At 71.1% G+C, this 57,671-nt stretch carries 42 protein-coding genes (1 of these 42 running past the window's edge); 17 read left to right on the top strand and 25 right to left on the bottom strand.

Going from position 1 to position 57,671, the window contains the following annotated elements; genetic code table 11:
• On the bottom strand, positions 1–723 hold the 5' portion of the coding sequence (locus ACLQ2V_RS24775) for an ROK family transcriptional regulator (protein WP_425720973.1). The gene continues 483 nt to the left of window position 1, outside the view; the window shows 723 of its 1,206 coding nt (coding positions 1–723); it begins with the start codon at positions 721–723; its stop codon lies beyond the left edge, outside the window.
• A gap of 233 nt (positions 724–956) precedes the next feature.
• On the opposite strand from ACLQ2V_RS24775, the gene ACLQ2V_RS24770 reads away from it, so the two are divergent.
• From ACLQ2V_RS24770 to ACLQ2V_RS24750, 5 genes are all read left to right on the top strand, one after another.
• Positions 957–2,624 carry an extracellular solute-binding protein gene (locus tag ACLQ2V_RS24770; protein ID WP_425720972.1) on the top strand — a complete coding sequence of 556 codons (1,668 nt, stop codon included), beginning with the start codon at positions 957–959 and terminating at the stop codon, positions 2,622–2,624.
• Positions 2,621–3,646, top strand: a complete 1,026-nt coding sequence (locus ACLQ2V_RS24765) for an ABC transporter permease (protein WP_425720971.1) — start codon at positions 2,621–2,623, stop codon at positions 3,644–3,646. The genes ACLQ2V_RS24770 and ACLQ2V_RS24765 overlap by 4 nt, the downstream gene beginning before the upstream one ends.
• Positions 3,643–4,608 carry a carbohydrate ABC transporter permease gene (locus ACLQ2V_RS24760; RefSeq protein ID WP_425720970.1) on the top strand — a complete coding sequence of 322 codons (966 nt, stop codon included), beginning with the start codon at positions 3,643–3,645 and terminating at the stop codon, positions 4,606–4,608. Before ACLQ2V_RS24765 ends, ACLQ2V_RS24760 begins: the two co-directional genes overlap by 4 nt.
• A gap of 6 nt (positions 4,609–4,614) precedes the next feature.
• Complete coding sequence (locus tag ACLQ2V_RS24755) at positions 4,615–6,702, top strand: beta-galactosidase (RefSeq protein WP_425720969.1); 2,088 nt, start codon at positions 4,615–4,617, stop codon at positions 6,700–6,702.
• A 140-nt stretch (positions 6,703–6,842) separates the two neighbouring features.
• Positions 6,843–7,451, top strand: coding sequence for an NADPH-dependent FMN reductase (locus tag ACLQ2V_RS24750; RefSeq protein WP_425720968.1), 609 nt, complete (start codon positions 6,843–6,845; stop codon positions 7,449–7,451).
• A 117-nt stretch (positions 7,452–7,568) separates the two neighbouring features.
• Here ACLQ2V_RS24750 and ACLQ2V_RS24745 read toward each other — a convergent pair whose 3' ends face one another.
• The 3 genes from ACLQ2V_RS24745 to ACLQ2V_RS24735 form a co-directional block, all read right to left on the bottom strand.
• Positions 7,569–8,540, bottom strand: coding sequence for an Lrp/AsnC family transcriptional regulator (locus tag ACLQ2V_RS24745; protein WP_425720967.1), 972 nt, complete (start codon positions 8,538–8,540; stop codon positions 7,569–7,571).
• Between the two features lie 46 nt (positions 8,541–8,586).
• On the bottom strand, positions 8,587–10,227 hold the full coding sequence (locus ACLQ2V_RS24740) for an MFS transporter (RefSeq protein WP_425720966.1): 1,641 nt from the start codon (positions 10,225–10,227) through the stop codon (positions 8,587–8,589).
• A 283-nt stretch (positions 10,228–10,510) separates the two neighbouring features.
• On the bottom strand, positions 10,511–11,533 hold the full coding sequence (locus ACLQ2V_RS24735) for a zinc-dependent alcohol dehydrogenase family protein (RefSeq protein WP_425720965.1): 1,023 nt from the start codon (positions 11,531–11,533) through the stop codon (positions 10,511–10,513).
• 191 nt (positions 11,534–11,724) lie between these two features.
• Here ACLQ2V_RS24735 and ACLQ2V_RS24730 point away from each other — a divergent pair, with 191 nt between their 5' ends.
• Positions 11,725–12,573 (top strand): alpha/beta fold hydrolase, encoded by an 849-nt coding sequence (locus ACLQ2V_RS24730; protein WP_425720964.1) that lies wholly within the window; start codon positions 11,725–11,727, stop codon positions 12,571–12,573.
• 93 nt (positions 12,574–12,666) lie between these two features.
• Here ACLQ2V_RS24730 and ACLQ2V_RS24725 read toward each other — a convergent pair whose 3' ends face one another.
• From ACLQ2V_RS24725 to ACLQ2V_RS24700, 6 genes are read right to left on the bottom strand one after another with little or no spacing between them, the layout of a single operon-like run.
• Positions 12,667–13,674, bottom strand: coding sequence for an STM4011 family radical SAM protein (locus ACLQ2V_RS24725; RefSeq protein WP_425720963.1), 1,008 nt, complete (start codon positions 13,672–13,674; stop codon positions 12,667–12,669).
• Positions 13,671–14,996, bottom strand: coding sequence for an STM4012 family radical SAM protein (locus tag ACLQ2V_RS24720; protein WP_425720962.1), 1,326 nt, complete (start codon positions 14,994–14,996; stop codon positions 13,671–13,673). Before ACLQ2V_RS24720 ends, ACLQ2V_RS24725 begins: the two co-directional genes overlap by 4 nt.
• Positions 14,993–15,796, bottom strand: a complete 804-nt coding sequence (locus ACLQ2V_RS24715) for an STM4013/SEN3800 family hydrolase (protein ID WP_425720961.1) — start codon at positions 15,794–15,796, stop codon at positions 14,993–14,995. The genes ACLQ2V_RS24720 and ACLQ2V_RS24715 overlap by 4 nt, the downstream gene beginning before the upstream one ends.
• Positions 15,784–16,875: an STM4014 family protein gene (locus ACLQ2V_RS24710; protein ID WP_425720960.1), complete on the bottom strand. Its 1,092-nt coding sequence runs from the start codon at positions 16,873–16,875 to the stop codon at positions 15,784–15,786. Before ACLQ2V_RS24710 ends, ACLQ2V_RS24715 begins: the two co-directional genes overlap by 13 nt.
• 1 nt (position 16,876) lies before the next feature.
• Complete coding sequence (locus tag ACLQ2V_RS24705; RefSeq protein WP_425720959.1) at positions 16,877–17,830, bottom strand: STM4015 family protein; 954 nt, start codon at positions 17,828–17,830, stop codon at positions 16,877–16,879.
• Positions 17,831–17,837: 7 nt separating this feature from the next.
• Positions 17,838–18,767, bottom strand: coding sequence for an STM4015 family protein (locus ACLQ2V_RS24700; protein ID WP_425720958.1), 930 nt, complete (start codon positions 18,765–18,767; stop codon positions 17,838–17,840).
• Between the two features lie 194 nt (positions 18,768–18,961).
• Here ACLQ2V_RS24700 and ACLQ2V_RS24695 point away from each other — a divergent pair, with 194 nt between their 5' ends.
• Positions 18,962–19,468, top strand: coding sequence for a hypothetical protein (locus ACLQ2V_RS24695; protein WP_425720957.1), 507 nt, complete (start codon positions 18,962–18,964; stop codon positions 19,466–19,468).
• 178 nt (positions 19,469–19,646) lie between these two features.
• Here the strand turns inward: ACLQ2V_RS24695 and ACLQ2V_RS24690 are convergent, their stop codons facing one another.
• From ACLQ2V_RS24690 to ACLQ2V_RS24680, 3 genes are all read right to left on the bottom strand, one after another.
• On the bottom strand, positions 19,647–20,993 hold the full coding sequence (locus tag ACLQ2V_RS24690; RefSeq protein ID WP_425720956.1) for a hypothetical protein: 1,347 nt from the start codon (positions 20,991–20,993) through the stop codon (positions 19,647–19,649).
• 93 nt (positions 20,994–21,086) lie between these two features.
• Entirely contained in the window at positions 21,087–21,488 is a 402-nt protein-coding gene (locus ACLQ2V_RS24685; protein ID WP_425720955.1) for a hypothetical protein, read from the bottom strand.
• 25 nt (positions 21,489–21,513) lie between these two features.
• Positions 21,514–22,341: a ribonuclease HI gene (locus tag ACLQ2V_RS24680; protein WP_425720954.1), complete on the bottom strand. Its 828-nt coding sequence runs from the start codon at positions 22,339–22,341 to the stop codon at positions 21,514–21,516.
• A 139-nt stretch (positions 22,342–22,480) separates the two neighbouring features.
• On the opposite strand from ACLQ2V_RS24680, the gene ACLQ2V_RS24675 reads away from it, so the two are divergent.
• The 4 genes from ACLQ2V_RS24675 to ACLQ2V_RS24660 all read left to right on the top strand — a co-directional run bounded on the left by ACLQ2V_RS24675 (position 22,481) and on the right by ACLQ2V_RS24660 (position 33,303).
• Positions 22,481–24,415, top strand: coding sequence for an N-6 DNA methylase (locus tag ACLQ2V_RS24675; RefSeq protein WP_425720953.1), 1,935 nt, complete (start codon positions 22,481–22,483; stop codon positions 24,413–24,415).
• 110 nt (positions 24,416–24,525) lie between these two features.
• Entirely contained in the window at positions 24,526–25,587 is a 1,062-nt protein-coding gene (locus ACLQ2V_RS24670) for a serine/threonine-protein kinase (protein ID WP_425720952.1), read from the top strand.
• A 13-nt stretch (positions 25,588–25,600) separates the two neighbouring features.
• Positions 25,601–28,405 carry a helicase-related protein gene (locus ACLQ2V_RS24665; RefSeq protein WP_425720951.1) on the top strand — a complete coding sequence of 935 codons (2,805 nt, stop codon included), beginning with the start codon at positions 25,601–25,603 and terminating at the stop codon, positions 28,403–28,405.
• Entirely contained in the window at positions 28,402–33,303 is a 4,902-nt protein-coding gene (locus ACLQ2V_RS24660) for a class I SAM-dependent DNA methyltransferase (RefSeq protein ID WP_425720950.1), read from the top strand. The genes ACLQ2V_RS24665 and ACLQ2V_RS24660 overlap by 4 nt, the downstream gene beginning before the upstream one ends.
• 35 nt (positions 33,304–33,338) lie before the next feature.
• Here ACLQ2V_RS24660 and ACLQ2V_RS24655 read toward each other — a convergent pair whose 3' ends face one another.
• The 6 genes from ACLQ2V_RS24655 to ACLQ2V_RS24630 form a co-directional block, all read right to left on the bottom strand.
• Positions 33,339–34,340, bottom strand: a complete 1,002-nt coding sequence (locus ACLQ2V_RS24655) for a hypothetical protein (protein WP_425720949.1) — start codon at positions 34,338–34,340, stop codon at positions 33,339–33,341.
• Between the two features lie 2 nt (positions 34,341–34,342).
• Entirely contained in the window at positions 34,343–34,684 is a 342-nt protein-coding gene (locus ACLQ2V_RS24650) for a hypothetical protein (RefSeq protein ID WP_425720948.1), read from the bottom strand.
• Between the two features lie 347 nt (positions 34,685–35,031).
• Positions 35,032–35,226 carry a DUF397 domain-containing protein gene (locus ACLQ2V_RS24645; protein ID WP_425720947.1) on the bottom strand — a complete coding sequence of 65 codons (195 nt, stop codon included), beginning with the start codon at positions 35,224–35,226 and terminating at the stop codon, positions 35,032–35,034.
• Positions 35,219–36,100 (bottom strand): helix-turn-helix domain-containing protein, encoded by an 882-nt coding sequence (locus tag ACLQ2V_RS24640; protein WP_425720946.1) that lies wholly within the window; start codon positions 36,098–36,100, stop codon positions 35,219–35,221. Before ACLQ2V_RS24640 ends, ACLQ2V_RS24645 begins: the two co-directional genes overlap by 8 nt.
• Positions 36,101–36,594: 494 nt before the next feature.
• On the bottom strand, positions 36,595–37,170 hold the full coding sequence (locus tag ACLQ2V_RS24635) for a hypothetical protein (RefSeq protein ID WP_425720945.1): 576 nt from the start codon (positions 37,168–37,170) through the stop codon (positions 36,595–36,597).
• Between the two features lie 52 nt (positions 37,171–37,222).
• Complete coding sequence (locus ACLQ2V_RS24630; RefSeq protein ID WP_425720944.1) at positions 37,223–38,956, bottom strand: NucA/NucB deoxyribonuclease domain-containing protein; 1,734 nt, start codon at positions 38,954–38,956, stop codon at positions 37,223–37,225.
• 360 nt (positions 38,957–39,316) lie between these two features.
• On the opposite strand from ACLQ2V_RS24630, the gene ACLQ2V_RS24625 reads away from it, so the two are divergent.
• From ACLQ2V_RS24625 to ACLQ2V_RS24615, 3 genes are read left to right on the top strand one after another with little or no spacing between them, the layout of a single operon-like run.
• Entirely contained in the window at positions 39,317–45,742 is a 6,426-nt protein-coding gene (locus ACLQ2V_RS24625) for a DEAD/DEAH box helicase (protein WP_425720943.1), read from the top strand.
• The gene (locus tag ACLQ2V_RS24620) at positions 45,739–47,955 is read left to right on the top strand and encodes a UvrD-helicase domain-containing protein (protein WP_425720942.1); all 2,217 of its coding nucleotides are present in this window, start codon (positions 45,739–45,741) and stop codon (positions 47,953–47,955) included. Before ACLQ2V_RS24625 ends, ACLQ2V_RS24620 begins: the two co-directional genes overlap by 4 nt.
• 52 nt (positions 47,956–48,007) lie before the next feature.
• The gene (locus ACLQ2V_RS24615; protein ID WP_425720941.1) at positions 48,008–48,904 is read left to right on the top strand and encodes a serine/threonine-protein kinase; all 897 of its coding nucleotides are present in this window, start codon (positions 48,008–48,010) and stop codon (positions 48,902–48,904) included.
• Between the two features lie 191 nt (positions 48,905–49,095).
• Here the strand turns inward: ACLQ2V_RS24615 and ACLQ2V_RS24610 are convergent, their stop codons facing one another.
• The 3 genes from ACLQ2V_RS24610 to ACLQ2V_RS24600 all read right to left on the bottom strand — a co-directional run bounded on the left by ACLQ2V_RS24610 (position 49,096) and on the right by ACLQ2V_RS24600 (position 51,264).
• Positions 49,096–49,509 carry an RICIN domain-containing protein gene (locus ACLQ2V_RS24610; protein WP_425720940.1) on the bottom strand — a complete coding sequence of 138 codons (414 nt, stop codon included), beginning with the start codon at positions 49,507–49,509 and terminating at the stop codon, positions 49,096–49,098.
• 467 nt (positions 49,510–49,976) lie between these two features.
• Positions 49,977–50,450: a Scr1 family TA system antitoxin-like transcriptional regulator gene (locus tag ACLQ2V_RS24605; RefSeq protein WP_425721035.1), complete on the bottom strand. Its 474-nt coding sequence runs from the start codon at positions 50,448–50,450 to the stop codon at positions 49,977–49,979.
• Positions 50,451–50,913: 463 nt separating this feature from the next.
• Entirely contained in the window at positions 50,914–51,264 is a 351-nt protein-coding gene (locus ACLQ2V_RS24600) for a hypothetical protein (protein WP_425720939.1), read from the bottom strand.
• 365 nt (positions 51,265–51,629) lie between these two features.
• On the opposite strand from ACLQ2V_RS24600, the gene ACLQ2V_RS24595 reads away from it, so the two are divergent.
• The 3 genes from ACLQ2V_RS24595 (at position 51,630) to ACLQ2V_RS24585 (ending at position 53,585) form a co-directional block, all read left to right on the top strand.
• On the top strand, positions 51,630–52,217 hold the full coding sequence (locus ACLQ2V_RS24595) for a hypothetical protein (protein WP_425720938.1): 588 nt from the start codon (positions 51,630–51,632) through the stop codon (positions 52,215–52,217).
• A gap of 91 nt (positions 52,218–52,308) precedes the next feature.
• Positions 52,309–52,860: a YciI family protein gene (locus ACLQ2V_RS24590; RefSeq protein ID WP_425720937.1), complete on the top strand. Its 552-nt coding sequence runs from the start codon at positions 52,309–52,311 to the stop codon at positions 52,858–52,860.
• Between the two features lie 395 nt (positions 52,861–53,255).
• Positions 53,256–53,585 carry a hypothetical protein gene (locus tag ACLQ2V_RS24585; protein ID WP_425720936.1) on the top strand — a complete coding sequence of 110 codons (330 nt, stop codon included), beginning with the start codon at positions 53,256–53,258 and terminating at the stop codon, positions 53,583–53,585.
• 1,030 nt (positions 53,586–54,615) lie between these two features.
• Here the strand turns inward: ACLQ2V_RS24585 and ACLQ2V_RS24580 are convergent.
• From ACLQ2V_RS24580 to ACLQ2V_RS24570, 3 genes are read right to left on the bottom strand one after another with little or no spacing between them, the layout of a single operon-like run.
• A complete protein-coding gene (locus ACLQ2V_RS24580) occupies positions 54,616–56,760 on the bottom strand; it encodes an ATP-binding protein (protein ID WP_425720935.1) in 2,145 nt (714 codons plus the stop codon).
• A 34-nt stretch (positions 56,761–56,794) separates the two neighbouring features.
• On the bottom strand, positions 56,795–57,352 hold the full coding sequence (locus ACLQ2V_RS24575) for a DUF6879 family protein (RefSeq protein ID WP_425720934.1): 558 nt from the start codon (positions 57,350–57,352) through the stop codon (positions 56,795–56,797).
• A 7-nt stretch (positions 57,353–57,359) separates the two neighbouring features.
• The gene (locus ACLQ2V_RS24570; protein WP_425720933.1) at positions 57,360–57,581 is read right to left on the bottom strand and encodes a hypothetical protein; all 222 of its coding nucleotides are present in this window, start codon (positions 57,579–57,581) and stop codon (positions 57,360–57,362) included.
• Positions 57,582–57,671 lie beyond the last annotated feature (90 nt).

Here is a 57,671-nt window from a genome sequence, read left to right as displayed (position 1 = left end):
CCGCCCGCCGCGCAGCAGCCGGCCGGCGGCGAGCACCCCCGCGCCGATGCCGGTGCCGCCGGTGAGGTGGACCAGGTCGGTCGCCCCGGCGTGCCCGCCGTGGCGCTGCTCGGCCAGCACGGCGAGGTTGGCGGCGTTGTCGACGGTGACGGCGAAGTCGGGCTCGCGCAGCGCGCCCCGCAGCAGGTCGGCGAGGGCGACGTCGCGCCAGCCGAGGGCGGGGGAGAGCGACACGCAGCCGGCCGGGTCGACCAGGCCGGGCACGCCGACGCCGACGCCGAGCACGGCCCGCCCCTGGCCGGTGACCCGGCCGACGGCCCGGCGGGCCAGCGCGGCCAGCGCGCCGACCGTCTCGCCCGGCGACGCCGAGGGCGCGGCGAAGGCCCGCCGCCAGGTGAGCAGCCGGTCGCCGCCGAGGTCGACCGCGACCGCCACCAGCTCGTCGGCGCCGACGGCCAGCCCCAGGCCGGCGTACGGCTCGCCGTCGAGGACGAGCATGGTCGCCGGCCGGCCCACCCGGTGCTCGGTCAGCCCGGTCTCGCGCACCAGCCGCCGGTCGATCAGCTCGGTGACGAGGCTGGAGACGGTGGCCTTGTTGAGCCCGGTGTGCGCCGCGATGTCGGCCCGGGAGCAGGGCGCGTGCACCCGGACGTGCCGCAGCACCACGGCCCGGTTGGCGACCCGCACGTCGCCGAGGTCGCTCGGTCGCGGGTCGTTCCGCATGCTGATCAAGATTGCCCGCTCCCTGCGCTGCCGGTGCGATCCCGGTCGGTCCGCGCGTTCATCATCGCGCACCGCGTGCGCCCCGCCCGGGGCCCCACGACTCGTCGCGCGGGGCATCGACTCCCTTGTGGGTCCGATCACCGTGGATTAGTTTGTTCGGCTAGAACCCCAACTAATCCTAGTCGGGCGTTCGTGCTCCGCAAGCCCCGCCCACCAGACGAAGGGAGTGCGCCGTGAAGCCGTCCCCACCGGGCGCATCCACCGACCGCCGCACCGTGCTGCGCCTGATCGGTCTCGGCGCCGCCGCGACGATGGGCGGGGCCACCCTCGCCGCCTGCAGCAAGGAGGCCGGCAGCAAGGGCAGCGCCACCAAGGCCGACGCCATCCGGTCCGTGCTGCCCACGCACCGCCGGGTCGAGCTGCTCAAGCCGGACATCCCCGCCCAGGGGCCGCTGCCCGACGGCTACCTCAGCTACCCCCGCCAGCTCGTCGACGCGGTCACCGAGCAGCCCGGCAAGGGTGGCGGGGCGATCCGCAGCATGAGCCCCTGGTGGGGCCCCACCCCGCCGACCCTGGGCAACAACGCCTACCTGGCGGCGGTCAACGCCAAGCTCGGCGTCGAGGTGAACCCGAGCCTGCAGGACGGCAGCACGTACGCCGACAAGCTCAACGCGATGCTCGGCGCCCGGGACGTGCCCGACCTGCTCAGCGTGCCCAACTGGGAGGTCGACAAGGTCGCCCGCTTCTCCGACGCGGTCAAGGCGCTCTTCGCCGACCTCACCGACCACCTCAAGGGCGACGCCGCCGCGAAGTACCCGTACCTGGCCGCCCTGCCCACCGCGTCCTGGGAGTACTCCGTCTGGGGCGGGCGGCTCGCCGCCGTGCCGTTCCCCACCGACAACCCGTTCGCCTGGGCGCTGTTCCACCGCAAGGACCTCCTCGCCGAGGCGGGCCTGGCCGCCCCCACCAGCCCCGAGGAGCTCTACGAGCAGGGCCGCAAGCTCACCGACCCGGGCAAGGGTGTCTGGGCGTTCGGCAGCGTCTTCGACATGGTCCAGCAGGCGTTCGGCTGCCAGCAGACCTGGCGCAAGAAGCCCGACGGCGGCCTGGAGCACAAGCTGGAGAACCCCGCCTTCCGCGCCGCGCTGGAGTTCACCGCCCGGCTGTTCGCCGAGGGCCTGGTCCACCCCGACACGGTCTCCAGCAAGGGCGCCGACGAGAAGCAGCTCTTCCGGGCCGGCAAGATCCATTTCTTCCAGGACGGGCTCGGCGCGTGGCAGGGGATGCAGGGCGAGCAGAGCAAGGTGCTGCCGAGCTTCGACATGCAGCCGGTGCCGGCGTTCGGCACGGGCGGCAACCCGCCGGTCCTCTGGGGCAGCCAGAAGCCGGTCTTCTTCACCTTCCTCAAGAAGGGCCTCGGCGCGGCCCGGGTCGACGAGCTGCTGCGGGTGCTCAACTGGTGCGCCGCGCCGTTCGGCAGCCGCGAGTTCGAGCTGCGCGAGTACGGCGTGGAGGGCAAGCACTTCACCCGGGCGGCCGACGGCAGCCCGATCCCCACCGACCTGGGCCGCAAGGAACTCGGCGCGCAGTACACGCACATCGGCGGCCGGGTCCCCGTGAAGGTCCGCAGCGGCGACACCCCGAACTACGTCCGCGACTACCTGGCCTACCTGCAGAAGAGCCTCGGCCAGTTGGAGCCGGACCTCTTCGCCGGGATCAAGCTGGAGCTGCCCGCCAACTGGTCCAAGACCCTCCAGCCGACGGACGACAAGATCCGCGACATCCTGCGCGGCCGCCGCCCGGTCGGCGACCTGGACCAGGTGCGCAAGGAGTTCCTCTCCACCGGCGGGGAGGAGGGGCGCGCGTTCTTCCAGAAGGCGCTCGCCGACAACGGCCGATGAGCGGCCCGCACCGTGCCGGCGTGGTCGACGCGCCACCGCCGGCCGGCCCGCCGGGGCCGCGCGCGCCCCGGCGGGCCGGCCGGGCCCGGCCCCGGGCCGGCCTGCGGGCCCGGCTGCGCCGGGACTGGCCGCTGCTGGCGATGACCGCCCCGGCCGCCGCGCTGCTGCTGGTCTTCCACTACCTGCCCACGCTGGGCAACGTCATCGCCTTCCAGGACTACAACCCGTTCGTCGGCGACGACCCGATCGAGGCGTTCCTGGGCAGCGAGTGGATCGGCTTCGGCAACTTCGAGGCGCTCTTCGCCGACCCGCTGTTCTGGGACGCCGTGCGCAACACCCTCACCATCACGGCCTTCCAGATCGTCTTCTTCTTCCCGCTGCCGATCCTGCTGGCCATCCTGCTCAACAGCCTGGTCTCGGGGCGGCTGCGCGGCTTCGTGCAGAGCGTCGTCTACCTGCCGCACTTCTTCAGCTGGGTGCTGGTGGTGACGTTCTTCGTGCAGATGCTCGGCGGGGCCGGCCTGCTGGCCCAGGAGATGCGCGAGGCCGGCCTGCAACCGTGGCACCCGATGACCAACCCGGACACCTTCATCTTCCTGGTCACCGCCGAGTCGGTGTGGAAGGACGTCGGCTGGGGCGCGATCGTCTTCCTGGCCGCGCTCGCCGCGATCGACCCCAACCTGTACGAGGCGGCGGCGGCCGACGGGGCGGGCCGGTGGCGGCGGCTGTGGCACATCACCCTGCCCGGCCTGCGCCCCGTGATCGTGCTGCTGCTCATCATGCGGCTCGGCGACGCGCTCTCCGTCGGCTTCGAGCAGTTCATCCTGCAACGGGAGGCGGTCGGCCGGGACGCCGCCGAGGTGCTCGACACGTTCGTCTACTACCAGGCCATCGCCACCCAGCAGTGGGGGCTGGGGGCGGCCGCCGGGCTCTTCAAGGCCGTGGTGGGGCTGGTCCTCATCGTGGCCGCCAACAAGATCGCCCACCGACTCGGTGAGCAGGGGGTGTACTCCGCGTCATGACCACACAGCTCAGTGCCGCCGTACCGCAGCCGGTGGCCGGCCGGCCGCCCAACCGGCGCCGCCGCACGGGGCGGGCCCCGTGGGAGGAGCCACCCACGCCGGCCGGCCTGCTCGGCAAGGGCGTCGTGCTGACCCTGCTCGTCGCGGCCGTGCTGGTGCCCCTGTGGGCGGTGCTGGTCACCAGCCTCGCCTCGCGGGAGACCATCGACGCGGCCGGCGGCATGGTGCTGGTGCCCCGCGAGCTCGACCCGTCGGCGTACGTCACCATCTTCACCGGCGGGCAGATCACCCGGGCGGTCTGGATCAGCACCCTGGTCACCGTGCTCGGCACCACGGTCAGCCTGGTGCTCACCGTGCTCGCCGCGTACGGGCTGTCCCGGCCGGGCTCGGTGGCCCACCGGGGGCTGCTCTTCTTCTTCCTGCTGACCTTCCTGATCTTTCCCGGCCTGGTGCCCAGCTACCTGGTGGTCACCGGCCTGGGGCTCAAGGACAGCATCTGGTCGCTGATCCTGCCCAGCGCGATCAGCGTGTTCAACCTGGTGGTCGTGCGGGCGTTCTTCATGGGGGTGCCCGGCGAGCTGCTCGACAGCGCCCGCATCGACGGGGCGAGCGAGTGGCGCATCCTCACCCGGATCATGCTGCCGCTGTCGAAGGCGGTGATCGCCGTGGTCGGCCTCTTCTACGCGGTCGGCTACTGGAACGCGTACTTCAACTCGGTGCTCTACATCGACGACAACGACAAGTTCCCGATCCAGCGGGTGTTGCAGAGCTACATCCTGGCCGGTCAGTCGCCGAGCGTGTCGGGGGCGTCGATCAGCCTGCCCGGCGTCACCGCGTACCCGCCGACGCTGGCGGTGAAGATGGCCGTGGTGGTGGTGACGGTCGTCCCGGCGGTGCTCGTCTACCCGTTCGTGCAGCGGCACTTCACCAAGGGCGTGATCACCGGCGCGGTGAAGGGCTGAGGCGGGATGTGGGACGAGGGGCGGTTGCGCTTCGGCGGGGACTGGAACCCCGAGCAGTGGCCGGCCGAGGTCTGGGCCGCCGACGTCGAGCTGATGCGCCGGGCCGGGGTCGACCTGGTCACGGTCGGCGTCTTCGCCTGGTCCCGGCTCGAGCCCGCCCCCGGTCGGTACGACGTCGGCTGGCTCGACCGGGCGCTGGACCTGCTGCACGACAACGGCATCGCCGCCGCGCTGGCCACCCCCACCGCGTCGCCGCCGCCCTGGTTCTCGCTGGCCCACCCCGGCGCGCTGCCGGTCACCGCCGAGGGGGTACGGCTGCACCACGGCAGCCGGGACACCTACTGCGCCGCCGCGCCCGCGTACCGGGCCGCCGCCCGCCGCATCGCCGCCTTCCTCGCCGACCGGTACGCCCACCACCCGGCGCTGGCGCTGTGGCACGTGCACAACGAGTACGGCACGATCTGCCACTGCGAGCACGCCGCGCGGGAGTTCCGGGCCTGGCTGGCCGCCCGGCACGGCACCCTCGACGCCCTCAACGCCGCCTGGGCCACCAGCTTCTGGAGTCAGCACTACTCCGACTGGGCGCAGCTCAGCACCCCCCGGGCGACGCAGTACCTGGCCAATCCGGGGCAGTTGCTCGACTTCCGCCGGTTCTGGTCGGACACCCTGCTGGCCGCGTACGCCGAGCAGCGCGACCTGCTGCGGGCGGCGAACCCGGCGGTGCCGGTGACCACCAACTACGTCCTCGGCGACTGGGTGCCGGTGGACCACGGCCGCTGGGCCGCCGAGGTGGACCTGGTGGCGATCGACCACTACCCGTCGGCCGTCGACGGCGGCGCGGAGGAGCAGACCGCGCTCGCGGCGGACCTGGCCCGGGGCTGGGCCCGCCACGGCACCCGCCTGCGCGCGAGCGCGCCCGACGGGGGGCCGGCGCAGGACGCGGCCGGCGGGCGGGGGAGCGCGGCCGGTGAGCGACCCCGGGTGCCCGGCGACGCCAACGGGGGCGCGGGGTGGCTGCTGATGGAGACCGCCCCGAACCTGATCTACACCGCCGGGCGGATGCACACCAAGGAGCCCGGCCGGATGGCCCGGCACAGCCTGGCCCACGTCGCCCGGGGCGCGCGGGGCGCGCTGTACTTCCAGTGGCGGGCCCCGGCCGGCGGGGCGGAACGCTTCCACTCCGCCCTGGTGCCGCACGCCGGCCCCGACAGCCGGGTGTTCCGGGAGACGGTCGCGCTCGGCGCGGCCCTGGGCCGCATCGCCGAGGTCGACGGCGCGGCCGTCGAGGCGTCGGTGGCGATCGGCTGGGACGCCGAGTGCGGCTGGGCGCTGCAACACCCCGGCCTGCCCGCCGAGGGGCTGCGCCACCACCGGGAGGTCGCGGCGGCGCACCGGGCGCTCTGGCGGGCCGGCTTCGGCTGCGACGTGGTCCTGCCCGGCGACCCCCTGACCGGGTACGAACTGCTCGTCCTCCCCGCGCTCTACCTGACCTCCGACGCCACCGCCGAGTGGGTCCGCTCCTACGTCCACGGCGGCGGGCACCTCGTGGTGACCTGGTTCAGCGGGATCGCCGACCCCCACGCCCGGGTCCGCACCGGCGGCTGTCCGGGGGCGCTGCGCGACCTGCTCGGGGTGCGGGTGGAGGAGTTCCATCCCCTCGCCGAGGGCGACGAGGTGCCGCTGACCGGCGGCGGGACGGGGCGGATCTGGTCGGAGACCGTCCGGCTGGCCGGCGCGGAGACCATCCGCTCGTACGCCGGCGGGGTGCTCGCCGGTGCGCCGGCGGTGACCCGCCACCGGCACGGGGCCGGCACCGCCTGGTACGTCTCCACCCGCCCCGACGACGCCACGTACCGGCGGCTGCTCACCGAGGCGGCCCTCGCCGCCGGCGCGGCCCCGACCTGCCCGGCGGCCCCGGCCGGCGTGGAGGCGGTGCGCCGCCGTGATGCGCGGGGGAGCTGGCTGTTCCTGCTCAACCACACCGACCGGGCGCACCGGGTGCCGGCCGCCGGGGTGGAGCTGCTCACCGGCGCGACGGTCGACACCGCCGTGGAGGTCCCCGCCGGGGGCGTCGCCGTGCTCCGAGAGGGCTGACCCCGACCCGTCGCCGTGGTTGACCTCAACGAAGGTTGAGGTTCTACGTTGATGACGGTCGCCAACGGGGCGACCGGCGCCGGCCGACACCTCACGGGGTCCGCCGGTGCGCGCGTGCAGAGCGAATGATGGAGGACATCGTGTCGGAGTCGCCGTACCAGCTTGCGATCATCCTCGGCAGCGTCCGCCCGGGACGGTTCGGTCCCGTGGTGGCGAAGTGGCTGGTCGGGCAGGCCGAGCAGCGGGGAGACCTGGCCGTCGACCTGATCGACCTGGCCCCGCCGTCCCCGGCCACCGACCAGGCCGGCGCGGGCGGCGTGGCCGACCCGGCCGGCGTCGGGGGCCACCACGCCCCGGCGGGGCCCGGCTTCGCCGAGCGCATCGGCCGGGCGGACGCCTTCGTGGTCGTCACGCCGGAGTACAACCACGGCTACCCGGGGGAGCTCAAGGCCGCCATCGACTCGGTGGGCCAGCAGTGGTACGCCAAGCCGGTCGGCTTCGTCTCCTACGGCGGCATCTCCGGCGGCCTGCGGGCGGTGGAGCAGCTTCGACTGGTCTTCGCCGAGCTGCACACGGTGACCGTCCGCGAGACGGTCAGCTTCGCGATGTGCCACGGCCGGTTCGACGCGGCCGGCGAGCCGCTCGACCGCGGGCCGGTGGACCAGGCGGCGAAGGCGTTGCTGGACCAGTTGGGCTGGTGGGCGCGCGTGCTGCGCGACGCCCGCACCACCCACCCCTACGGATCCTGACCCGGCGCGGCGTCGGCGACGGCGGGACGGATAGATCTTGGCAGCAAATGGCCCCTCCAGGGGCCGGAATCTACCAAGATCTATCCGGTTGCCGGTTGGCGCCGACCGCCTCGCCGGTCAGTGGGGAAGGTAGGTGAGGGTCTTGACCCGGCGGAGGATCAGGGCGGTCTCCGCGCTCTGCACCCCGCTCAGCGCGCCGATCCGGTCGCTGAGGTACGCGTACAGGTCGCTGCTGCTGCGGCCGACCAGGAAGACGGCCATGTTGGCGGGGCCGGTGACCACCCCGGCGAAGCGCACCTGCGGGTGCTCCGCGAGCGCCTGCCCCGTCCGGGCGAGGGCGTGCGGGGCGACGGTCAACCAGCACATCGCCCCGACGCCGTGCCCGAGGGGTTCGTAGTCGTACTCGACGGCGAAGTACAGCACGCCGCTGGCGCGTAGCCGTTCCAGGTGCCGCCGGGTCACCGCCTCGGACTGCCCGGTGGCCCTGCACAACTCGGCCAGCGGTGCGCGGCCGTCGCGGCGCAGCGCGGCCAGCAGCGCCTCATCGGTGGGCTCCAGCACGATCGGGGCGGCGGGGGCGGCGGTGGCCGGCAGGCGCAGGGCGGCCTCCTCGTCCGGGTCGAGGGCGCTGATCTTTCGGAGCCAGCCGAGCGGGCCGCCGTAGAAGGAGTGCAGGATGCAGTGGGCGCTGACCGAGGTGACGCGCGGGATGCGCTGGAGGCGTTCCAGCAGCAGATCGTCGCGTTCCTGGCGGGTGCGCGGCAGCATCGCGCACATCACCTCGGTGCCGCCGGAGACCAGGTCGACGTACTGCGTGTCGGGGCGCCTGGCCAGCGCGAGCGCCAGCTGCTCGGCCACGTTGGGGGTGCAGCCCAGCCGGACGATCCAACTGTCGCGCCCCAGCCGGCTGTCGTCGGTCATGCCGGTCACCCGCAGCCGTACGGTGCCGGCCAGCCGCCGGAACCGGCGGGCGACGGTCTGGTCGGAGACGCCCAGCACCTGGGCGATCCGGCTGAACGACGCCCGCCCGTCGAGCTCCAGCGCCTGTAGCAGCCGCAGGTCGAGCTGGTCGAGCGGCTGGGGCACCACGGGCTTCTCCTGCGCGGGTGGGAGCGGGGCCGGGCGCGGCGGGCGGTCAGCCCTGGTCGGGCGCAATTGTAGGCACGCCCGTGACGTGCGCAGGCGAAGACCGCCGCGCCTCCGCACCAACCGGCGCTGCGGTGGCGTCGGCTGTGGCGGCGGGGCCGCCCGCCCCGGCCGGGGGCGCGGTGACCGGTCGCCGGGCCCGCAGCAGTACGGCGGCGGCCAGCGCGGCGAGCAGCAGCAGGGCCGCCGCGACGAACAGGCACAGCCGCAGCCCGTCGAGGAACGCCTCGGACATCGCGGCCAGGGCCCGCTCGGTGTGGACGCCCAGCTCCATCCCGGCGACCGCGCCGATGCCGCTCGCCTCGGCGGTCTCGGTGATCTGCCGGGCCCGCTCGCCGGTCAGCCCCGCGTCGGCGAGGTGGCCCGGCAGGGTGCCCACCGCCTGCACGGTCAGCAGGGCGCCCATCAGGGCGGGGCCGAGGGCGCCGCCGACCTGCCGGAAGGCGTTGTTACCGGCGGCGGCCATGCCGGCCCACTGCGGGGGCACCGAGGCGACGGCGATGCCCGTGATGCACGGGAAGGCGAGGCCGAGGCCGAGCCCCAGCAGGGCCAGCCGCCAGGCCACCGAGCCGAAGGACGTGCCGATGCCGACGGTGGTCAGGGCGAACAGGGCGACCGCCGCGATCAGCAGGCCGACGGTGATGAGCACCCGGGCCGGCACGTGGCGCATCACCCGCCCCATCACCAGGCCCAGGACCATGGAGACGAGGTTGACCAGCACCATCCGGGTGGCCGACTCCAGGGTGGTCAACTGCTGGACCAGGCCGAAGTACAGGCTGAGCACGAAGAAGAAACCGATCAGCCCCAGGAAGCTGATCATGGCGGCGAGGGTGGAGGCGGTGAAGGCCGGGCTGCGGAACAACGACAGGTTCAGCATGGGCGAGGCGCTGCGCAGCTCCACCCGGACGAAGGCGGCGGCGCTCAGCACGGCCACCACCAGGGCGACGACCGCCTTCGGGTGGGTGAACGACTCGGCCCCACCCTCGATCACCCCGTAGATCAGCGCGGTGATCGCCAGCGCGGCGGTGAGCTGTCCGGGCCAGTCGAGCCGGCGGTCGACGTGCCCCCGGGACTCGTCGAGCAGGCGCGCGGCGACCAGCATGGTCACCAGCGCCAGCGGCACCGGCAGCAGGAAGACCCACCGCCAGCCCACGTGGTCGAGAATCACCCCGGCCAGCAGTGGCGGCAGCGCCATGGCCGCCATCATGGCGGTCGTCCAGAGCCCGATGTACTTGCCGCGCTCCCGGTGGTCGGGCACCGCGTGACTGATCAACGCCAACGTCACCGGCAGCAGCGCGGCGGCTCCCGCGCCGGCCAGGGCCTGTCCGGCCCAGAGCATCTGCACCGAACGGGCGCACAACGCCACCAGCGCGCCGGCGGCGCAGAGCGCCAGCCCCACCTGGTAGACCTTCTTGCGGCCGTGCACGTCGGAGAAGACCCCGGCGGTGAGGATCAGCGCGGCCACCGGCAGCACGAAGGCGTCGGAGACCCACGACAGCTGCGCGGTGGTGGCGCCCAACGCCCGCTGGATCGCCGGCAGGCTCACCGAGACGGTGACCACCGGCAGGTACGCGACGAAGACCCCCGCGCACGCCAGCGCGATGGTGGCCCCTCGCCCGCGCGTCGTCACTGCCCCACTGGACACGTTCACGAAAGTCCTCTCGAATCACGCCGAGCCGGCCCGGTCGACGGCCGACCTCCCACGATCCGTCGGGTCGGGGCCGACGAGCCAGCCAGCACCCGCCCACCGGCCGGAATCCGACATCCGACCTCGGCGCAGGGGCGTTTTCCGACACGCGTTGGCGGCCTGCGTCGGTAGGCGAGGCTGGCTCAGCGGCCCGGCGGGGGAGAGGGACGGGCGTTGTCGGTGGTGGCCCGCACGCCACCTGCGTAGGCGGCATGCGGGCCCACGATCACGGACGCAGGAGCGCCTTGATGGCGCGGCGCTCGTCCATCGCCCGGTAGCCCTCAGCGGCCCGGTCGAGGGGCAGGGTGAGGTCGAAGACCTTGCCGGGGTCGATCTCCCGGGCGAGGATCAGGTCGATCAACTCGGGCAGGAACCGGCGTACGGGGGCGGGGCCGCCGTGCAGGTGCACCTCGGCGAAGAAGAGCTCACCGCCGGGGAGTTGGACGTCGTGGGTGACGCCGACGTAGCCGACGTGCCCGCCGGGGCGGGTGGCGCGGATGGCCTGCATCATCGACTCCTGGGTGCCGACGGCCTCGACGACCGAGTGCGCGCCGAGCCCGTTGGTCAGCTCCTTGATCTTCGCGACGCCGTCGTCGCCGCGTTCGGCGACGATGTCGGTCGCCCCGTACTCGAGGGCCAGTTTCTGCCGGTCGGCGTGGCGGCTCATGGCGATGACGCGGTCGGCGCCCAGCCGCGTGGCGGCGAGCACGGCGTGCAGGCCGACCGCGCCGTCGCCGACGACCACGACCGTCTTGCCGGGGCCGGCCTCGGCGGCGACGGCACCGAACCAGCCGGTGCCCAGCACGTCGGAGGCGGCCAGCAGGCTCGGGACGAGGTCGTCGGCGGGGCTGTCGGGGGTGGCGACCAGGGTGCCGTCGGCCAGCGGGATCCGCGCGTACTGCGCCTGGGTGCCGAGGGCTCCGATCGGCTCGGCGCGCACGCAGCGCGACTGGTAGCCGGCCCGGCAGATCTCGCAGGTGTTGTCGGAGGCGAAGAACGAGCCGACGACGAACTGGCCCGGCCTGACGGTGGTCACGTCGGCACCGACCTCCTCGACCACGCCGACGTACTCGTGGCCCATCGGCGCCGGCCCGTCGACCGGGGTGATGCCCCGGTACGGCCACAGGTCCGAGCCGCAGACACAGGCGGCGACGACGCGGATGATCGCGTCGGTCGGGTGTTCGATCCGCGGGTCCGGGCGGTCCTCGACCCGGATGTCGCCGGGGGCGTGCAAGACAACTCCACGCATGGTGGGGATCCTTCTTTCGCGACGAAGACGGTTTCCGGTGCTGGTACTGCTAGAGCTTCGGTACGGGTTTGCCCTGTCGCGCGGCCGTTAAGCCGCTTCGCGGTGGTTCGGTGGTGGCGCGCCGACGCGCGCCCGGCGCGGGGTGGGATATTCGGTGGACGGCGCGACGATCATGGGCAAGCGTGGGGCGCATGGAACACGAGATCGAGGTCGCCCCCGGCGTACGGCTCTGGGTCGAGGAGTGCGGCGACCCGGCCGGCTCGGCGCTGCTGCTGGTGATGGGGGCGAACGCCTCCGGCCTGACCTGGCCCGACGCGCTGCTGGAGGCGCTGGGCCGGCGGCACCGGGTGATCCGCTACGACCACCGCGACACCGGCCGGTCGAGCTGGTCCTTCGCCGAGCAGCCGTACGCGCTGACCGAGCTGGCCGCCGACGCGGTGCGGGTCCTCGACGCGCTGGGCGTCACCCGCGCCCACGTCGTCGGCATGTCCCTGGGCGGCATGCTGACGCAGTTGCTGCTGCTCGACCACCCCGAGCGGGTGGCGACGGCGACCTTCATCGGCACCACCCCCATGGAGGGGGTCCCCGCCGACCTGCCCGGCATCGACCCGGCCCTGCTGCAGTACTGGGAGACGATGTTCGAGCCCCGGGACCAAGCCGCGGAGCTCGACTGGCGGGTCGAGCACTGGCGCATCCTCAACGGCGGCGAGCTGCCGTACGACCCGCAGGAGTTCCGCCGCCGGGAGGAGCGGATCATCGCGCACGCGGGCCGGCACGACAACCCCGCCGCGCACGCCATGGCCAGTCAGGACGGCCTCGACCGGGCCGCCGAGCTGGCGGCGGTCGACACCCCCGCCGTCGTGGTCGACTCCCCGGCCGACCCGGCCGCCGGCACCGCCTCCGCACGGCACCTGGCGGGGCTGCTGGGCAACGCCCGGCTGGTCACCGTCCCCGGGCTGGGCCACGCCCTGTCGGAGGCGGTCGCCCCGCGACTGGCCGAGATCATCCTCGCCCACACCACGACCCACGAGCCGGCCTGAGGCCACCCGGCGTCCCACCTCGACGGCGCAGACCCGGGCTGCCCGGCCGGCCCGCTCAGCCGGGCGGCCAGGCGGCCCGTCCAGCCGGCCCGCTCAACCCTCCGGCCAGGCGGCCGGGACGCGTTCCAGCAGCCCACCGGCGAAGACGTCGCGCAGCCCGAGCGGCTTGAGGTGCACGTACCCGATGTGGCAGTCGCAGGTCGCGTTGACGCAGGCCCGGGGGCGCAGCGCGGCCCGCCACGACCCGTCGTACAGGTTGCCGATCGGGGTGTCGACGAAGTGGCAGCGGCGCACCGTGCCGTCGCCGCGCACGGAGATCGCCGTCTCCCCGGCGTGGCAGGGCCGGCCCAGCGACGGGTGCGGGCGCACGCTGTAGCCGAAGAGCGGGTCCAGCGCCGTCCAGGTCGCCTCCTCGGCGGCGGTGTAGCGGCGGCCCTCGGCGGCGTTGACCCAGAGGTAGACCTCGGGTGGCAGCGCGGCGCGCAGTGCCCGCGCCTCGGCCAGGTGCTCCGGCAGGCCGACCACCCCCACCGAGAAGCGCACCCCCAGCTCCACCAGCCGGGCGCAGCGGGCCAGGAACCGCTCCCGGGCGACCTGCCCCGGGTGGTACGTCGTCCAGAGCGCCGCCCGGGTCGGGTCGGCGTCGGCCAGCCACTCCACCCGGGCGGCCAGGTTGGTCTGGATGACCACCCGCGCGACGTGCGGCAGGTGCGACAGCGACACCAGCGCCTCGCGGTACCAGCGCCGGGTCAGCCCCTCGCCCCACGGGGTGAACAGCACCGACAGCCGGGTGTCGGCGGTGGCGGTCACCCAGTCGGTGAACCGGGTCAGCGCCGCCCGGTCGGCGGCCAGCAGCTCCGGCGGGTCGCGCCGCTTGGCGAACGGGCAGTAGGGACAGTCGTAGTTGCAGGAGGCCAGCGGCCCCCGGTAGAGGACCGCCAGCTCGGGCACGGTGGAAGCCGGCACGGCGGAAGCTGGCACGGCGGAGGCTGGCACGGCGGAGGCTGGCACGGCGGGGGCCGGCGCGGCGCAGGCCCGGCCGGCGGGCGCGGGACCCGGCGCACCGGGGGCGGCGCTCAGCTCGACGGGCACGGCACTCACCGGGGCACGTACCCGGTCATCGCCCGGTGCACCCGCGCGGAGGTCAGCCACGGGCCGATCGCGTCCGAGCGGGCCAGCCCGGCCGGGGTGAGCCGCAGCCCGCCGTCGGCGGCCCAGCCCCGGTCGACCAGCCGCCCCAGCTCCGGGAAGTCCGCCCCGGGCGGGCCGCCGAAGCGGGCCGCGTACGCGACCGGGTCCACGCCCTCGGCGCGCAGCAGCGACTTGAGCAGCCAACGGCGGCGCTGCTCGGCGTCGTCGAGGTGGAACCCGAACTCGGCGAAGCGGAAGTCGTCGGCCGGGCGGGCCAGGTAGTCCTCGAGCACCGCCCGGACCTGCGTCACGCTGACCGCGTAGTCGAACGAGTAGTGCAGGGCGGTCGTGTACGAGCGCGCCCCGCAGCCCAGCCCCACCATCCCGTCGTCCTGGCAGCAGTAGTCCGGCCCGTCCGGCGTCGGCACGTCGGCCCGGCGGAACTGCCGCATCGACTCCTGCCGGTACCCGGCCGCGCCCAGGGTCTCCACCGCCTGCGCGTACAGGGCGAGGCGGTGGGCGTCCCAGTCGGCCCGGCCGTGCGCCCGCCGACCCAGCCCGGTCAGCGGCCGCACGTAGAGCGGGTAGAGGTACAGCTCCTCCGGCCGCCAGGCCAGCGCCGCGTCCAGGCTCGCCCGCCAGGTCTGCGCGGTCTGTCCGTCGATGCCGTAGATCAGGTCCACGTTGAGCACCGGGATCGCCGCGTCGCGGATCGCGCCGAGGGCCGTCTCCACCTCCGCGCGGCGCTGCGGCCGGCCGGCGGCGCGGGCCTCGGCGTCGAGGAAGCTCTGCACCCCGATGCTCACCCGCGTGGTGCCGTGCGCGGCGAGCACCGCGAGCCGGTCGGGCGTGGCGGTGGCCGGCGAGGTCTCCACCGACAGCGGTACGCCGGGCAGCCGCGCGCCCAGCGTGGTCGTGGCGATGTCGAAGAGCTCGGTCAGCTCGTCGGCGGTCAAATAGGTGGGGGTGCCCCCGCCGAACGCCGTCCGGGCGAACCCGGCGTCGTCGCCGAGCGCGTCGGCGACCCGCCCGGCCTGCCGGCGCAGCTGCCCCAGATAGGCGGTGACCTGCTCGGCGGGGGCGCCTGAGCGGGTGAACAGGTTGCAGAACCCGCAGCGCATCTCGCAGAACGGCACGTGCACGTAGAGGAAGAGCGCGTCGCGCGGCTGCGCCCGCCAGACGTCGTGCAGCGCCGGCCGGGGCCGCAGCGCCCGGTACGACGTCTTGTGCGGGTACGCGTACAGGTACTGCTGGTACGGCGAGCCGTCGAGGCCCGTGTCGGTGCTGGTCACCGTTCTCCCGGTTGCAGAATGAAGTGGGCGTACGGCACCGTCCACACCACGTCGTGGCCGATGCGGTGGCCGGTGTGACCGTCCTCCCCGTACGCCGTGCCGTGGTCGGAGCACATGATCGTCAACACCGGCCGCCCCCGCCCGGTGAGCAGGTCGAAGAGCCGGTCGACGCGGGAGTCGACGTATTCCAGGGCGGCGGCGTGGCTGGCCAGGTCGTCGTGCTCGGCGCCGGGCAGGTAGTGCCGGTTGGGCTGGTGCAGCGCCGCCACGTTGAGGAACGTGAACAGCGGCCGCGCCGCCGGCACCCGGGGCAGGGTCTCGGCCAGCCGGTCGAGTTGGGCGTCCAGGCAGGCTGGCGAGGTGACCCCGAACGCCGGCTCCCAGTGCGCCTCGGCGAAGAGACCGGGCAGGACCGCGCCGAGCGGGCTGCGCCGGTTGAAGAACCCCACCCCGCCCAGGCAGAGCGTGTGGTAGCCCGCCCCGGCCAGGGCGGTCGGCAGGTCCGCCGCGTCGAAGACCCAGGTGTCGTCGCCGGCGGTCTCGCTGCCGGGGAACGCCGCCGCGTAGAGCCGCTCGTGCCGGCCGGGGGTGACCGGGGTGGGCAGGAAACCGGCGAAGAAGGCGTGGTGCGCGGCGTAGGTGAAGCTGGCGGGGGAGTGCCGGCGCTCCCACCGGCCGCCGGGCAGCACCCGCGCCAGCCGGGGGGTGCGCCCGGCGGCGGCCAGCGCGTCGGCCACGTCCCAGCGCAGCGTGTCCAGGGTGACCAGGCAGATGTCGTGCCCGCCGATCAGGCTCCGCACGCCGCCACCTCCCGCCCGGCGGTGGCGCGCCACGCGGCCCACCGGCCGTCGGTCAGCGCCCGCACCTGCTCGGCGTAGGTGTCCCGGCCGTCGACCAGCACCCCGGGCAGCAGGTCCCCGAACGCGTTGACCTCCGCCACCGCGTGCCGCCGCCACCCCAGCAGGAACATCAGGTCGACGCCGACGTGCAGGCTGCGCGGGAAGCACGCCGCCGCCCGCTCGCAGCTCTCCATCGCCGCCGCCCACGCCGCCGGCCCGGCGGCGGCCCGCACCGCCGCCAGGTCACCGCGCGCGTTGCCCAGGTGCAGGTTCGTCAGCGGCCCCCGGGAGGCGCGCACCACCGCGTGGGTGGGACGGCCGGCGACCACCACCACCCGCAGGTCCACGACCCGGTCGCCGAGCCCCGCCTTGGGTAGCCAGCGCTCCACGTGCAGCCCGTGCGGGGCGATCCGGTCGACGATCGCGGCGACGGTCGCCTCGTCGTCGTACCGCCGCACCCGCAGCGAGTTGTAGAGCCCGTCGCCGGTCACCTCGATCGGGGTGACCGCCCGCACCCGACCGGGGGCGGTCGCCAGGGCGATCACCCCGGCGGCCGAGGAGCCGTGCGCGGGCTTGACGAAGACCCGCGCCCAGCCGGCCGCCGCCATCGCCGCCCGCAGGCTCGCGTACCCGTCGATCGGGGGCAGTGCCCCCGGCACCGGCACCCCGGCGGCGCGCAGCAGCGCGTGGCAGCGCCGCTTGTCGCAGAGCGCCGCGACGTCGGCCGGGTCGTTGAGCAGCTCCGCGCCGCCGGCCGCGACCCGGCCCAGCCCGTCGACCAGCCCCGCGTACGTCTCGGCGAGGCCGATCAGCTCGCCGTGCCGGGCCGGGGTGGCCGCCCGCCGCAGCAGCCGCTCCACCTCCGGGTCCTCGCCGGGGGAGTCGACGCGCACCAGCGCGCCGGCCGGCGGCGGTGCCGCCCCGGTGAGCACGTCGGCCCAGGGCAGCACCGCCGGCCGGGGCAGCCCGGCGGCGAGCACGGCCCGGGTGAACAGGCCGACGCGGCGGTTGTCGGGGTTGCCGACGACGGTCAGCCGCATGTCACTCGCCCACCGCCGTGTAGCGGTAGATGCTGCCGTCCTCTTCCTCGTCCTCGTCGTCCTGCAGGTCGTCCAGGTCGACCTGCACCCCGGGCAGGGCCGCCCGCACGGCATCGGCGGTCTCGTCGCCGATGTAGTGGTGGTGCAGGTCCAGCTTGGACAGGTGGGTCAGCGGCTGCCCGTCGATCAGCGCGAGCGCGCCCCGGTCGCCGAGGGTGCCCAGCGACAGGTCCAGCGCCGTCAACCGCCGCACCACCGGCGCGGTGGCGAGGGCCTCGGCGATGTCGTCGGCGATCTCGGCGTTGCGCAGCCCGAGCCGGCGCAGGGCGGGGAAGCGCTCCCCGGCCAGCAGGGGGGCCAGGTCCGCCACGGTGCTGTCGCCGCCGTAGCCGTCGTTGCCGAGCCAGAGCTCCAGCTCCTCCAGGGCCGGCAGCTCGGAGTCGAGCACCGCCCGGACGAACTCTGCGGAGAGCCCGCCGCTCTGCACCTCCAGCCGGCGCAGCCGCTCATGGCGCACGGGGGAGAACCGGAAGACCTCCCCGCCGCGCACCCGCAGCTCCTCAAGGGCGGGGTAGGCGGCCAGCAGCGGGCTGACGTCACCGACCTTCATCCAGGAGATCTCGCACTCCTCGCTGCCGATGTCGCCGAGGAAGAGGGCCGTCAGGTTCGGCAGGCGCGGCGCGGCCGCGCAGAGCTGGGCGATCGGGGCGTAGTTGGTCCCCGCGTAACCCCAGGAGCCGATGACCAGGGCCTCGACGGAGTCGCCGGCCAGGTCGACGAAGCGCTCGAAGGCATCGCGGAACGCGGGGGAGAACCCTCGATCCATGTCCAGGTCGTCGTCGAATGCCCTGATCTTCCAGGCGACGGGGCCGTCCACGTCGGGCAGTGGGCCGTCTTCGGGGACCTCGACGACGGTGCGGCCGTCGAAGAAGTCGGTGTCGAGATCGTCGCTCATGGTCTGCTCACTCTCCGACCGCGGTGAAGCGGTACTCGCGGCCGTCGTGGACGTCGGGCTGCTGCGGGTCCGACAGGTCGATCTCCACGCCGGGCAGGGTGGCGGTGAGCCGCTGCTGGGCGGGCTCGCTGAGGAAGTGGTGGTGCAGGTCGAGGCGGCGCAGGTGGGTCAGCGGCTGCCCGTCGAGCAGCGCCGCCGCCCCGGCGTCGGTGAACGCCCCCTTGGAGAGGTCGAGGACCTCCAGCCGGGGCACCACGGGGGCGGCGGCGACCGCCTCGGCGATCCGGTCGGCACCCTCGGCGTTGCTCACGGCGAGGTGGCGCAGCGCCGGCAGCCGGGTGCCGGCCAGCACCCCGGCGAGGTCGTCGATCCCGGCGTCGCCGCCGTAGTCGGAGCGGCCGAGCCACAGCTCCAGGCGCTCCAGGGCCGGCAGGTCGGACTCGCCGACCGCGCGGACCACCGACGCGGGCAGCCCGCCGCTCTGGAAGACCAGCTCCCGCAGCCCGGTGTGCCGCACCGGGTCGAGGCGCAGCTCGTTGCCCCCGCGCACCCAGAGCGTCTCCAGCTCCGGGTAGACCGCGAGCAGCCCGGTGATGTCGCCGTGGGTCAGCCAGGAGACCTCAGACTGCTCGTAGGTCAGGTCGGCGAGGAAGAGCGCCCGCAGGGAGGTCCACTCCTTTGCCGCGTCGATCAGCAGCCCGACCGGCAGCGCGTACTCGTAGGACGAGCCCCACTCGCCGACGACCACGGCCCGCACGGCGTCGGCGGGCACCTCGGCGCGCATCGCCGCCAGCAGAAATCCGAACTCCTTCGACCCGGCCTCGGACTCCACCTCCAGCCGCCAGGCGACGGCCGACGGGTCGTCGGGCAGGGTCATCCCGGGGGTGAAGGGGAGCACGGGCAACCCGGCGAACGACGACAGATGTTCGAGGAACACGCCAACCTCCGACTCGACTGGTGCAGCGGCGGCGCGACCGTAGCAGCCCGTACCGACACGTTGATCGCCGATGGCGTCGTACCGGAGGGGCAAGGTCACCAGCATCTAGTCATATATGTCGATGTCTGGTAGAAATTCTGCGAGCGCGTCCCCGGAGACCGTAGGAAATTGACCCTCAGGTGACCAGGAGAACCATGTCCACGAACCGCCCCAGCCTGCGCCGCCGAGCGGCGACCCTGCTCGTCGCCTCGCTCGCCGCCCTCGGCCTCACCCTCGGCCTCGCCGGCCCCGCCCTGGCGGTCAGCCACTCCAGCGCCGCCTCGCAACTGGCCGCCGCCGGCATCGCCCGCTACTCCAGCGGCAACTGCAGCGACCGCAACGTCGCCACCTGCACGTCGCTGGAGGGCGTCCGGCAGGCCACGATCGACGGCATCATCACCTTCAAGCGGGCCAGCGGCTGCGCGGTCACCGTCACCGGCGGCACCGAAACCGGCCACTCCGGCGGCACCTACAGCCACTGGAACGGCTACAAGCTGGACATCGCCATGAGCACCTGCATCCAGAACTACGTCTCGGCGGCCTACACCTACGTCGGGTACATCTCCGGCTTCGGCTACCAGTACCGCGCCGGCTCCGGCAACCTCTACACCCGGGAGGGCAACCACTGGGACATCCTCTTCTACAGCTGCGGCGGCTGCTGACCGCGTACGCCGAGGGAGGCCGTCACCCCGCTCGCGGGTGGCGGCCTCCCGCCCCCGCGGCCGGAGGCGCGGGAGGGCATCAAGGAGCTGCGTCAGGTCGATTCAGGGCTGGTCGACCTGGTGCCTGCCCGCTAGCCGAGGCGCTGGCCCGAGGAGTGACGCCCACTGACTCCGCGGGTCAGGCGTTCGCGGGCACCTCGGGCGCGGCGTGTCCGCCGGTCGTCTCGGCGGGCCGCTCCGGCTCCGGGCGGGACCGCACCGTCGGGTACTCGGCGGTCTCGCCGCCCCCGGCGGCGGCGGCCATCACGGCGGCGGCGGCCAGGTCCGCCACCCGCTTCGCCTCCCGCTGCACCCGGGCCCGGACGTCCTTGGCGTGCCGCTCGACCGACTCCGCCGAGCGGCGTGCCTCGTCCAGCCGGGTGGTCTCGGCGGCCAACTCCTGCCGCAGCTCGCCGAGGCGGTGCTGCAACTGGTTGACCTGGTGGTCGACCGCGGCACCCTCCTGGCGTACGTGGTTGAGCTGCTGCTGGGCGGCCTCCAGCTCGGCGTGCAACTGGGCCAGCGCCTGCCGCTGGGTGCCGACCTCCTGCTGCACGGCGGCGAGCTGCTCCTGATGCGCGGTGGCCTGCTCGTCGGCGCGCTTGCGAACCTCGGTGGAGTACTGCTGCGCCTCGGCGATCAGCGTGGCGATCTTCTCCTCGGCGGCGGTGAGCTGGCCGGCGACCTCCCGCTCGACGGCCGCCCGGTGCTCGGCCAGCTCCTGCTCCGCCGCCGCCCGCCGCTCGTTGATCTCCCGCTCCACGTTGACCCGCCACTGGGCCAGCTCCTGCTGGCTCTGCGTGCGCGCCGCCTGCACCTCCTGCTGGATCTGGGTACGGGCGGCCTTGGTCAGCGCCTCGGCCGCCGCCCGCGCCTGCTCGACCTGCTGGGCGGTCAGCTCGTTGATCCGCTTCGCCTCCTGCTGGGCGTGCTCGTGCGCGGCCTCGCCGTCGACCCGTAGCTGCTCCACCAGCTCCTGGATGTCGGCGAGCTGCGCCTCGGCGGCGGCGCGCCGCTCCTCGTACACCTGCTCCTGCTCGGCGCGGCGGCCGGAGAGCTCGGCCTCCAGGTCGTGCCGCGCCTGGGCGGCCTGCTCGCGCGCCTCGGTCAGGATCCGTTCGGCCTCGGCCTGCAACTCCCCGGCCTGTTGCGCGGCGCTCTCGGCGATCAGCCCGGCCTGCTTCTCGGCCAGCGCGAGGATCTGGTCCACCACCGGCCCCAGGTCCCGAAAGGACGCCCGGTCCACCTGCGCCGGGCGCTGCCGCAGCTCGGTCACCTCCACCTGGAGCTGCTGGACCTGGACGCTGAGGTTGCGTAGCTGGTGCTGGGCCCGGTCCCGTTCCGACGCCAGGGCGGCCGCGCCGGCCTCGACCTGCTCGACGTACCGGTCGACCTGCCGCTTGTCGTAGCCGCGCAGCGTCTGCTCGAAGCTCGGCCGATGGGCCGCGTCTCCCCGGGCTGCGTACGAATCACCAGCAGTGGACATGGGTCGACCTCCGTGCCTGCGGGATGCCGCCGGCGGGACGAGCCTGCGCCGAGCGTGATGCCGCGCCACGTTACCGCCACCGACCGCCACCGGTCACCCCACCCCGCCCACCGTCCCACCCGGCCGGGTGGCCGCTGCGGGGCCTCGGCGAGCGGGGCCGGGGCGCGGGGCGCGAGGGGCGCGCAGCCGACCGAGGGCCGGCTGCCGGCGGCGGGCAGAGCCTGCCCGGCGCCGGTCCCCCCGACGACCAGGGGCGAAGGTGGGGCCGGGGCCGATGCGCAGGCTCGCGCCGGGGCCGCCGTGGAAGGTGGGGCCGGGGCCGATGTACGTGGGGCCGGGGCCGATGCGCAGGCTCGCGCCGGGGCCGCCGTGGAAGGTCGGGCCGGGGCCGATGTAGGTCGGGCCGGGGCCGATCGCGGCGGGGGTTTCGGCGGCGGCCGACCGGTCGCGGATCGGGTCGAGCACGGACGCGGTGGGCTGGGTGGCGTGGGTCATGATCTTCTCCAGTCGGGGATGGGTGTCAGATGTGGACGGTGGCATGCCAGGTCGACAGGAACGCGTCGACCAGCGAATGCGCGCGGGGGTTGACGTCGAAGGACTCCTCGCGCCGTCGCCGGGCCATGTGCGACAGGGCGTCGGCGGCCTCGTTGAGGGCGTGGCCGCTGTGCGCCTTGACGTGGGTGAAGGTCAGGTCGGGCCGGGCGGCCACCCGCTCGGCGAGCCGGACCAGGGTGGGCCGGTCGGCCCAGCGGCGCTGCCGCAGGCGGTATCCGGCGGGCATGACCTCGGTGTCGCCGGCCTGCCAGCGGTGCAGGTAGCGCAGGGCGCCGAGGCTGTCCAGCAGCACGGTCAGCCCGGTGGGCGGTTCGTCGTCGTACGCGGTCAGCAGGTACTCCACGGCGCGCAGCTCGTTGACCAGCACCTGGGAGGGGCCGGTGGGGTCGAGCCGGCCCACGCCCCGGCCGCGCAGGCCGTACCGGCCGTCGCTGACGACGTACCCGATGCCGCCGCAGCTGCCCTTCCAGCTCGCGTCGGTCGCGGCGACCGGGGGCGCGGCCGGTCGCGCCCAGCGGGCCACCAGGCCCCGGCCGCCGCGGGTGTTTCCTGGCGCGATCGTCGCCGGGTGGCAGCGGTGCGCGGCGGCGAGCCGCTCGGCGGTGTCGAGCAGGTGCCCGGCGGCGGCCGGCTCGTCGTAGCGGGCGGCGGTGAGGGCGTAGCCGACGGCGTCGCCGATCTGGACGCACCCGGCGCACCGGGCGGAGCGGGTGTAGCGGCGCAGGGCGGCGGCCCGGTCGCGCAGGTCGGCCGGGAGCAGGGTCAGGGCTGGCAGGAACTCATCGGGGCGCATGGCGACTCCTGACGACCGGGGGTGGGAGGGGGAAGCGCCGCCCCGTTTTCGCTTCCTCGCGGCGGCGATGTCAATGAAAGCACTGACTGTGAATCGTGTCAACAGTAGTGATGCTTGACGGGTGTGCCACACTTCGAGGATGCAGGAAACAGTGACCGTCACGGCGGCGGACATCGCCCGGCTCGCCGGGGTCGGCCGCGCCGCCGTCAGCAACTGGCGCAAGCGCCACGCCGACTTCCCCACCCCCGTGGGCGGCAGCGCCACCAGCCCCGAGTTCGACCTGGCCCAGGTCGAGACGTGGCTACGCGCCCAGGGCAAGCTCGGCGAGCTCTCCACCGCCGACCGGATCTGGCGTCAGCTCCTCGCCGGTGGCGACACACCCGCCGCCGGCCTCGCCGCCGTCGGCGCCCTGCTGCTGGCCCGCCGCCGCGACGACCGGCCCCGCCGCCCACCCGCCGACCCGCGCCTCGCCCCCCTGCTGCCCGACCTCGACGCCCTCGCCGACGACCGGAGCCCACAGGGCGCGTTCGACGAGCTCTGGCAGCGCTTCGCCGCCCACGGCGCGGGCCGCCCCGCCAGCACCCCCGACGACCTGGCCGAACTCATGGTCGCCCTGGCCGGCGTCGGCGGCGGCACCGTGCTCGACCCGGCCGCCGGCACCGGCGCCATCCTGCGGGCCGCCGTCCGCGCCGGCTGCACCACCGCGTACGGGCAGGAACTCGACCCCGACCTGGCCACCCTCGCCGGCCTCTGGCTCGCCCTGCGCGACGTCCCCGGGCAGGTCCGCCCCGGCGACTCGCTGCGCGCCGACGCCTTCGACGGCGACACGGTCGACGCCGTCGTCTGCCACCCGCCCTTCGGCGTCAGCAACTGGGGCGACGACGAGCTCGGCCACGACCCCCGGTGGATCGTCGGCACCACCCCCCGGGGCGAGCCCGAGCTGGCCTGGGCCCAGCACGCCCTGGCCCACCTGCGCGTCGGCGCGCATGCCGTGCTGCTGATGCCGCCCACCGTCGCGGGCCGCCGCTCCGGCCGCCGCATCCGCGGCGAGCTGCTGCGCCGCGGCCACCTGCGCGCCGTCGTGGCGCTCCCGCCGGGCGTGGGCGCGGCGCACGGCGTACCGCTGCACCTGTGGGTGCTGCGCCGCGCCGCCGTCGACGCGCCCCCACCGGCGCGGACGCTGCTGGTCGACGCCGCCGCCACCGACCCGGCCGAGCTGCCCGCGCGGGTCCTCGCCGTCTGGCGGGCCTTCGCCGCCGCAGACGACGCCGAGCTGGAGGAGCCCGGCTTCGCCCGCGCGGTCCCCGTCATCGAGCTGCTCGACGACGACATCGACCTGACCCCCGCGCGCCGCCAACCCACCGTCGCGGCCGAGGCCACCGGCGAGCACCTGGTACGCACCCGCGAGCGCCTCGCCGCTCTCGTCGGCGAGCTGTCGGCGCTGATCCCCCCGGCGGTCGCCGCCGCCGACGGCCCCCCGGAGCCCGCCCTCACCGTCGGCGAGCTGGCCCGCACCGGCGCGCTGCACCTGATCGGCCCGGTCAAGGCCACCGGCCCGGAACAGCCCGGCACCGCAGCCGACGGCCCGCCCGTGCTGACCGTGCCGGACGTGCTGCACGGCGAGGAACCCTCCGGCCGCGACGACGGCAAGCTCGGCCAGCACATCCCGCTCGCCGTCGGCGACGTGGTGGTGCCGATGATCGCCCGGCAGCTCACCCCCCGGGTGGTCACCGCGCCGGGGGCGCTGCTGGGGCGCAACCTCTACCTGCTGCGGGTCAACCCGGCCGCGCTCGACCCGTGGTTCCTCGCCGGGCAGCTGCGCACCTCCGCCAACGGCCGGCAGGCGTCGAGCCTGTCGGGGACGCTGCGCTTCGACATCCGGCGGGCGCTGGTGCGCCGGCTGCCGCTGGACCGGCAGCGGGCCCAGGGGGAGGCGTTCCGGCGGCTGGCCGCCTTCGAGTCGGCAATCCGACAGGCCGCGGAGCTGGGCGCGGAGCTGGTGCAGCTCACCGCCGACGGGCTGGCCAGCGGCGGCCTGCGCTCCGACGGTGACCCGCCGCAGCGGCACGGCTGACCGGGGAGCCGATGGCTCCCCCTCCGACCACGTTGTACGGTCATGCGTCGGTCGGATGTGGAGCGACGACACGCCGGCGGGACGGTGGGGTGTCAGCGTGGGGGAGACGAATGGCGCTGGGCACGATCGGCGGCTATGAACTGGTCAGACCACTCGGTTCGGGGGGCATGGGCGAGGTTTTCTTCGCGGTGTCACCGACGGCCGACCGGGTTGCCCTGAAGGTGATCAGGCAACACCTGATCGAGGAACCGACCGTGCGGGAGCGGTTCGCCGCCGAGGTCGAGAGCCTCAAGCTGGTCTTCGGCTCCCGCATCGCCCGGTTCGAGGACGCCGACCCCTACGCCGATCCGGCCTGGCTCGCCGTCGAGTACGTCGCCGGTGCCACCCTGCGTCAGCACGTCGACGCGCGGGGGCCGTTGTCGCTGCCCATGGCCGCGATGGCCGGCGCGATGCTGGCCGACGGCCTGGCCAAGGTGCACCAGGTGGGGCTCCTGCACCGCGACCTCAAGCCGCAGAACATCATCCTCGGCCCGGACGGCCCGAAGCTCATCGACTTCGGCCTGGCGCTGCTCATCGACCGCAGCGACTACCTGACCGCCCCCGGCGAGCTGGTCGGCACGCCCGCCTACATGTCGCCCGAGCAGGTGCGCGGCGAGCGGGAGCTGACCGCCGCGGTGGACATCTACGGTCTGGCGGCAACCCTGGTCTTCGCCCTCACCGGGCACGGGCTCTACCCGCCGACCAACTCGTGGCATCTGCTGCTGCGGATCAGCGAGCCGGGCGACCTGCCCGACCTCTCCGGCGTGCCCGCCGAGCTGGTGCAGCTGCTCGGGGCGATGCTCGCCTTCGACCCCACCGCCCGGCCCCGGCTCGACGCCGTCCGCACCCGGCTGCTCGCGGTCGCCACCGCCAGCAGCGGCCGGAGCGTTCCGGACCTGCGCCGGGAGGTCGCCGCCCTCACCTACGACGCCGACGCGGAGCTGCCGGTGCCGGCGCACCTGGAGGACCCCCGCCGCGACCCGGAGGACACCACCCCCGTGGCCGAGGAACCCCCGGCGTCGGGTGCCGCCACCACGGAGGCCGCCCCCGAGCGGCCCGCCCCGCCCCCCGTCGACGTGCGCTGGCTGGTCGACAAGATGCGCCGCCAGTACGCCCGCCGTTCGACCCTGTAGGAAGGCTCCACCGATGACCACCCCCCAGGCCGCGACCTTCGCCCCGGGTTCCCGCATCGTCGTCCGGGACGAGGAATGGCTGGTCCGCGGCGTGCGGACCGGCACCGCCGACGGCACCATGATCAAGGCCGTCGGCGTCTCCGAGTTCGTGCAGGACGTCGAGGCCACCTTCTTCACCGGCCTGGAGACGATCACCCCGCTGGTGCCCGAGGAGACGGACCTCGTCCAGGACACCTCGTCGCGGTTCCGGCAGAGCCGCCTCTTCCTGGAGGCCGTGCTGCGGCGCACCCCGCTGCCCCGCACCGAGCGGGGGCTGGCCCTGGTCGACCGGTTCCTGCTGGACCCGCTGACCTACCAGCAGCGCCCCGTCGAGCTGGCCCTGTCCGGCCTACGCCCCCGGATCCTGCTCGCCGACGTGGTCGGCCTCGGCAAGACCCTGGAGGTCGGGCTGATCCTCGCCGAGCTGATCCGCCGGGGCCGGGGCGACCGCATCCTCGTCGTGTCGCCCCAGCAGGTGCTGGAGCAGTTCCAACGGGAACTGTGGACCCGCTTCGCCATCCCGCTGGTGCGGCTCGACTCGACGGGCATCCAGCGCATCCAGCAGGAGATCCCGGCCGGGCGCAACCCGTTCACCCACTTCAAGCGGGCCATCATCTCGGTCGACACCCTCAAGGACGAAGGCCAGTTCGGTCACCACCTCGACGCCACCACCTGGGACGCCGTCGTCATCGACGAGTCGCACAACCTCATCAACAAGGGCACCCACCGCAACACGCTGGCCCGCCGGCTCGCCAAGCAGACCGACGCGCTGCTGCTGGCCAGCGCCACCCCGCACAACGGCGACAAGCAGTCCTTCGCCCAGCTCATCTCGCTGCTCGACCCGGCGGCCATCGCCAACGAGAAGGACTACCAGGCCGCCGACATCGCCCACCTCTACCTGCGGCGCACGAAGATCAGCCCGGAGGTGCGCGACCAGATCGGCGACCGGTGGGCCGACCGGGGCCCCTCGCAGGCGGTGCACTGCGCGGCCGGCGACGCCGAGGAGCGGATCTTCGACGAGCTGACCGACGTGTGGTTGGCCGGCAAGTGGAGCGACGAGGCGATCACGGGCCAGCACCGGCTCTTCCCGTACACCCTGTTGAAATCGTTTCTCTCCTCCCACCGCGCGCTGCACGAGACGGTGACCAACCGGCGCAGGAAGGCCACCGGCACCGAGCTGATGGCGCTGGACCGGCTCGCGGAGCTGACCTCGGCGATGACCGACCGCGATTCCAGCAAGCTCAACCGGCTGGTCGAGGAGCTCAGGGCCATCGGCGTCGGCCGGGGCAGCGACACCCGGGCGGTGGTCTTCTCCGAGCGGGTGTCGACGATCAAATGGCTCGCCGAGGTCGTGCCCGGCCTGCTCGGCCTCCGGCCGAGCGCCGTGCGGGTGCTGCACGGCGGCGTGGCCGACTCCGACGAGCAGAAGATCCTCCAGGAGTTCGAGCTGGCCGGCAGCGACGTGCGGCTGCTCTTCACCGGCGACGTGGCCTCCGAGGGTGTCAACCTGCACCAGCAGTGCCACCACCTGATCCACTACGACATCCCGTGGAGCCTCATCCGCATCGAGCAGCGCAACGGCCGCATCGACCGGTACGGGCAGAAGCACCAGCCGCAGTTCCGGGCGCTCATCCTCGCCTCCGCCCGCGAGGACGCCAAGGACGACCGCACGATCTCGCAGAAGCTCCTCGACAAGGAGGAGGTCGCCCACCGGACCCTCGGCAGCGTCGCGGCCGCCACCGGCCTCTACGACGACAAGGCCGAGACGGAACGGCTGATCCGCGACCTGTTCGCGAACCGGACGGTGGAGGAGTCCTACGAGACGGTCGAAGCCGAGATCGACGTGATGGCCGACCTCTTCGCCGAGGTCGGCACCGCCCCCGTGAGCGCCGACGTGCCCCGCGCCCGGGTGCCGAAGCTCTTCGACTCCACCCGCGACTTCGTCGACGCCGCCCTGCACGAGATCTACGACGACCGGCCCGAGGACCACATCGACCTGCGCCGCGAGGACGAGCTGCTGACGTTCCTCGCCCCCGGCGACCTGGTGCACCGCCTCACCGACCTGCCCCGCTCCTATCTGCGCGCCCACCGCGAGGGCGAGGAGCTGCGGCTGAAGGTCACCTTCGACCGGGCGCTCGCCCAGCGCAAGCTCGACCAGGCGCGGCAGAGCAAGACCCCGACGTGGCCGGAGATCGCCTTCCTCAGCGACGTGCACCCGATGGTCGACTGGCTGGTCGACAAGGTGCTGATCCGGCTCGGCCGCCAGCAGGCCCCGGTGCTGACCGCCGACGTGCCCGCCCCGGCCTTCCTCATCCAGGGCGTCTACGCCAACCGCCTCGGTCAGCCCACCGTGGTCCAGTGGATGGCGGTGACCGGCCTGCCCGAGCGGCCGACGATCCGCCCCATGGACGAGCTGCTGCGCGAGGCCCGGGTCGGCCCGGACATGGTCAACCGCGCCGAGCCGATCGCCACCGACGCGCTGCGGGCCCTGCTCCCGGAGGCCGTCGCCGTGGCCCGCGACCATTTGGCGGGCAAGCGCGCCGAGTGGGATGCGGTCAACGCCGAGCCGCTGCGCCGCCACCGCGAGAAGCTGGCCGTCTTCCAGCAGGCCAGCGTCCTCGACGAGCTGCCCGGCGCGCACCGCGAGAAGCGTCGCCAGCAGGTCGACGCCACCGTCCAGGAGCAGCGCGACCTGCTCGACAGGTTGGAAACCGCCGGCGATCCGCTGCTGCGGGTCCTCGCCGTCCTCGTCCCTTCCACGGAGAGTGCAACCCGATGAGCAACGAGTCGCTGACCAACCGCGGCGAGTACCTCTCCGCGCACTACCTCGCCGAGATCCTCCCCACCGCCGTCAAGGGCGGGCTGGCCAAGCAGTGGGCCGAGCGGGAGAAGGCCGGGCAGGGCACCCCCCGCACCGGGCTGCGCGGCCAACGCCGCCCCTACTTCGACGCGAAGACCGAGCTGGCCGACGACGAGTTCTTCGACCCGGAGCGGCTGCGCAAGCTGCACCAGGACCTGCTCCGGGCCCTCGGCTTCGACCCGCGACCGCAGACGATCACCGTCGAGCGGGCCGGGCACGAGCACCAGGTCAACGTCGCCCATGTCGAGCTGGACGCCGCCCACGGCATCGTCGCCCTGGACTGCGGCTGGGCCGTCGACACCGAGGCCGCCCAGGACCCCGACGGCGCGGGCGCGCTGCTCGACCCGGTGGCGCTGCCCGGCAACGAGACCATCGCCACGGGCGCGAAGCTCGCCTCCTGGCTGCTCGCCGCCGACCACCCCAAGCTGCGGTACGTGCTGGTCCTCAGCGGCGGCGTGGTCACCCTCGCCGACCGGGCCGCCTGGGGGGAGGGCCGTTACTTGGCCGTCAGCCTCGACATCCTCTACGCCCGCAACGACGACCGGGAGTACGACGTCGTCGCGGCCCTCTTCGGCGCCGACTCGCTGCGCCCGCCCGCCGAGGGCGGCACCGAACCCCTCGCCGAGCTGGTCGCCGGCTCCCGCCAGCACGCCGTCGGCGTCTCCAGCGAGCTCCGCGAGGGCCTGAAGGTCTCCGTGGAGCTGATTGCCAACGAGGTCCTCGACCGCATCCGCGCCGCCGGTCACCAGCCGCAGCAGGTGATGGACCTCGACGAGCTGGCCCGGGAGCTGGGCCGGGAGGCGCTGCGCTACCTCTACCGCATCCTGTTCCTGCTCTATGCCGAGGCCCGCCCCGAGCTGGGCGTGCTCCCGGTCAACGACGGCCAGTACCTCGAGGGCTACAGCCTCGCCCGCATCGGCGACCTCGTCTCCCGCCGCCTCGCCCCGTCCGCCGAGGACGGCACCCACCTGTACGAGTCGTTGGACCTGCTCTTCCGCATGGTCAACGAGGGGCACCGCCCGCGCGGCGGCGCGGAGATCGACGACAAGGCCAGCGAGGACGTCGGCCTGCGCTTCGAGCCGATGCGCTCGGATCTCTTCCTGCCGGAGCGGACCAGCCTCATCGGCCGGCTCATCGCCGTGCCGGGCAGCGACCCCGACGACCCGGACGGCCCGAAGATCGACACCCGGTTGCGCAACAAGACCCTCTACGAGGTGCTGCGCCGGCTGATGCTCACCAAGGGCGGCCGGAAGCGGCGCGGCGGCTTCATCTCGTACGCCCAGCTCGGCATCAACCAGCTCGGCGCGGTCTACGAGGGCCTGATGTCGTACACCGGCTTCGTCGCCACCGAGCGGCTCTACGAGGTGGCCAAGAACGGCGACCCGAAGGACGGCTCGTGGATGATCCCCGCCTCCAAGGCCGACGAGTACGACGACGGCGTCTTCGTCTACCGGGAGAACGCCTACACGGGCGTGCGCAGCCGGGTCAGCTATGAGGCCGGGCAGTTCGTCTACCGGCTCGCCGGCCGGGACCGGCAGACCAGCGCCTCCTACTACACCCCGCAGTCGTTGACCGAGGTCACCGTCCAGTTGGCCCTGAAGTACCGCCTGGACCAGGATGGCGCCACCACCGCAGCCCGTGAGCTGCTGGACTGGACGATCTGCGAGCCGGCGCTGGGCTCCGGCGCGTTCCTCAACGAGGCCATCAACCAGGTCGCCGCCGAGTACCTGCGCCGCCGCCAGGCCGAACTGGAGGTCACCCTCGACCCGGAGGACTACCACCTCGAACTACAGCGGGTGAAGGCATACATCGCCCTGCACAACTGCTACGGCGTCGACCTCAACCGCACCGCCGTCGAGCTGGCCGAGGTGTCGCTCTGGCTCAACGTCATGCACGCCGGCCTGCAGGCCCCCTGGTTCGGCCTGCACCTGCAACGCGGCAACTCCCTGATCGGCTGCGGGCGCAAGACGTACACCCCGGCGCAGCTCGCCGACAAGTCGTGGCTGGCCACCGCCCCGGCCGAGAAGCCGTTTCGGGACGGGCCGATCGAGGCCGGCACCATCCACCACTTCCTGCTCCCCGCCGACGGCTGGGGAGCGGTCGCGGGGGAGAAGGAGGCCCGCGAGCTGGCCCCGGCCGAGACCGCCAAGCTCAAGGCCTGGCGTACGGCGATGAAGCGCACGCCGTCCGCGAAGGGGAAGAACTCGCAGGTCCAGCGGTTGCAGGCGCTCGCCGGGCGGGTCGAGTTCCTGTGGGGGCTGGTGCAGCAGCGCCTCGCCATCTCCGAGCGGGAGATCCGCCGCGACATCAAGGTCTGGGGTGCGGACGACCTGCCCGAGGTGAGCGGGGCGGTGGCCCGGGAGCAGATCCTCGCCGACCTGACCGCGCCCGGGACCCCGTACTGGCGGCTGAAGACGCTGATGGACGTGTGGTGCGCGCTGTGGTTCTGGCCGCTGGACAAGGTGGGGCTGCTCGACGGCTCCGACCCCGCGTACCCGGCCGCGCCCGTCCAGGTGTCGCACGTCAGCGAGGTGCCGGCGGACGAGGAGCCGGTGGTCTACGAGGTCGCGGACCTCTACGGCAACGTGCAGGCGCAGCAGGCGAAGCTGCCGACGAAGCCGGTCGGGGGGACGCGGCGGGTGACGGTGGCGGAGCAGTTGCGCCAACAGGTCCCGTTGACGAACCTGGACGACTGGCTTGCGTTCGCGGAGGCGCTGATCGGGCGCAGCGACGCGGACGAGGCCACGGAGCGGTTCTACGGGCGCGAGTTGACGAGCCTGAGCGCGATGAGCGACTTCGAGCAGAAGCTCGACGGGGTGATCGGCGTCGACTCGCCATGGATGCTCTCGGACCGGTTCCCCTGGCTCCTGGCCGCCGACCAGATCGCCAACCAGCAGGGCTTCTTCCACTGGGAACTGACCTTCGCGCAAGCCTTCATTCGAGGTGGGTTTGACCTCCAAGTGGGCAATCCTCCTTGGGTTAGGCCGCAATGGCACGAAGGTGATCTGTTGGCTGATCGAGATCCGTGGTTCGGGATGGTAGAAAAGCCGGACGTTAGCGATTGGAGGAGGCGTAAGCAGGCTCAGCTTGCTACCGAGGATGGGCTCCGTTCATTCGTTGGGGAACTTGCTGCTTACGCGGCCACTTCATCAACTTTCGGAACGCCCTCTTCTTATGTTCTTATGGTCGGCACGAAGCCTGATCTGTACAGGGCTTTTATGGTCCGCTCGTGGGGAAATATTGCTCCAGCTGGCGTTAGCGGCCTTTTGCATCCCGACTCGCATTTCAGTGGGACGAGAGAGGGCAATCTCCGGGCTGCTGCGTACGAGCACTTGAGATTCCATGCCCACTTCCATAACCGGCGCGGAATATTCGATGAAGTTCACGCGAACACTGAGTTTGCGATCAACATTTATGGGAAGCCGCAAACCGTTAACTTTACTCACATCAGTTGGTTGTTCGACGCTTCGACGCTAACAGGCTCGCTTGTTCACGATGGCAAAGGTGAGGAGCCAGGAATTAAGCATGCAGGCGCGTGGGATATCCGCCCTCACCGTGCGCGCCTCGTGGTTGTGGATGAAGAACTGCTGGCGGAATGGCAAGGCCTTTCAAGCGATACCGCAATACCTGTCCGACAGGCGCGTCTGCTGTATCCGGTGACTCAAGCGGAATCGCCGATTATTTCTTCGCTGGCGCGATTCAGATTAAGGGTCATGCATGATCGCCCCTCCATCACTATCGGTTTCGATGAGGGGAAGGGCAAGCGTGATGGGTTGGTTAGGTGGGCGACTGCCCAAGCCGGTGACTGGGAGGATGTGGTGATCCAGGGCCCTCATTTAGGTGTTGCTACCGCCTTCCACAAACAGCCGAAAGTGCCTTGCCGGACGAATCGGGACTGGGTTGGCTGGGACCTGGGGGATCTGGAACTTAAGGCGGTGCCGAGAACGAACTATGTGCGCGCTTGTGATGAGGGCCGTTACAGGGACGCCCACGACCGCTGGAATGGGAAGCCGCATACTGAGTTCTTTCGTCTTGCTTGGCGTAGGCTGATCGCGTTCGATAGTGAACGAAGCCTTTTTGCTGCGATTATTCCGCCTGGCCCAACTCACGTTCATTCTGTCCAGTCCCTCGCCTTTTCGGATGATCGAAAGACTGTCCTTTGTGCGGGTTTCTGGGCGTCGATCTGTTTAGATTATTTGTTAAGGATAACGCGCAGAAGTGATCTCCAGGTCGCGGAAGCTCTTGCAATGCCTCTCCCTGAACCGACGCATCCCCTTGCTGATGCGTTGGCGCTGCGCGCCCTGCGCCTCAACTGTCAGACGGCAGCTTATTCACCTCTATGGCGTAGCGCTTACTCTGAGAGTTTTGGGCGGGAAGAGTGGGCCGTTAATTGGCGCGGAGTCCGCAATTTATCTATCCGTGATAATGAATGGGCGGCCGGGGTGCCGCTGAGGTCTGAACTTGAGCGATGGGCGGCACTCGTGGAGATCGATGCGATTGTTGCGGTTTGGATTGGCCTCGATGCTGAGCAGCTTGTAAGTATATACCGATCTCGTTATTCGATCATGTCAGATTATGAATCGGGCATATGGCATGATGCGCGTGGGAGAAAGGTTGCCGCTAATCACAACTCCTTCGGATTTGGCCAAGAAAAAAGTCATTACGAACAACTTCGGATTCACTTGGACGATCCGGAGCACAATTCCGCACCGGAGGGCTATGCCCCTCCATTCTGCAAGGCGGATCGGGAGAGTGGGTATCGGCGGGCGCACGCCGTTTTCCATAAGCGGTTACAGGATTCGATCGGCGCGGCTTGATCGCAGTCATAGCCGCATACCATCCCTACCCCTAGCTAGGGCGTGGCCGTGTCCTTGATCTGAAGGACGACTGGCCCTGCGGCGGTCGACGCGATCAACGCTTCATAAGTGGCATTCCGATTGTCAGTTTTAGCAGACCCCATCCACTTGTAGCGCACCGACAATTCGTATGTGCCCTTGACGCGGTAAATCCCGAACTGCTGGTCGAAGGTAGCGCGAGCAGTTAGAATGGGATCGCCCGTGAAGGACCATTTAATCTTCTCGGCGCCCGGCGGTGGACTCCACTCCGGACATCCCGCGGGCATAGCCGACTTCGCGCCGCGTGCGCACCGTGTGAACGCGTCGCTCAGCTTCGCCGCCGCAGGTTCCCATGGCATCTTGGGATCTTCTTTAACCACCTTGGGGTCACCTATTGCCGAATGCTCCTTAATGTTTTGGACGTCAAGCTTTCCGTCCACCCACTTTATTTTGGCCCAATATTTCGCTGGCGTCACGACGCGACGCACCTCTTTCGAGGCGGTGTAGTCCGCCGTCACGATGATGGTCCCCAGCATGTCAAAGCGGCTTTCCGCCTCGGTGTAGTGGATGACCGGAGCTTCGAGTGGATTACCGTAGAAGACCCAACGGAGCTTGGAGACATTTGATGTTTCGGTGATGGATTGCGGGCAGTTGGCGGGAGTCGCGGACGTCGACGTCGCGCACCTCTCGAGCCAGCCACTGGCAGCCGCGATTACGGCCTCCTGCTTCACCTCAGCTGGCCAGGGATCCGATATCGCTGGGAACGGCTCATCTCCGCCGAAGATGAAGTAGCCCAGGACGGCAAGGACGACGACCACGCCCAAGCCACCGCCGCCTGCGGCTGCTGCGGTCCCATGGCCCGAGCTAAACTCCGTCGCCTCAGCCTCAGATTCGCTTCTTCCGGCATCAGGCTCGACTCCGAAATGGTTGCGTATGTTGTTATAAACAGGCCCTTCGTAGTAGTCCCCCTTGACGTTGGCCTGACGTTCCCCGCCAAAGCCAATTTGCTTGTCTACCACCCTCACCTGCTCTCGCAATCGCCACGGCCTCGCTCGAAGTAGTTACCCGCGACGTTGGCCTGACGTTCCCCACCAAACCCGAACTGGTTGACGATGGGGCTATCTCTGTCCGGCTTCGCCGGGCTGCTCGGGGTGTCCCGATCTTGAGCGCCTGACGAGGACGCTGACTTGCTGGCGCTTCCAATCGTTAAGGCCACGCCGATCATCGCTACCGGCAACGCGATGATATTGGCCCAGGCTGCAGCGCCATCGAGGCTTCCGCTGAAGATCATTACCAGCGAAACGATGATCAATAGGCAGAGTGCGAAGGCGGTCAGGCGTCTTTTAGGCACGCCCTCCAGCATGAATGACGGATGCATCCCCACGGAAGCGCCGAGCGGGAATGTCCTTGATCTGTCACTGCCGGGCTCCGCCAGCTGTCTACCCACCGGCCATCAACTCCCACCGCGAGTGCTGGGGACAGCCTGCCTGATTCCATTTTCAGAGCGCGTTTGGGATGTGTGCTGATCGGGCGTGTCGCACAGCGGGTCCGATCGATGAGCCGGGTCCGGTCGGTAGGCGGGTATTGGTCGCGAGTGCGGCGGTACCCGTCTGACCTGACCGATGCCGAGTGGAAGATCTCGGCTGACGCCTCTCTCGCCACCAGTGCACCCGGCGAGCATGCCGGCTGCGCTCCCGTCGGCCGCACGGCTCAGTGCGTGGGCTTGGTAGACCGGACGAAGCTGGTCCAGGAGGTGGGGGAGAAGGTGAGGGCGGGCCCGGCCGGGTCCTTGCTGTCGCGTACGGCGACCAGGCCGGGAAGGTTGTTGGCAACCTCCACGCAGTTGCCGCCGTTGCTGCCGCTGCGGCTGCTCTTGCGCCACTGTGCCCCGGTCAACTCAGCCATGGTGGACCTCCGTAATGATCTTGTTGATGAGGTTCCTTGATTGTGCCTCATCAAGGGCGAGATCATCGAGGCTTGCCCACACCTGCTCGTAGGCGGCGTACTCCTCCGGCCGATCCAGATAGAGCGCACCGGTCCACGACTCGCTGTAGATCACGGGTGGCTCGGGCGTGGCCCGGTTGCCCAGCGGGAAGTCGAGGATGACGAATGCGCCTGCCTCTGCGCCGCGATGCATCTTCGCGGTCAGCGGAAGTATTCGGATGGAGACGTTGGGCATCTCGTCGGCGGCCAGGAGTCGACGGAGCTGGTCGGCCATCGTCGCAGGCTCGCCGACCGTGCGGAGCAGGGCTGCTTCGGCAAGGATGACCTCGAGTCTGGGTGCCCGAGGCAGCCGTCGCTCCAGGATGGCCTGGCGTTGCAGCCGCACCTCGACCAAGCGTGCTCGCTCCTCGTCCGTCGTGTCGGCTCGGTGCTGGTACACGGCGAGCGCGTAGTCGCGGGTCTGTAGCAGCCCAGGGACCAGGGTGTTCTCGTACTCACGAAGCTGATGCGCGGCGGCTTCCAGCCCGACGTACATCTCGAACCAGTCTGGGATGGCGAGGCCGTAGGAGTGCCACCAGCCCTTGGCCTTGGTCTCGGCCGCCAGGGCGGTGAGGGCCTTGGTCAACTCGCGCTTCGCACCGTACAGCTCGCACATGCCCTGCACGTCGACCGGGCGCACGGAGCCGAGGCCGCTTTCGATGCGCCAGACCTTCTGCCGGCTGCAGTACAGCGCCTCCGCCGCGCCGTCGATCGTGATCCGTGCCTCGGTGCGCAGGTCCCGCAGCGTTCGCCCGAGCTGCCGTCGGGGGACTGTCGATCCCAGGTCTTCGGTCATCCGCTTCCCGCTCCTCTCCGGTGTTGCGTTTTGTTACATCCTCTTTGGCGTCGGTGAAACATCGGAATGGTGCCCTGGAATGAGTGGGGGAGTGGGCGGCCATTCGATTCGAAGGTGTCTCCCGACCCTACAAGAAGCCCCCGACAAGAGCCATCACCGTGCAATTCCCACGCGTGGGCGAGTTCTCGACGCGCGGGGGATCATTGCTGCTTGTCGTCCAGTCATCCCCGTCCGAGCGACGGTCCGTAGTGGATCGGTCGAGGTGGCGGGCGGCGAAGATCGATAGGTTCGCCGTATGGAATATCAACGCCACTCGGCGGCAGCCGGAGGCGCACGAGGTGCATAGCGCAGATCCGGAGTGGTACACCTGCCGCGCCGACTGCCCGGCGGCGGTGGCCGCCGCAGCCGCACCGGCGGCCTTCCGCCTGCCCGCCGCTCTCGCGGTCCCCGACGATCGCAAGGCGCCGTGCCTGCCCTGCGCAGTGCCGTGGGCATCACGGGTTGCCGGTGAGCCCGCCCTTCCAGGGGTCTTCGAAGAATAGGGCGGCGTCGACCGGTGCGCCGGTCATCGCCTCCAGCACTGCGGCGGCGCGTTGTGAGAAGGTCAGATCGGTGCGGGAACGAGGTCCGCCGGCGCCGAACGTGGCGACGACGGGCTCGGGTGGCGTACCCCAGACTCTGCCGCTGATCAGGTCGAGCGTCGCGTTGACCTGCCCGTCCACGGCGAACGTCGCGTTGACCTGGTTCGGGTCGGACATGACGGAGCAGGCGGCGCCGCCGGCGGCGGAGAGCCGGGAGAGCACGGCGTGGTCCAGGCCGACCCAGCCGGTCGTCGCCTCCAGCTCAAGGGCCATCGTCCACCGCGCGGTGACCTGTTTCGCCAGCAGCAGCACCGACCGGTCACCCGGCCGCCGCGTGGAGAGCCGATCGGCAACCAGCCGTACCGCGTCGGGTATGTCGCGGGGCTCGGCCACCCCCATGCGGTGAAGCGTCTCTTCGGCACGCAGCGCAGCGACGGTGATGCACCACCCCTCGCCGAGGGTCTGGTGGAGGTTGAGCGGTTCTGGCACGGGTTACCTCCGGGCGGTGGGGCCTCGCGGACACGAGGCCCCACCGGGCTGGTCAGCCTCGGATGTTGACGTAGAACTTGTCGTTGACCTCGAACGGCCGGTCAAGGCCGGCGTCCCAGGCCAGGATCCTATCGTCGACGTAGTAGGCGATCAGCTTTCCGCCGGCGACGCTGTTGTCGTGTTGCTTGACCGCGTCGACCGAGAAGTTGAAGTCGGGGTGCTCCGGGTCGGGATGCCCCGCGCCCTCCAGGGTCGAGGCGAACGGGTACTCGTCGCACTGCTCGTCAGGGGTATTGGGCGGCACGGGCAGCCCGGTCAGCTGATACATGTGCCCGTACGGCGGCAGGCCGTAGCAGGCGCCGTTCTTGTGGTCGGAGTTCGCCTGCACCAGCGTCGGGTGCAGTTCCTGGGTGATCCGGTGCAGCGACGGCGCGGTGTTGTTCCCCGGGAAGAACTTGCCCGGGATGTTCTTGTCGCGCGGCCACGGAACGCCGTCCGGCGCCAGCATCGGATAGGTGCTGTTCGGGTCGTTCTGCGCTGTCCAGATGTGCAGCGACACGTCGGTGTAGTCCGACACCAGGTCGTAGGTCAGGTGCGGGATGGTCTCCGTGAAGATGCACGCCTTCGGGTACCGGGTGCCGAACCTCTGGAAGTACGTGGCCGAGTCGCAGCGCACCAGCCGCGGCGCGGTGTTGCCTGGCCGGATCGTGTGGTACTGACTGGAGTCCGTGTAGGCCGAGACGTACCAGCGGTTGACCGACAGCTTGTCCCGGCCCTCGGTCACCACCTCGTGGTTGTACACGTCCCAGTAGACCCAGCGGGTGTAGTTGTCCCACGTCGCCCACGGCATCGTCGCCGCACCCCGGCTGGCGTGGCAGACCTCGAATTCCTCGCTGCAGTGGCCGATCAGGCTCAGGGGCACGTTGGGTGCGACGAAGAGGTTGTCGAACCATCCCCAGTCGTAGTCGACCGAGTCCTCCTCGATCTTGGAGAACACCCGGACTCTGCGGTCCTTGTCGTCGCCCTGGGTGAAGACCTCCAAATTCGCCGTCGTGGTGCCTTCCTTCTCGATCGGAATTCCCTTGTTGTCGATCTCCCAGTACTCGGCCGTCAGCCTGATCTTGGCACAGTAGGTGAACCGGTTGTGGATACGTCCGATGCCGCGGTCGGCGCCGCCCGCGTCGAAACATTCCTTGACGCGGGCGGCGGCGGGCTGTTCGCCGATCGGCGCGGCGGCCGTGGTGCCCATCGACGCCTTGGACGCGGGCCTCGCGGGTTGCGGGTGCGCCGCGATCTGCCGGTTGGCCTCCTGCTGCGCGTCGAGCAGCGACAGCGCCGGCACCCGTTGCTGCTGGTCGTAGCGGGGGGCGTGGTCGGCGGGCTGGGGCTCGGCCGGTGGGGCCGGCGTCTGCGAACCCGCCGATCGCTGTCCCTGCGCGCGCAGCCGATCGAGGTCGGCCCCTCGGATGCCGACGGTCGTCTTGATCGTGAGGACGGCATCGTCGGCGACCTGCCGGCCCGCCTCCGGGGCGGCGTACGCGGGTACAGACAGCGGCGCCGCGACGGTCAGGAGGGTGACCGCGATGGCGGCCACCCCTGTGCCTGGGCGGCGGAGATGACGGTGAAACACGTTTCCTCCTTGATCGTTGTTTCCGGCCGTTCGCCGGCACGCGACATCGATACGGAATGATCGCGACGGAATCCGAACAAGGACCATGCGTCTCCGCAGGCGCGGGCGGCGCCCGCCCACCGGCATCGCATGCCGCCTCAAGTACGCGGAGAGCATCTCTCCACCGAGCCAGGTCCCCGTCTTCGTGTCGCAGCTCTCGGATCGAAGTGCGACATTATGCAAACAAGTGCTCGCGGTGCGCGTCAACGCTTGTGTCAGGCCACTGACATCCATTTCCTAGCGGCAGTACGCTGCGACGAAGGCCCCGTGAATCCCGCGATATGTTGGATGAGTGACCCGTTATGCAAATGGCATTGCTCAATGCATGTTGTGGGTCGAGCCTGAACTCCTCACCGGCGGCCTGCCCTCGGCTGACCGTCGCGCGACGGCCGGATGTCACGAATCCGACTCGTGATCCACTGAGGAGCACTCTTGCCACAGTGGATGCTGACGTAACATGCCCCGGGTGATTCGCTCATGAGGCCGACCATCGCCGCCGATACCCTGCGCCGGGCCCTCACCCAGTACCTCACCACCACCTTCGGCCTGACCGAGGACGGCGTACGCCAGGGCCTGGAGGGTTTCCTCTCCCACCCCGAGCAGGGCATCTTCCGCGGGCCGTACCTGCGGATCCGTACCCCCTTCCGGCTGGCCGACGGCGACTGGCGGGCGGGCCTGGACTGGGCGCCCGCCGACTTCGTCCCCTGGCGGCACCAGGCGGCGGCGTTCGCCCGGCTGTCGACGAAGGACAAGGCGGCCGAGCCGACCCTGATCACCACCGGCACCGGCTCCGGCAAGACCGAGTCGTTCCTGATCCCGGTGCTGGACCACTGCCGCCGGCAGCGGCAGCGGGGGCAGGCCGGCATCAAGGCGATCCTGCTCTACCCGATGAACGCCCTGGCCACCGACCAGACCAAGCGCATCGACAAGATGCTCGCCGACCCGGCGCTGCACGGCATCACGGCCGGTCTGTACATCGGTGACGTGACGGAGATCGAGTACCCGCACGTGTTCACCAAGCGCTCGGAGATGCGCCGCACCCCGCCCGACATCCTCATCACCAACTACAAGATGCTGGACCTGCTGCTGCAACGCGCCGAGGACCTGCCGCTGTGGGAGGACGCCAAGCCCGCGTACGTGGTGCTCGACGAGTTCCACACCTACGACGGGGCGCAGGGCACCGACGTGGCGATGCTGCTGCGCCGCCTCGCCGCCACGCTGGACCTCCCCAGGGAGGGCCGCCCGCTCGGGCCGATCTGCCCGGTGGCCACCTCCGCCACCCTCGGTGAGGGCGGCGGCCGGGACGGGCGCACCGCGATCCGCGAGGTCGCCGAGCAGGTCTTCGGCGTCGCCTTCGACGCCGGGTCGCTGGTGGGGGAGGACCGCTACGAACCCGGCGAGTTCGTGCGCCACCAGGACTTCGGCCTGCCGCTGCCCAGCCCGGAGGAACTCGCGGCCGTCGACGACCGCGACCCCGCGATGATGGCCCAGCTCGCCGAGCTGATGCTCGGCGAGCCCTGCGCGGATGACCCCGTCCGCCTCGGCGAGCTGCTGCGGCAGCATCCGCTCACCAAGGCGGTCCTCGACTCGTTGCAGGCCCGGCCCTGCACCCTCGAAGAGGTCATCGAGGTGCTGCCCCGCAAGAACGCCACCGGCTGGGGCAGCGCGATGAAGACGCGGCCCGAGATCACCGCCAAGGCACTCGCGCGCTTCGTCGGCCTGCTCGCCGTGGCCCGCAACCCGGAGAAGCCGCACCAGCCGCTGCTCAACATCGAGACCCACCTCTGGGTGCGCGCGGTCTCCCGGCTGCTGCGCGGCACCTCCCGCCGGGCCGCCTTCGGCTGGTACGGCGAGGCCCCCCGCGAGCTCGACCCGTACGCGCCCGACGCCGACGCGGTGGTCGCCGACAACCGCCACCCCCGGCTGCCGGCCGTCTACTGCCGGCACTGTGGGCGCTCCGGCTGGATGGCGCTGTCGCCCGAGAAGGACCAGCACGAGCTGGAGACCGACCCGGACAAGATCTACCGGGCCAGCGTCGGCCGGGACAAGCGCCGCGTCCGCGCGCTGATCGCCGCGACCGACGACGAGGTGCGGCGGCGCCCCGCCGGCCTGCTCGTGCTGGAGTACGGCCGCCGGGTGCGCCCCTTCGACACCCACCGTGACCGGGAGCTAGGCGACGACGAGCTCATCGTGCTCGGCGACATCGTCGGTGTCGACGCGGCGGAGAAGGACCGCTGCCCGTCGTGCCAGCTCGACCACGGCATCCGGTACCTCGGCGCCGGCCTGGCCACCCTCGCCTCGGTGGCCATCACCCAGCTCTTCACCGGCGGTGAGCTGGACGAGGCGGAACGCAAGACGCTGCTGTTCAACGACTCCGTCCAGGACGCCGCGCACCGCGCCGGCTTCGTCGCCAACCGGTCGTACGCCTTCTCGCTGCGCTCCCTGCTGGCCACCAGGCTGCGGCCGGGCGAACCGGTCGGGCTGGACGATCTCGTCGCCAGGATGGTCGAGGCGGCGGCACGGCCGGAGGTCCTCGCCACCGTCGTGCCGCCCGACCTGCACGACCGGCACGACGTCGACGCCCTGCTCGGAAAGGAGCACACCGGCAGCCGGGACACCTGGGAGCTGATCAGCGAGCGGCTCGTCTTCGCCACCGTCATGGAGACCGGGCTGCGTTCCCGGCAGGGCCGCACCCTGGAGCTCACCCGCAGCGTCGCCGTGGAGGTCGCCCTCGACGACCCCGCCCGCGCCGCCGCCGTCTGCCGGGACGTGCACCTGACCGGCCCCGGCCGGCTCGACGCCGACCCGCCGGACGACGCCCGCTACCTGGCCTTCCTGCGCGGCCTGCTGGAGCGGCTGCGGATCCGGGGCGCCGTCTACCACGAATGGCTCCGGCCGTACCTGCGGCGGGGCGGGACCCGGTGGCAGGTCTGGGGCGGCCGACCGGCCGGGATGCCGGCCTTCCCCCGGGGCCTCTCCGCGCCCGCGTTCCTGCTCGCGACGACGAAGTCCCGCTCCGAGTTCGACGCGATCACCGCGCGCGGGAACTGGTACCAGGACTGGACGGCGCGCTGCCTCGGCCTCGACCTTTCCGACGCCGCCGGCTACCTCACCCGGCTGCTGCCCGCGCTGGCCGCCGCCGACGTCGTCGCCACCGCCGACACCGAGGACGGCAACACGGTGTACGGGCTGATGCCCGGTCACCTGCGGGTCACCCGGCTCGACGACGCGGCCGCCGTGACCGCCGGCGTCGGCTGCGACACCTGCCACTGGCAGCAGACCGAGCACCCCGACCGGGTGGCCGACTGGGTCGGCCAACCGTGCCGGCAGTACCGCTGCCGGGGCAGCCTGCGCGCCGTGACCGACGACACCGCCCCCGACGACTACTACCGGCGGCTGTACCTGGACAGCCCGGTCTTCCGCGTGGTGACCGGCGAGCACACCGGCATGCTCACCCGCCGCCAGCGGGAGACCGTGGAGAAGGAGTTCCGCGACGGCACCCGGTACACCGACCCGAACGTGCTCTCCTGCACGCCCACCCTGGAGATGGGCATCGACATCGGGGAGCTCTCGGCGGTGGTGCTGGCCTCGCTCCCGCACGGACCGGCCAACTACGTCCAGCGGGCCGGCCGCGCCGGGCGGCGCAGCGGCAACGCGTTGGTGCTGACCCTGGTCGGGCGCACCGAACGGGACCGCTACTACCTCACCGACCCCCGGGACATGATCGCCGGGCAGATCGTGCCGCCCGGCTGCTTCCTCTCCGCCGTGGAGATCCTGCGCCGGCAGTACCTGGCCCACCTGATCGACCTGGCCGCCCGGGGCCGGCTGGCCGGGGTGCTGCCGATGCCCCGGCGCGCGCACGTGCTCTTCGGCCCGACCGGCTGGCTCACCGGCCTCGCCGAGGCCGGCCGGCGGGACGGGGCGCGGCTGGTGACCGGCTTCCTCGCGCTCTTCGGCGACAAGGTCGAGCAGGTCGCCGCCGACCGGCTGCGGGACTTCGCGGGCGACGGCGTCGTGCACCGGGTCAAGGAGGCCGCCGAGGTCTGGGAGGCGCGGCTGGACGACCTGCGTCGCCGGCTGCGGGAGATCACCGCCGCCCTCGGCACGCTGGTGCCCAGCGACCCGGACCACGCCCGCGAGATGAGGATGCTCAAGGCCGAGGCGGGCGCGGTCCGCCGCCGGCTGCGCGAGGTCGGCGGCGCACCCGCGCACGGCACCCTGGTCGAGTTCGGACTGCTGCCCAACTACGCCCTCATCGACTCCCGCACCGACCTCGAAGCCACCCTGACCTGGGAGGACAAGGCCGACAGCGATCGTCGATACCACAGCGAACTGCGGGAGTACGCCCGCCCCGCCCGACAGGCGCTGACCGAGATCGCCCCCGGCAACAGCTACTACGTGCGGGGCTACCGGCACGAGATCTCCGGTCTCGACGTGGGCCCCGTCGACCGCCCCGCGTACGAGCAGTGGCGGGTCTGCGCCCAGTGCGGCTACGTCCGCACCCACCTCGCGAAGGAGGACACCAGCGCCTGCCCGCGCTGCAAGGACCAGGGCATCGCCGACCACGGGCGGCTGTTCCAGGTGCTCCGGCCGACCCGGGTGCGCAGCCGCGACAAGCGCGACGACGCGCGGATCCGCGACGACAGCGACGACCGGGACCGCCGCTTCTACGCCACCGCCACGGCCGTCGACATCGACCCGGACCGGGTCCACTCTTCGTGGCGGCACGCGCACGACACCTTTGGCGTCGACTACAGCCGGCACGCCGTGATCCGCCGGTTCAACCTCGGCGCCCAGCGCTACGACCGGGCCGCCGAGCTGTTCGCCGGTGAGGAGGTGCGGATCAACCGGTTCCACACCTGCACGTCGTGCGGCGGCACCACCATCGACGGCGCCCCCGCCGTCAGTCAGCAGCTTGCCGCGCAGGCCTCCGGGGCGACCGTCGTGGCGGGCGCCGAGCACCACCTGCCCTGGTGCCCGTACCGCCGCTCGCCGGCCGGAGCGGACACGCACGTGGAGCTGATCCTGGCCCACGAGCTGGAGACCGAGGCGTTGCGCATCCTGGTGCCGGTGGCCACCGCCGTCGTGGCGGAGCGGCTCGTGTCGTTCGCCGCAGCCGTGCGCCTCGGCATCGCCGCCCAGTACGGAGGTGACCCGGCGCACCTGCAGGTCGTGTCGGCCACCATGCCCGACGGGCACAGCGACGGCACCCGCAACTTCGTCGTCGTCCACGACACCCAGCCGCAGGGCACCGGCTACCTGCACCGGCTGGCCGAGCCGGAGGAGTTCCGGCGCGTGCTGGAGCTGGCCCGGCAGCGCATCGCCGACTGCGAGTGCCGCCACGAGGCCAAGGCGGTGTGCCACCGCTGCCTGCTGCGCTACGCGCGCAACGAGGAGTTCGCGCTGATGAGCCGCGACGAGGCGCTCGGCATGCTCGACCGACTCCTCGACAACTGGGACGTCCAACGCGACGTCCGCACCGACGAGATCTCGCTGATCCACCAGGTGGAGAGCGAGCTGGAGATGCGCTTCCTCACCAAGCTGCTCGCCCTCGGCGAGACGCCGGGCTCCGGGCTGCGCATCGACCGGCGCACCGACCACGACGGCGCGCGCGTCGCCGACCTGCGGTTCGTCCGCGACGGCGGGCAGAGCGTCACCCACTGGCAGATGCGCCTGCAGAACACCATCCGCGGCACCCGCCCCGACGTGCACTTCACCCGCCTCGACGGGGCGTCGCCGCAGGTGGTGCTCTACCTCGACGGCTTCAAATACCACGCCTCCACCGAGCACAACCGGCTCGCCGACGACGCGGAGAAGCGGGCCCGGCTGCGCGCCCACGGCTACCTGGTCTTCGCCGCCACCTGGGACGACGTCAAGACCTGGGGCGACAGCGACACCGAGGGCCGGTGGACCCCGTACGCCGGGCTCGGCAAGCAGGCCGCCCGCAAGCGGTACCGTGACTGCCTGCCCGGCGCCGACCCGAACGAGCTCGAGGACACCGTCTGGACCAATCCCGTCGAGCAGCTGCTGCGCTTTCTCGCCGATCCGGACCCGACCCGGTGGCAGCGACGGGCCGAGGCGACCCTCGGCGGCCTGCTCAACCAGGCCGAGGCGAAGACGACCACCGACTCCGACGGGGTGCCGCAACGGCTGCTGGCGGCGCTGCACGGGCGAGCGCTGCCCGCCCCCGGAGCCCGCCACATCATGATCGCCCGTGCGCGGGACGCCGCCGACTGCCCGGTGACCGCCGTCGTCGACGGACGTGGCAAGCCGTTGCCCACCTGGTCGGCGCTCACCGTCATCGACGACCTGCCGGCGGCCCTGGCCGGCGCGGGGCACCGCAAGCGGTGGGCCGCCTGGCTGGCGTGGGGGAACATCCTGCAGTTCCTGCCGCACGGCGGCGGCGACGCCGGCCAGCTCGCCGCCTCGGCGTTGGACGAGTTCGATCCGGCGTCGATGGCGGTGACCGAGGGCACCGGGCTGGGCCTGGCCCAGCGCGCGCTGCCCCTGGACGAGGAGACCGCGACCTGGCTCCGCGTCGACTCCCGCCCGGCACCCGTCGAGCCGGAGCCGGTCGACGATTCGTCGCCCTGGCGGGAGATCCTGCCCTACGTCGACCGGGAGGACAGCGCCCTGGAACTGCTGGTGCAGCAGCTTGCGCGGCAGGACGTCCCCATGCCGGTCGTCGGCTACGAACTCGGTGACCAGGGCTGGCAGGCCGAGCTGGCCTGGCCCGAACAGCGAATTGCGATCGTGCTCGCCGGCCCGCCCGACGACCCCGAGACCGAGGACCGCGACCAGGCATACGTCGACGCGGGCTGGCAGGCGCGCACCGCGCGCCAGTGGTCGGTCGAGGAGTTGGCGGCACAGATCAGGGCGACGAGCGGGGGAGGACGTCGATGAGCACTGGGGCGCTGCTGCGGATGCTGGACCGCGCCGACAAGGAGGTCATGAAGCTCAACCGCGCCGACATCGGCGCGGTCTACGAGTTCATGCACAAGTTCCGGCACAACCCGGAGAACCCCGGGCTCCACCTGAAGTCGCTCAACGGCGACGCGCGGCTGATGTCCGCCCGGGTCAGCAAGGACTACCGGGCGCTGCTGCTGCACATCGCCGACCGCGACTACCTGCTCGTCGCGGTGAAGCACCGCAGCGAGGTGTACGACGACCTGACCCGGTACGCGTACCGTGTCAACCGGGTGAGCGGCGGCATCGAGGTGATCGACCTGGCGCCGGTGGGCGACAGCATCGTCGGCCGGGTCCTCCCACCGGCAGCCGAGCCGCAACCGGCCGCCACCGCGCATGGGCCGGCGACGGACCACGCGACCCGCCGGCCGCTCTTCGCCGCATACACCGACGCGCAGTTGCTGGAACTCGGCGTCGCCGAGCCGCTGCTGGCGCAGATCCGCGGCCTCACCGCCGAGGCCGAACTGCTGGAACTGCTCGACCGGGCCCCGCAGCTCACCACCGACGTGCTCTTCGCCCTCTTCGACGGCACCCCCTACGAGGTGGTGCTCCGGCAGGTCACCGACCCGGTTCGGGCCGAGGAAGCGGTCGACCCGGAGGACTTCCTGGCTGCGGTGCAACGACCAGCCACCCAGGTCACCTCCGACGACGAAGCGTTGCAGGCGATGCTCGGCGAGACGTTCGAGCGATGGCAGATCTTTCTCCACCCGACCCAGCGCAAGCTGGTCGATCGGTCGTACAAGGGGCCGGCCCGGGTCGGCGGTGGGCCGGGCACGGGCAAGACGATCGTCGCCCTGCACCGGGTCGCGCACCTCGTGCGCCGGCTGCCCGCCGGGACGGACAAGCCCGTCCTGCTGACCACCTTCAACCGGAACCTCGCCGCCGACCTGAAGACCCGGCTGCTGGCCCTCGGCGGGCAGGAGTTGGTGTCGCGGGTCGACATCGTCAACATCGACCGACTGGCCAGCCGGGTGGTGACCGAGGCGAAGGCGGGCGGCAGCCGGCGGACGATAGAGGACAATCGCGTCCCCGACCTGTGGGCCGACTTCCTCGTCGAGACCGGGGAGACCGGCTGGGACGCCGAGTTCCTGGCCGCCGAGTGGACCCAGGTGATCCTGGGACAGGTGCTCAGCTCCCGGACGGACTACTTCCGGGCCCGTCGCCCCAACCGCGGTCGCAACCTGACCCGGCTGGAACGGGACCAGGTGTGGCAGCTGACCGAGCGGTTCACCACCTGGTTGGAGGGGCAGGGCATGTGGACCTGGCGGCAGGTCGCCCAGCGCGCCGCCCGCCTGGAGATCGACCGCACCGCCGGACACGGCGCCGCCGCGGACGAGTCGTCGGGCGGTTTCCACCGGCCCCGCTACCGGCACGTCGTCGTCGACGAGGCGCAGGACCTCAGCGCCGCCCACTGGAAGATGCTGCGAGCCATGGTCGCACCCGGCCCCGACGACATGTTCCTCGCCGGCGACACCCACCAGCGCATCTACGACAACCACGTCACGCTGGGCAGCCTCGGCATCAACATCCGCGGGCGGTCGTCGCGGCTCACGCTGAGCTACCGCACCACGCGCGAAATCCTGGCCGCCGCCTTGGAGATCATGACCGGCGAGCTGTACGACGACCTCGACGGCGGTGCGGAGGACCTGGCCGGCTACCGGTCCCTGCTGCGCGGCGGCCGGCCGGTGTTCCGGGGGGTGCCGACGTGGGCCCAGGAGCGCGACCTGATCACCGAGCGGCTGCGCGACTGGGGCGATCCCACCGATGGCTCGGTGGCCGTCTGCGTACCCACCAATGAGCTCGCGGCGGACGTGATGGCCCACCTCGCCGCCGCCGGGCTGCCGGCCGTGGAGATCGGCCCGGACGGCCCGAGACGGCCCGACGGCGTCCACGTCGGCACCATGCACCGCTTCAAGGGCCTGGAGTACCAACGAATGATCATCGCCGCGGTGAGCGACGGGCTGGTGCCACGGCAGTTCATCGCCCGGTACCGGGACACCGATCCCAAGCGCTACCAGCGCGAGCGCCAGCGGGACAGGTCGCTGCTCTTCGTCGCCGCGACCCGTCCCCGCGACGAGCTGGCGGTGTCCTGGCACGGCATGCCCAGCCCTTTCCTCACCGGCCGCCTCGTCCAGCGGCAGCTAACGTGAGTGCTGGCCCCCTGGGCGTTCGGGGCCGGCGCGCGACCAGGGGAGGCCCAAGGTGCAGGCGGGAGACCACGTCAGCGACCGGTACGAATTGACGTATCCGATCGGACGCGGCGGGATGGGACAGGTCTGGGCCGGCCACGACGTGCGACTCGAACGCCAGGTGGCGATCAAGTTTCTCCGCCAGGCCGAGGTCCCGGAGGATGAGCGGGACGTCGCGGTCCGGCGTTTCCAGCGGGAAGCGCGCGTGGTCGCCCGGCTCGACCACCCGGGCGTGCCGGCAGTGCACGACCTAGGTGAATACGGTGACGACCTCTACATCGTGATGCAGTTCGTCCGAGGGCTCACCCTCGCCGACCGCATCGCCGAGCAGGAGATACTCGACGTCGGAGAGGCTGCCTCGATCGCTGTGCAGGTCTGTGCGGTGCTGGCCACCGCCCACGCCGCGTCCCTGGTGCACCGCGATCTCAAACCGCAGAACCTGATGCTCACCGAGGGTCGGACGGTGAAGGTCCTCGACTTCGGCATTGCCGCCCTGCTGGGCCCGGCCGAGGCGTCCCGCCTGACCGCGACCGGAAGCACGCTCGGTACGCCCGCCTACATCGCGCCCGAGCAGGCCGCGGGCGGTCCCGTCGGCCCTGGCGCCGACCTCTACGCCCTCGGGTGCATCCTGTTCGAGATGCTTGCCGGCCGTCCGCCGTACGAGGCGACGAGCGCTGTCGGCATGCTGCGGCAGCACCGGTACGCGCCCATCCCCATCCTCTCGGATCATCGACCGGACGTGCCCGAGGATCTGGCGCACCTGGTGTTCTGCCTGCTCGCCAAGAATCCCGCCGATCGGCCTGCGTCGGCTACCGATGTCGAGAGGCTGCTTCGGCCGTTCCTTCCGAGGGGGGCGGTCGTCGGGCAGCCGCCGTGTCGGTGTCCGGGGTGCCACCGCTTCTCGGGATGACGTGGCGCGGGAACTCATCCCGTTCGTGACCGCTGCGCGGGTGGCGCACCCGGCAGACCTGCCGGGTGCGCCACGCGTTCGGGGTGCGCCTCAGTGCGCGGGCTTCGCGGCCCGGACCACATCGGCGGTGCCGGTGGACGAGATCCGATCATTCCAGTTGCCTGCCCGGCGGCAGCCTCCGGGACGGCAGATCACTTCAGATAACTCCAGATCTGTCCGGGTGCACCGGCGCAGGTGTCGATGACGATGAGCCCTCCCTGGACCGGCGCAGGGCTGGCGACACCGAGGCACAAGTTGGTGACTGATTGCAGGGTCAGATACTTGCCGTCGAATTTCCATTGCTGGGTGTCGGCGTTGCTGCAGGGAGCGATGGTTGCGCTGGCCCCGGCCAGCGCCTGCCCTCCGAAGACGTCGAGGCACATTTTGGGGTTGAGTACGCTCTGGAGAGTCCCCTCGTTGCTCTGCCAGGACTGTTCGTCTCCACCGAGTGCGCAGGGCCAGTCGACAATAGGCGAACTCGGGGAAGTCTGCGCGTTGTAAATTGTGAGACACTGGGGGGACTGGTTGTTCACGAACTTGTTCGTCGAGCCGGGCGGTGCGGTCATTTGGACTGATGGGTTGTCACTCGACCGGACGGTCTCTGATGATGTTGCCGAGTCCGTGAGCGATGACACCCGCAGGTCCGAGGCGGCGTTCCCTGACTGGGTCGTTGCTTGGGCGGGAGGCGAGACCAGTAGGCCCAGCGCGAGGAGGGCCGCTGCGGATCCTGCCAGCAGGGCACGACGGTTGAGGCGATGGTGAACCATCCGTGATCCATTCGTAGGAGTGAATTCCCTGAAGCAAGTATCCGGGTGGGAGTAAAGATTTGCAATTAGTCGATCTATTCATCCTGGGTGGGTGCTCGTACCGGGACGACGCGGTCGGCGGAGATGCTGCCTGAAGGTCTCCGCGCCGATCACACTGCGGGTGCCGAATCTGCTCCCCAGCGCGGGCCTGCGAGCGCAGTGCGGTGGCAGGGCGTTCGCCTCGATGCGATAAATCTGCTCGTTTTTGGCAAGCGAAGTCGGTTTCGTCATGGCGCGTCGTAGTTTTGCTCGGTTGCCGTGCCACGGAGTCGAGGTAAGGGCAATCCCGGGTGCCACCTCGACGCCGGTAGCGCGAGCGACCGCGATCCGACGCCGAGCGCAGGTGCCTTTCCGGGGCCTTGGTGCACGTCAAGCCGGCGTCTTTCGGATCTGCGGCTCGCGAAGCGGTGCGGCCAGGGGCGCACTGGGTTCGACGCGCCGAAGGGCCTCCTGCCCGCAGGAGGCCCTTCGGCGCGCGGGTGTGCCGTCAGCGTGGGGTCTTGGTGACCCGGACGAAGCTGGCCAAGGCGGCGGGGCAAAGGTGAGGGCGTGCTGATGAACTGCTCCAACTCCTCCTCGCTCACATCGTCTCGATGCTGGAGGACGCCCCGGGCGTATGCCTCCGTCTGCAGCAGCCCCGGGATCAGCGACTCGTCGTAGCCGCGCAGCCGGGAGGCGGTGGCCTCCAAACCGACGTACATCTCGAACCAGTCGGGGATGGCGTCGATGTAGGAGTGCCACCAGCTGCCGTCGTGGCACTGTCGATCCCATGTCGTCGGACCCGCTCGCCGCTTCTCTCGGTGTTGCATTACAAGACACGCCCGACAGGGGCAGCGCCGTGCAATTCCCACGCGTGGTCGTATTCCCGACGTACACCGGGCCGCCGCGTAGCGAAGATCCCGGCCCGTGTCGTACGCGGGTGTGTGGCATGGGGCCGCCTGGCAGCGGTGGCTGACGCAGCCGCCTCGATGGGTTACGCCGTCCACGGGTCGCTGCGTGCGACGGCCGCCGTTTCCCGAAGGTCAGCACGTAACGAGGTCTCCGGTGTGCGGTTCTGCGTGGTCGCTGAACCATTCACCGGAGACCTCGTCACCACTCGCCAACCGAGACGCGAACGATCTCAGGTCGGCAGCTCACACCCTGATATCGGCTTCGACACGCGGCCTAGCACTTGTACGGACTGCCATTGTCCTTCAGGTGGTTGTCCCAGATCCAACCCGAGAGGTTCTGGCCCTGCACCTTGACGTGCGTCCACGAGTTGCCGGCCGTGTTGGTGACGAAGCAGTGGTAGATGAGTGCCGTCGAAGCGGGCAGCGTCTTGTCCGAAGAACAGCCCTCGGCGGGGCCCGAACGAAGCGGCGCGGCCTCTTCTGTGTATTGCCCTCTACCTCCGGCACCCTTGTTGGACCAGTCGGTTTTGCAGGCGGCGCTGGCCGGCGAGCCCACAGCGAACACCGTGGTCGCGACAGCGATCGGCACCACGGCCAAGCTGGCGCGGAATCTTCTTCCCAACATCGATACTCCTCCTTGAGGATTGGCGATAGTTGAAGCGTAGACGCTGTCGGCCGTCGACGCAGTGCGGGCAACGTGGCTATCGGTCCGTCGCCTCCGCTACGCGCGCTTCCCAGGACCGGCGCGGAAGGCTCCGAATGCCGCTGTAGACGCAGGTCAATCCATTGGTGATGATCAAAATAAAGGCGTTGCTTCGGCACCGAGACGCCGGTCAAAAAAAATATGCCACCCGAGGGGCGGAGCGTGTCGATCATTGGGTCGAATGACGGAACCGCGCGAAGCGAGGAACAGCGGATTTACGCCGACAATTCGACCAGCTGTCGAGGCCCGACCAGGAACTGATCTGGCACTTTCGCCAGCAGGCGGCGGTGTGCCAGGTCGAGCTGGGCGAGGGTACGGCGGCCCTGGCCGAGCTGCGCTCGGTGCTGGCCGAGGAACAGCGGGCGCTGCCGGCGGCGGTGCCCGAGCTGTTTGCCCTGCGGCCGCACATCGCCATGCTCGCCGCCAAGGTGGGCGAGGTGACCGAGGCCCGGCGGGAGTTGCGGCGGCTGCTCGACGATGTGGGGCACGTGCACGGCCGCAGGTCCACGGCCGTCAAGGAGATCGACACGCTGCTCAACCAACTGGACCAGCTCGACCGCCCGGACGACTCGGACCGCGTCGAATCGACCCATGCGGGGTTGGATCCCCTGCCCGAGAGCAGGCGGTTGTCACCGTCCGAAATTCGTCCTTTTCGCCTCTGGATTGCCCGCGACGAGCAGGTGACGGTCGTAGCCCGGACCGCGATTCGGATGAGCGGCAAGGCGAACGTGCACGAGTCGGGCAACTTCACGGAGTTGACCCCCGGCCAAGACGTCGCCACGATCGAGGGGGGGGAAGCGCCTCGCCCTCCTGCTCACCCTGGTCTTCCTGGTCTCCGTGTCGGTGCGGCGAGCTTGTACGGCGGCAAGCCCTAGCGACCCGGCTGTCGACCGTTTCCTGCGGGAGGCCCGGACCGCCGGCGCGACCCATGTCGTCGTGGCAGCGGGCGGCGGGCAGGATCTGAGCATGGACATGTTCTGCTACCACCGCGACAGGCCTGGCTCCGCAGCGCTGCGCAACGAGTTGCTGTCGGAGCACTGGTCGTACATGGACCGGTACGCGGCTCAGATGATCGCGCGCGGTCCGACCTTCGCGGCCGACGGTGCCACGCCCACGGGCAGCGTGCACATCTTGGACCTGCCCGATGTTGCCGCCGCGCGGGCCTTCGCCTTCGACGAGCCCAACTACCAGGCCGGTGTGTACCGGGATGTGCTGCTGCGCCGCTGGCGCAACATGCTGGGGCGCACCATGTGGGACTTTCCCGCTGGCAGGACGGGTGGTAACCGCTATCTGGTTCTGGGCCTCGGCGCTGGAGACGCCGCCGACATCTCCCCGCCGCGCGACCGGGACGAGCTGATCGCGTACGGCCCGCTGCTCTCCGACGACGGCGCGACCTGGCTGGGCACGGCGGCGCTGGTGCGGGCCTCGGATCCGGGCGAGGCGGCTGCCGTGCTGACCCCGGATCGGTACGCAGACGTCGAGGTGCACAACTGGGCGTTCGGCGGCCGGCCGTCCTGACCGGCGGGCGCCCGCGGAACGGTCAGCGCGGAGCGTGGCGGCCTGCGCTGCTGCCCTGCCCCTGTGCGTCCCCTCAGGGGGTCGTGGGATCGCGCAGAACAGCTTGTGTCGGTCTGTGGGTGCACTTTTTGCCGCCCTGGCGACAAAATCTGCACCCACAGAGGGCGCGGCTCCGCGCAGGAAGGTAGCGAGTAGCGGGGGCAGGGCGACTTGCAGTGATTGACCGTATTGTTCGTTGGGGGCGGCGGTGGCCTGGGTGGGGCGGTGTGATCGGCGAGCGCTGGAAGGCGACGCCGGCCGTCCGCCTGTCGGCCAGCTCAGTCATCGACGTACCTAGGTCTAAAGTGGACGACCGGATGGTGTGCCCGCTGGCAAGGCTCGATAGATTCGTTAGCGTGGCATATCGCAACTACACGGCTGACGGCAGTTACTGGACCGTGCGCAAGCAGGGTTCGATCTACTGGGTCGCCCGGATGCGTCGCTCGAACGGAACGTACGAGTGGTTGGAGGTCTGGGGCGGCTACGAGCGAGCGGGTGCCGCCGCCGGGGCTGCCGCCCAGCTCGCCTACAGCCAGGCCCGAAAGGATGTGCTCAAGGAACTGGTCGGGAACCTGCACACGGCGCTCGACAAGGCCGGTCTCGGGGCCCTGCCCACCCCCGCGCCGGTGAGGCCAGACCGGGCGAAACTCCCGCCGGCTGCGGACCCGGACGATCCCGAGGACTGACCCGCGTCCTGCGGCGCGATTCGTCAAGGGCAACCACGCGCCGTCGCGGCGCTCAAGAGCAGCGGCACGTGCCCAACAGCGACGGAACCACCCCGCACGCGAAGCAGGCATCAGGGTGCCGCGCCGGTCGAGCAGGGAGGAACTTCTGCCTCGGTGAAGCGAGCCTCGGTGAAGTGGCTCCTGGCTGTTGGAGCGCGGCTTGTATCTGCTGGGTTGTTGCCTTCGGAAACCCGCGGTCTTGTACCTTCTTGGTTAGCTTTTTGATGCCGAGCGTTGGATTCGCCGCGCGGACGGCGCGGGCAACCTCAGCCAGGGACGTTTTGTCGCGGGCAGCCTTTCCGGCGCCTGCTGGTTGCCGGCTCGCCGTAGGCGGATAGATGACAGTGATGGTGCCGTGGGGCTGCTGCTTCTTGTGCCTCGGGTCGGTGGGTGGCGGTGACGTAGGTCCTGCCGGCACCGATTTCCCGCGCTTCGCGGGATGAGCGCTCAGCGCCTCGCGTACCCGTTCTGCGGAAGCCTCTGACCAGCCCTGCCGTTGAAGATGCCGGGCGATCGTCTTGTCCTTGATGCCGGGCATTTGTGCCCGGAGCGCCCGGGCGGCTTCCGCCAGATCCCGCTGCCTCGGTAGGCCTCGAAGCCTCGAACTTCCGGCGGATCTCCGCGCAGAGGGGACGTCGGTGGCGCCTTGCACATACTGGAGCCGGTCGAGCCAGGAATCGGGGGTACGGTCCTGCTGGTCGTCGTTTTCCCAATCGTGCCGGGAATCGTGCGGGTCTCGGGCTTCCGCATTGGCGTACCAGTCGTTGATGGTGTGCCTGAGTACCACGCTGCCCTCCGCTGCTGTCGGGCCCGGGCCGGTTGAGCGGTCACCCCCGGTAGGAGTGCCCGCACCATGCGAGACACCCCCGACCTTAGGCCGCAGTCAGGTTGTCTTGGTAGGAGCCGATCGACCCATTTGGACGACGAATGGTGCTGGTGCCGAGCAGTTTGGCCGCAGAGCCTGCGCTTCCTGGCGGATGGTTTTTGCCGACTATGCCTCCTCGGCGCCGTCGACTCGCTTGATGAGGCGGCGGATGGAGTCCGCACGGGGGTCTCCGAGTGGATCGAGAATTTGAAGTGCTTGCTGCCAGCAGCGCACTGCGTCGTCGTGGCGACCGGTGGTCCGGAAGGTGTCGCCGAGGGCAGCGAGGGTGAGCCCTTCGCAACGCCGGTCATCAAATTTGCGGAAAATTTCCAGGGCCATCTGGTGCTGCTTCAGGGCCTCCTCGAGCTGGCCGGTCTGCTGGTAGGCCAGGCCGAGGGGGTAAGAGACCCAGGCGACGCTCCATCGGTCGTTGATGCCGTCGAGGATGGTAACCGCTTCTCGATAGTGGGCGATGGCGGTGCTGAGGTGGCCGCGTGTGCGGTGGCAGTTGCCGAGGCTGAGTAGGGACATGCCCTCGCCTCGGGTGATGCCGTGGTGGCGGAACACCTCTCGGGCCTGTCCGTAGAGGTTGAGGGCTTCTGCGAGCTGTCCCAGTTCCTCGTGGATGAGCCCTTGGCCGCGGAGGCAGAAGCCCTCGACCCAATGGTCACCGACGTCACGACTCGCATCGACACCTTGGCGGTAGCAGTCGAGAGCGGTCTCGCGCTCCTCCAATCGCCAGTAGGCGTCGCCGAGACAGCGGAGGTTGGCGGCCTCGCCGAGCCGTGAAGCGGCAGAGCGCGCGGCGCGCAGGCCGGTGAGGTGGACGTCGCGCCAGTCCGCCCAGTACGACTTCAGTTCAAAGAATCCGTCGCTGACGACGGGTAGTTGCCAGGCGATGTCGTGGTCACCAAGCTCGTCTGCTTGTCGGATTGAGTCGAGAAGGTTGAGCCGTTCCTGCTCGAACCACGTCATCGCCCCGGCTACGGAGCCGGGAGGAGCGATCGGGATTTCGGGATCGGCTGGAGGGAGGGCGATGGCATGGGAGTAGGGGAGGATGACCCTGCGGCCTTCCTCCGCCATCCATAGGTACCAACTGTAGGCACGGCGTCGCGCAAGGCGTTGTTCTTCGACCGTCTCTTCGACCTGCACGCGTTCGAGGGCGTAGGCACGCAAGAGGTCATGGAACAGGTATCGGTCACGGGCAGGGTTCTGCACGAGGTGCGCCGCGCAGAGCTGGTCGAGGAGGGCGCGGGCGCGGGGAAGGCTTACACCGGTGATGGATGCCGCTGCGGCGGAGGATATGTCGGCGCCGGCGTGTAGCCCCAGGAGGCGGAAGAACCGCGCTGTTTCGTCGGGCAACGCCTGGTAGGACCAGGAGAAGACCGCCCGCACATCGGAGAGTTCGTCATCATCGACCATCAGGGCGTCAAGCTGATGGTCGACCAGCGCGAGGTCGGCTACGAAATCTGCGAGGGTGGCGTGGGGAGTATTGGCGATGCGTTCGCCGATGATCCGCAAGGCAAGCGGGAGGTAAGCGCAGCGGCGAGCCAGTTCGGCGGTGGCGTGCGGCTCGGCGCTGACGCGGTCCCCGCCGATGCTGTCACTGAGCAGCGCGATCGCTTCTTTGGGGGACAAGACATCCAGAGTCATCCGTGAAGCCCCTTCTCGCGCGACTAGGCCGGAGAGCCGGTTGCGGCTGGTAATGATCGCCATGCAGGTTGGCGTGGCGGGCAGTAGCGACCTGACTTGGCCTACGGTGGACACGTTGTCCACCACGATCAGGACACGTTTGCCGTTCAGGACTGACCGATAGAGGGCGGCGCGTCCCTCGGTGTCTGTAGGGATCTGTTCGGCCGGCACGTGAAGGGCGCGGAGGAAGGTGTCCAGTGCTTGTCCGACCTCTAAGGCCGGTCCCGGCCCGTAGCCACGCATGTCGACGTAGAGATCGCCGTCGGCGAACCACTGCCTAACTCGGTGCGCCCAGTGCACGGCCAAGGCTGTCTTGCCGATGCCGGGGGCACCCGCGATGGCCGCGACGGTCATCGACAACCCGCCAGCAGCGACCGTCGCGCCGTCGGCGGGCAGTGCTGCGTCCAGCCGGGTGAGGGTTTGCTCGCGGTTGACGAAGAGGGTCGTGTCGAGAGGCAGTTGGCGAGGTGGCGGCGGAGCTGGTCCCGTACGCCCGAACAGGTTGATGCCGCCGTGTACCGTGCCGGCCTGGATGACAGCCTCAGCATCGCCTGACGACTCATTGCGTGCCGTGTGCACGGTGCCTCTCCTCCCCGATGACCGGTTTGCAGCTCTACGGGGATCCGGGCCGGGATTGGCCTGCGAACGTCCGGTAGGGAATTGAGGTGGAAACGGCGGCATCACGCCAGAGATTGGCCTCCACGATCTTCGCGGGCTCGCTGATCAACTCGCCGGAGAGGAACCGCCCCTCCTCGTCGTAGTACATCGCTACGAGATGGGAGGAGTCGAACAGCCAGTAGTCGTAGTGCGGCAACGCGGCCGGCCAGTCGTCGGCGACGACCACGATGAGGCGAACGTCCTCGCCCGCCTCGACCGTGTGTTCGTAGGCCCAGCCGCATTCGAAGCGGACGTAGTCCGACAACGGCTCGGTGACGACATGGACCCGGTGCATACGCTTGCCGGCCTCGACCGCTGCCCGCACGGTGTCGCACCAGGTTGCGATCCCGGGAAACTCTCCGCGAGTCTCGCCGGCCAGGAACCGAGCAAACTCATCCTGCTCGTACGACACGTCGTATCGCTGCAGCGTCTCAAGCCGGTAGGCCGTGTAGCGAAAGTCGCGAAACAGCCGGTTGAACTCGTCGTCATCGAGGGACGTGAAGGATCGGGTCAAACCTCGGTCACCGCTGTCCGGACTCGCGGTAGCGCTCGATCGCGCCGAGCACCACCTCGGCGGAGATCCTGACCGCACTTTCACCAGGAAGGACGTTCTCCAACTCGCCGAGGGTGTCTGCGTCAACCAGGTCTCCCTGGACGACCAGCTCTCCGCTCTCCGCGAGGTAGACCGTCGGGCAGCCGTTGCCACCCGATCCAGGGTCCTTGTAGAGCTTTGTCAGCTTCACCGCGGCCTCCCTTTAACAACTCCTAACTCTTTGAGTGTTGGAGTCGGCGCCAGCAGATGATGGCGCAGGCGAGGGTGAGGAAGGCTTCGT

Origin of the sequence: Micromonospora sp. DT233, from assembly GCF_049841815.1 — a bacterium.
Taxonomy (GTDB): Bacteria; Actinomycetota; Actinomycetes; order Mycobacteriales; family Micromonosporaceae; genus Micromonospora.
Note: the sequence above shows the minus strand (reverse complement) of the source record. Positions and strands in the feature narration are given on the sequence as shown.

Coding starts and splice junctions, on each gene's coding strand:
- ACLQ2V_RS24765 (WP_425720971.1), top strand. CDS start 2,621: ATGAGCGGCCCGCACCGTGCCGGCGTGGTCGACGCGCCACCGCCGGCC.
- ACLQ2V_RS24760 (WP_425720970.1), top strand. CDS start 3,643: ATGACCACACAGCTCAGTGCCGCCGTACCGCAGCCGGTGGCCGGCCGG.
- ACLQ2V_RS24755 (WP_425720969.1), top strand. CDS start 4,615: ATGTGGGACGAGGGGCGGTTGCGCTTCGGCGGGGACTGGAACCCCGAG.
- ACLQ2V_RS24735 (WP_425720965.1), bottom strand. CDS start 11,533: ATGCGTGGAGTTGTCTTGCACGCCCCCGGCGACATCCGGGTCGAGGAC.
- ACLQ2V_RS24730 (WP_425720964.1), top strand. CDS start 11,725: ATGGAACACGAGATCGAGGTCGCCCCCGGCGTACGGCTCTGGGTCGAG.
- ACLQ2V_RS24710 (WP_425720960.1), bottom strand. CDS start 16,875: ATGCGGCTGACCGTCGTCGGCAACCCCGACAACCGCCGCGTCGGCCTG.
- ACLQ2V_RS24705 (WP_425720959.1), bottom strand. CDS start 17,830: ATGAGCGACGATCTCGACACCGACTTCTTCGACGGCCGCACCGTCGTC.
- ACLQ2V_RS24695 (WP_425720957.1), top strand. CDS start 18,962: ATGTCCACGAACCGCCCCAGCCTGCGCCGCCGAGCGGCGACCCTGCTC.
- ACLQ2V_RS24690 (WP_425720956.1), bottom strand. CDS start 20,993: ATGTCCACTGCTGGTGATTCGTACGCAGCCCGGGGAGACGCGGCCCAT.
- ACLQ2V_RS24685 (WP_425720955.1), bottom strand. CDS start 21,488: ATGACCCACGCCACCCAGCCCACCGCGTCCGTGCTCGACCCGATCCGC.
- ACLQ2V_RS24680 (WP_425720954.1), bottom strand. CDS start 22,341: ATGCGCCCCGATGAGTTCCTGCCAGCCCTGACCCTGCTCCCGGCCGAC.
- ACLQ2V_RS24675 (WP_425720953.1), top strand. CDS start 22,481: ATGCAGGAAACAGTGACCGTCACGGCGGCGGACATCGCCCGGCTCGCC.
- ACLQ2V_RS24670 (WP_425720952.1), top strand. CDS start 24,526: ATGGCGCTGGGCACGATCGGCGGCTATGAACTGGTCAGACCACTCGGT.
- ACLQ2V_RS24665 (WP_425720951.1), top strand. CDS start 25,601: ATGACCACCCCCCAGGCCGCGACCTTCGCCCCGGGTTCCCGCATCGTC.
- ACLQ2V_RS24660 (WP_425720950.1), top strand. CDS start 28,402: ATGAGCAACGAGTCGCTGACCAACCGCGGCGAGTACCTCTCCGCGCAC.
- ACLQ2V_RS24650 (WP_425720948.1), bottom strand. CDS start 34,684: ATGCTGGAGGGCGTGCCTAAAAGACGCCTGACCGCCTTCGCACTCTGC.
- ACLQ2V_RS24645 (WP_425720947.1), bottom strand. CDS start 35,226: ATGGCTGAGTTGACCGGGGCACAGTGGCGCAAGAGCAGCCGCAGCGGC.
- ACLQ2V_RS24640 (WP_425720946.1), bottom strand. CDS start 36,100: ATGACCGAAGACCTGGGATCGACAGTCCCCCGACGGCAGCTCGGGCGA.
- ACLQ2V_RS24630 (WP_425720944.1), bottom strand. CDS start 38,956: ATGCTCTCCGCGTACTTGAGGCGGCATGCGATGCCGGTGGGCGGGCGC.
- ACLQ2V_RS24625 (WP_425720943.1), top strand. CDS start 39,317: ATGAGGCCGACCATCGCCGCCGATACCCTGCGCCGGGCCCTCACCCAG.
- ACLQ2V_RS24620 (WP_425720942.1), top strand. CDS start 45,739: ATGAGCACTGGGGCGCTGCTGCGGATGCTGGACCGCGCCGACAAGGAG.
- ACLQ2V_RS24610 (WP_425720940.1), bottom strand. CDS start 49,509: ATGACCGCACCGCCCGGCTCGACGAACAAGTTCGTGAACAACCAGTCC.
- ACLQ2V_RS24605 (WP_425721035.1), bottom strand. CDS start 50,450: ATGTACGTCGGTTTGGAGGCCACCGCCTCCCGGCTGCGCGGCTACGAC.
- ACLQ2V_RS24600 (WP_425720939.1), bottom strand. CDS start 51,264: ATGTTGGGAAGAAGATTCCGCGCCAGCTTGGCCGTGGTGCCGATCGCT.
- ACLQ2V_RS24590 (WP_425720937.1), top strand. CDS start 52,309: ATGGACATGTTCTGCTACCACCGCGACAGGCCTGGCTCCGCAGCGCTG.